The organism is Novosphingobium aeonii, from assembly GCF_052279045.1.
Taxonomy (GTDB): domain Bacteria; phylum Pseudomonadota; class Alphaproteobacteria; order Sphingomonadales; family Sphingomonadaceae; genus Novosphingobium.
Window position 1 is genome coordinate 712,501 of record NZ_CP176832.1, and the last position, 54,512, is coordinate 767,012.

The window sequence follows — 54,512 nt, forward strand, 5'->3', positions numbered from 1 at the left end:
CCTCGAAGTTCTGCCAGGAGCTGAAAAGGTTGCGGAACTGCTCGTCCTCACCGCCGCCGGCCGACTGGTTCGCGGCCTGCGAGGCACGAAGCGGGGCGGAGATATCGGCAGCGGCAGCGCTGCTGTTGGCCATCGCCGGGTGAGCGGCGACAAGGGAACCTGCGACGGCGACGGCACCGGTCACTGCGCGGAACTTGGCGAAGAATTTCGTTACGACCACTCGCAATACCTTGTTATCCGCCGCGTGCTGCGAAGCCACGACGCTTGTTCTAAGCAGGCGAACCGAAGGTACGCCGCGCAAACCCTAAGTTTTGGAGATGGTCGGAACCCCCCGCCGTCTCGCGAATTGGAGTTATGCCGAACGGATTAGATCAGGCAAGTCCGGCATATAGATCCCGCGATAAACCGGCAGCGAGACGCGCCGAGTCGTTGAACGGTGGCTTAACGGCCCCTCCAAAGTGGCGGGAAACCAAGGATTTCCAGAGGCTGTCCCGGTCCTCGTCCAACCGTTTGGCGACATCGGCGAAATGAATTGCGCCGAACCGGACGTGCCTGATTTCGTCGTCAAGGATTCGCTCGAGGATGCGCGCGCCGCGTTCGTCGCCGTTAGCCCGGACGCGTTCGAGAGTGGCCGGGGTCACATCGAGACCGCGCGCTTCCAGCACCATCGGAACCACTGCGAGGCGGGCAGCCACGTCGTGACGGGTTCCATGCGCTGCTTCCCAGAGGCCATCGTGGGCGGGCAGCGCGCCGTAACGGCTGCCGAGTGTTCGCAGATGGCGATCGAGCAGGGCGAAATGCATCGCCTCGTCCGCCGCGACCGACAGGAAATCGCTTACGAACCCCTCGTCCATCTCCCCGCCGAAGCGCCCTGCCATGTCCAGTGCAAGGTCGATCGCGACGAATTCGATATGGGCCAGCGCATGCCACAGGGCGATCCGGCCGCGCTCGGACCCGCCCTTGCCGCGTTTGGGCATGCGGTTCGGGGGCAGCAGTTCGGGCGCGTCGGGCCGTCCGGGCAGGTCGGGCATTTCCACGTCGAACGCGAAGGAGAGTTTCCCGAGCCGCCAGTCGCGCGCGACCTTGCGCGTGGCCATGGCCTTGGCCCAGGGATTACATTCGAGCAGCGCTTCGCGGATGGCTGCCGCCACGGAACCGGTCATCAGAGTGCCTTCGCGGCCTCCAGTACCTGCTGTGCGTGATCCTTGACCTTCACCTTGTCCCACACGCGGGCGATCTTGCCGTCGGCGCCTATCAGGTAGGTGGTGCGGACCATGCCCATGTAAGTGCGGCCGTAGTTCTGCTTTTCGGTCCAGATGCCGAGCGCGTCCGAGAGTCCGTTTTCCTCGGCGTCAGTGGCGAGCGGCGCCTTGAGATCGTGCTTGGCAATGAAGTTCTGGTGCCTTTTGGCGGAGTCCTTGCTCACCCCGAGGAGTGCGGTTCCGGCCGCATCGAACTGGTCCTTCAGGGCCGAGAAATCGATGTTTTCCGTGGTGCAGCCGGGAGTGCTGTCCTTCGGATAAAAGAACACGACCAGTTTCCTGCCCGCGAAGTCCGAGACTTTCACGGTGCCGCCTTCCGGCGTTTCGAGCGCGATATCGGGGAATGCGTCGCCGATGCCGAAGTGTCCGGGGGCACGAGTGTTCATGGGGTGGTCTCCAGTGTTTCGTCGAAGGCCTGTTGCCAGGCCGCGGCAACTTGCGCGCGGGCCCGGGCCAGGCTGTTCTCGAGGTCTTGCCAGTCGCCATAGCCACATGCGCGCACCAGCGCCATGCAGGCGGCATCCACAGGTTTCAGCGAATCGGGCGCGAGCAGGCGGGCGGCGACAAGCAGGCGCGTCAGCACGTCATGCGCAGGCTCGAGGCTTGCCGGAAGCAGCCCTTGCGCAGCCAGCAGGCGGACCGCCTCGCCCAGGTCGGCATCGAGACCTTCCCCGCTGCGCAACTGGGTGAAGTGGACAAGGAATTCGAGGTCCACCAGCCCGCCGCGCATCAGCTTGACGTCGAGCGGGCCTTTCGGCGGCTTGTGGCCGGCCATGCGGGTGCGCATCTCCAGTACGTCGGTGCGCAGCCGGGCCGGATCGCGGGGAGCGGTGAGCACATCGCGGATGATCGTGCCCAGTTTGCCGCGAGCTTCGCGCGAGCCGCGGAGCGGACGGGCGCGGCAGAGTGCCATGTGCTCCCAGGTCCATGCCTGCTCCTGCTGGTAGCGGGCGAAACTGTCGAGGCTGGCGGCGGGCGGGCCCTGCTCGCCGGAGGGACGCAGCCTTGTGTCCACTTCGTAAAGCGCGCCTTCGGCGGTTTGCACGGAGAGCGCGGCCGTCACCCGCTGGGACAGGCGGTTGTAGTAGAGCGTGGCGCCGAGCGGCCGCCGCCCATCCGATTCCTGCGAGAAATCGCCGGTGAAAAGATAGATCAGATCGAGGTCGGAGGCGTGTGTGAGCACGCCGCCGCCCATTCGGCCAAGGCCCAGTACAACGACTTCGCTACCGGGCACGCTGCCATGAACGTCCCGGAATTCCGTTACCGCCGCGTCGGTCAGAACCACGAGCGCGGCCTCTGCGATCCGGCCGAGGGCATGGCCGATGTCCAGCGGGTCGTTCACGCCTTCGATCAGTTGCACGCCCAGGGCAAAGCGGCGATCCCCGACCTTGCGACGGACCGTATTGAGCTTGCGTTCGTAATCGTCGCCCGGTTCGAAGCGAGAGAATTCGGCGATCAGTTCGGGCAGGGTGCCGGGCAGGTCGAAGGCGCTTGCGTCGATCAGGGGGTCAAGCAGGTCAGCACGCCGGGCAAGCGAATCGGCGAGCGGGGGAGCGAGGCTGAGGATTCGCGCCAGCCGCTCGATCAGGGCCGGGCGTGCCTCGAGCAGGCGGAACAGGTTGATCGCCGTGGGCAGGTTGTTGAGGAGCTGTTCCCAGCGCGCCATGGCGCGCTCCGGCTCGGGTGCCGCGGCCAGGGCGGCAAGCAGGTTCGGGCGAATCGCTTCGAAGGCAAGCCGTGCCGCGTCGCTGCGCAGGGCCCGCATCCGGCCCGAAAGCCAGCCTTCGATCCGGACGACCATGGCGTCGGGATCGGCAAACCCCAGATGCATCAGTTCGTCGCGCAGGTCTTCCTGCGGAGGCGTGGCAATCGCGATTGCAGGCCCGCTGGGCATATTGGCCATGACCAGCGCATCGTAACGCTCGCCGACGGCTTCGGTGATTTCGGTCAGCTCGGCAATCAGGGCGGCGCCGTCCGGCAGGCCGTCCAGACGGGCGACTTCGTCCAGCAGTTCGGGCCTGGTCGGCAGGGAATGGGTCTGCTGGTCCTGCATCATCTGCAGGCGGTGCTCGACGGTGCGGAGCCGATCGTAGCTTTCGCCAAGCAGACGCGCATCCTCGGGCGGGACGAGCCCGGCTTCGGCCAGTGCGTCCAGCGTGGCGCGGGTGCCGCGCAGGCGCAGCGCGGGGTTGCGGCCGCCGTGGATGAGCTGGTGAGTCTGGGCGTAGAATTCGACCTCGCGAATGCCGCCGCGCCCTTTCTTGAGATCGAAGCCGGGACCGACAGTGACGCTTCCGCGGGTATTGGCGCGGATCTGCGCGGTAAGGCGGCCGATTTCGGCAATGGCGCCGAAGTCGAGGCTCTTGCGCCAGACAAACGAGCGGATCGCGGCAAGGAATGCCTCGCCCGCCGCAATGTCGCCCGAGCAGGCGCGGGCGCGAATGAAGGCTGCGCGCTCCCAGGCGAGGGCGGAGGATTCGTAGTGAGTGAGGGCGCCATTTATCGAGATCGCCAGCGGGCTGACTTCGGACGCCGGGCGCAATCGCAAGTCGGTTCGGAAGACGTAGCCTTCCTCGGTTACCCCGGCGAGCGTTTCGACCACGGCGCGGGCCACGCGCTGGGCGGCTTCACCGGGCTCGTCGCGGTCACGGCGGGGGAGGAGCTGCGGATCGAACAGCAGGATCGGATCGATGTCAGAGCTGTAGTTGAGTTCGCGGGCACCATGCTTGCCGAGCGCCAGGGCAAGGAAGCCCGCAGGCTCGGCATCGGGCACGCGGCGGCGGATGCCCTCGGCAATGGCGGCGTCGAGGGCGCGGTCGGCCAGGGCGGACAGTTCGCCCGTCACCGTGAGCAGGGGGAAGGCCCCGGCAAGGTCGCCGATCGCGAGGGCAAGAGCCATGGCCTGCTTTTCGCGCCTCAGCGCCGCACCGACGCTGGGAGCGCCTTCACCGGCGGCACGCGCCCAGTCGAGCGCGGCCTCGCCTCGTCCCGCAGCGAGCAGTTCGGTCAGGGCGGGCAGCCGGTCGAGCGCGCTGGAGAGATAGGGGGCGTGGGCGCGGGCGCGGGCGATCGCGCCGGCCCAGTCTGCTTGCATTTCGGCATCCATCCCGGCTTCCTGCCCGGCACTGTCGCCAAGGGCAAGCATCAGACGATCATTGCAGCATGCTCTTCGGCCCGATGATTGCGGGATTGCCCCAGGGCCGGCGCTCTTCTATCGGCTCGGCCGTTCCCGCGGCACAAGCCTTGCGCCGCGGCTGAAGGAGGTTGCCCCGTGACGTTCGCCCTTCCCCCTGAATGGCATCCGCAGGACTGGATCTGGATCGGATTTCCGCACGATCCCGTCGAATGGCCGGGTTTCCTCGAAGCCGCGCAAGTGCAGATGGCCGAATTCGCCTCTACCGTCGCCGAATCGGGACAGGAAGTACGCCTTGTCGTGCGTGACGAGGCCAACCGTGCGCGGGCGGCTTCGCTGGTCTCGTCGAAAGTCTCGCTGGAAGTGCGCCGTTATGGCGACGTCTGGCTGCGCGATACCGGGCCGCTGGTCGTGGCCGACGGAAACCGGGCGCTCAAGGCGATGCGCTTCGGCTTCAATGGCTGGGGCGGCAAGTACCTGATGGACGGCGACCAGGAGATCGGCGCCGAACTGGCTCGCGATGCCGGGCTGGAGGTGGAGACGTCGGACTGGATACTGGAGGGCGGCGCGCTCGACGGTGATGGCACCGGGCTTGTCGCCACGACAGAGCAGTGCCTGCTCAACCCCAATCGCAATCCGCACCTCACCCGTGCCGATCTGGAAATGCGCCTGAAGCGCGATCTGGGCTATGACCGGGTGCTGTGGCTGGGCGATGGTCTGATCAACGACCACACTGACGGCCATGTCGACAATCTCGCCCGCTTCGTGGCGCCGAATGTCCTGGCCCTGCCGCGTGCGACGGGACCGAACGACCCGAATGCCGGGATCTACGCCGATGCCAAGGCCCGCGCCGAGGCAATGGGCGTGACGGTGCGCGAGGTTCCTTCGCCGGGACGCGTCGAAAGTGACGGGCGGATCGAACCGGCCAGCTACATGAACTTCGCGATCACCTCGAAGCTGGTGGTCGTGCCGGTCTATGGTACCGAGCACGACGACGAGGGCGTCGCCGCGATTGCTGCGTTGTTCCCGGACCGCGATACCGTGGGAGTCATGGCGGACGCCGTGCTGGCGGGCGGCGGGTCGTTCCACTGCTCCAGCCAGCAGATGCCTTCCCGCTGACCGGGTGTTCCGTCCGGCTCAGGGCCGGACGGAGTCCCACGTGCCGGTAGAAAGAAGTTACCGGCACGAAAACCACCCGATTTAACCGATTTGCAACGCCTCACGGGCCATGACGGCGTTCATGGCACGTATCGTCGCACTTGCGCTCAGCGCTCATGGTCTTCGGCCCCAGGGCCTGAAGGCTTCGAACCTCACGCAGGCGGGCGCTCTGCGCGGTATTCTTGTGTGCGGATGCGCACTCGCGCTCATTCTCGCCAAGGCTTCGCTCCCCTTCTGACGGGGCGATGCGCCGCCGGGGGTACCGCGCGGCAAAGGATTTCCCTTCCGTTTCAGAACATTTTTCGCGCAGATTTACGGCTCGCCGTTTCTGCTGCACCGCACATCGTGTCTGCTGCGTTGCAGCAAAACATTGTCACGAATGGTCGATGCAATCGAAATCATCCTTCCCCAGTTTACCTCTCGCGGTGACTGGAAAAGGAGATTCACCATGCGCCATATGACTGACGCCGAGCGGGCTCGCCTTCGCCAATCGCTCATCGGGAATTTTCTGCTATTGCTGTTCGGGCTGGGCGTGCTCGGATTTCTCGTGGCGATCGACAGGGCTGACTGGTTCACCCTGAGGCCGGTTTCGGGAACCTCGGTCGCGCTTTCACATGCCTCGGCCCAAGGAGGGGATTCCGCCAAGCGATGATCGTCACACCTTCGCTGCAACCCGTCCAGATATTCCGCGAGATCTGGAAACCGCTGACATTGCTGTTCGTCTGGGACGTCATCGTCACGGTGACCTACTTCGTGCTGCCGTTCCATGCGCCCGAGCTGCCGGTGACGCTGTTCGGTTCGGCGCTGGCGCTGTTCCTCGGCTTCCGGAGCAATTCGGCTTACCAGCGATGGTGGGAAGGTCGCGGGTTGTGGGGGCTGATGATCAATGCGAGCCGCAACATCGCGCGCGCCGCGCGCAACTTCATGCCCGATCCGGACGCGGCCGAACTGAAGCGCCGCATCGTCCTGCGCCAGATTGCCTACGTCAACGCGCTGCGCTGCCAGCTTCGCCGCATCAAGCCCGATGCGGAAGTGCTGCGCATGCTTTCGCGCGGGGATGCCGATGCCTCGCTGGAACGGGCCAATACCGCCAACGGCATTCTCGACGAGACTGGCCGCCGAATCGATGAAGCGCGCCAGAAGGGCTGGATCGACACGATCCAGCAGGCGCAGATGGAAGCCGTGCTGGTCGATATCGCCAATGCGCAAGGCGGGATGGAGCGGCTGAAGAACACGCCGCTGCCCTATCAGTACCGATTCTTCCCGATCGTCTTCACGCACATGTTCTGCATCCTGCTGCCGATCGGACTGGTCGAGACGCTGGGCGTGGCCACGCCGCTCGGCTCGACGATCGCGGGAATCATGTTCCTTGCGGTGTTGGCCATCGGCGACGACCTGGTCGATCCTTTCGCCAATACCGTGCACGATCTGCCGCTGAACGCCATGTGCCGCACCATCGAGATCGACCTTCTCCAGTCGATCGGCGAGGAAGCGCCGGCGCCGATCACGCCCGACAAGCAGGGTATCCTGTGGTGATGCGTTGACCTTCCGCCATGGAAGCCTAGGAGCATAGCCATGGCCAAAGCAGACCGCCTCGAACGCATGGACAACCGCCGTGCCGATCTCGAAATCGAATATCGCGCCGCGCTCGTCGATGCGCTGCGTGTCACCGCCGCGGGGCAATGGGGCCTGTTCGACCACAACAAGGACAAGCAGGCCCGGGCCAAGGCGGCGCCGATGGTCGATGCGCTCAATGAGCTGGCAGACGAGATCGACGATCTTCGCGAACAGCTCGACATGGAATGCTTCGCGCTCCATCAGGAATTCCTCGCCGCGCGCGGCCCGGTCCGGGCAGACGCGGTGGGAGAGCCGAAGCAGGCGCAGGCCTGGCTGGAGCGCCTGAAGCAAAACGGATAACCACGCCGCCCGGGCGGCGTGCGCGCATTCCGGAAGGTCGCGGCGAATATCCGGGAGATTACCCCCGGATATTCCGCAAGGTGATTACGCTCCGGCCGTCTCGAAAGCGTCCATCGTCAGTTCCAGGGACCGGATCTGCGCATCGGGGTCGAAGATCGCGCCGGACACGATCAGTTCGTCGGCGCCGGTGCGCTCGATGAAGGCGTGGATCTCATCCCGAACCCGCGCCGGCGTGCCGATGGCGCTGACCGAGCGGACCTGTTCGAGCATGGCCTTGGCCGGGCCGGGCAGGCCTTCGCGATAGTTGCGGATCGGCGGGGGCAGGCGTCCCGGCGTTCCCGTGCGCAGCGCGACGAAGCTCTGATCGGTGGAGGAGGCGAGGTAGCGGGCTTCCTCGTCGCTGTCCGCGGCAACCACGTTGATGGCGGCCATGAAGTGAGGCTTGTCCAGCACCTTGCCGGGCTGGAACCGCTCGCGGTAGATGCGCGCCGCCTCGTCGAGCATGGCGGGGGCAAAGTGCGAGGCGAAGGCGTAGGGCAGGCCGAGCATGGCAGCGAGCTGGGCACCGAACAGGCTGGAGCCGAGGAGCCACATCTCAACGTCCGCCCCGTCCGCCTGCGGCGAGGAGACCCCGCCCACCGCCTGTCCGGCGAAACGGGCCTGAAGCTCCACCACGTCCTGGGGAAAGCGTTCCGACGCGCCGTGGATGTCCTTGCGCAGGGCATTGGCAAGGCGGCCGTCCGCACCCGCTGCCCGGCCGAGGCCCAGGTCCACGCGGCCGGGGAACAGCGCCGCCAGCGTGCCGAACTGCTCGGCGATCACATAGGGAGTGTGGTTGGGCAGCATGATGCCGCCCGCACCGATGCGAATCGTCGATGTCGCCGCGCCGATGTGCGCGAGCACGACCGAAGTGGCGCCGCCCGCGATCCCGTCCATCCCGTGGTGTTCCGCCACCCAGTAGCGCCCATAGCCGGCCTTTTCGGCAGCCTGCGCGGTGCGGGCGGAAATGGCGAGCGCTTCGGCGACAGTGCCGCCTTCGCGCACGGAGACGAGATCGAGGACGGAAAGCGGGATCATGGCTTTGATGTTCCTTCTGGCCCCAGCTGGCTGAGGTATTCCTTGGCGGTGGCGGCGTAAGGGCTTTCGGGGCTCATGGTGAGCACCGAGTTCCAGCTACGGCGCGCGGCTTCGTCGCGACCCGCCATGACGGCGACGACACCGGCTTCGAGGCCGATCTCGGGGTCTTGCGGGGCAAGCTGCGCGGCTTTCTCGATCTGGGTCTGGGCTTCGATCAGCTTGTTCTGGCGGCGCGAAAGCGTGGCGGAAAGCAGCCAGGCCTGCGCATTGTCGGGATCGGCGGTGCGCGCGTCGGTGAGGGCGGCAGCGGCTTCGTCGTTCTGGCCGACCGAAACCAGCGCGCGGGCCCGGTCCAGCGCGATCGAACCGCCGAGCGAGCCGTCATTGGCGGTCTTCGCCTCGGCGGCTGCCGGGCCGAGCAGCATGAGCGCTTCTCCGGCCTTGCCGTCCGCCAGCGCGGCATTGCCTGCCATCGCGCCCAGCCGCGCACGGCTGAGATGGTCGCCGGGATCGGCGATGTCGCGGGCCTGGGTGAAGGCGGCGCGCGCTTCGTCCCAGCGGTTGAGGTCGGCAAGCGCAACGCCGAGGCAGAGTCCGGCGCGCACGCGTTCGCGGCCTTGCGCGCTGGAAAGGGCCTTGCGGGCGATATCCGCGGATCGTTCGGGATCGGCCTCCACCGCGAGCAGGCAGCCGTTCTCCGCCCGCAGCGGGAGCGGGCCGGAGAACTGGGCGGATTCGGAGCGTCGCTTGCGCTCCTGATCTTCCTTCTTCTCGACGATTTCGCGCGGGAGCGCCGAGGCGTAAGGGCTGGAAATGCCGCCCGCGTCGAGAGTGGACTGCATCAGCATGAGGGGAAGAAGGAAGGGCATGGGGGGACGGTCCTTAGATCAGGCCGCCGGATCGCGGGCGAGGATCAGTTCGGCAACCGTGCGCAGCAGCAGGTGGATGTCGGACTCGCGCGAGAGGCGGTGGTCACCGTCCTTGATGAGCGAGACCTGCACATCGGCTGAACGCAGGCGTTCGGACAGGCGCACGGAAATCTCCCAGGGCACTTCCTCGTCCCGCTGGCCGTGCAGCAGGCGGACCGGGCCGTCGAAGGCGATTTCCTTTTCCAGCATGAGGTTGGCCTGTCCGTCAGCCCAGAAGCCGGGGTGAGTCGGCGTGGGTTCGGGGCCGTAGGGATTGTCTTCCCAGATCGTTTCGCCATCCGCGAGAACGTTCTTGTCCATCTGGGCGATGCCCCATTCGGTGAAGTCGGGGGCGGCGGCGATGCCGATCAGGCCCCTGACCTTGTCCGGCCCGGATGCGGCCAGCGCCTCGGCGACCATCAGCATGAGCCAGCCGCCCATCGAGGAACCTACCAGCACGACCTGCCCCAGCCCGGCCGCCTCGATCACCGCAAGCACTTCGTCCCGCCAGCGGGTGAGCGTGCCATCGGCAAAATCGCCGGGACTGTCGCCGCAGCCGGAATAATCGAGCAGGAGGCAGGGCCGTCCGCCCGCCCGGGCCGCTTCGAATACTGCCGTGGCCTTGCTGCCGGCCATGTCCGACATGTAGCCGGGCAGGAACACGATCGTGGGTCCGGTGCCGGGAGTGAAGCGGTGGGCGATGCGGCGCCCGTCGGGCAGCTCCAGATAACGCGTGTCGGTCATGGCGGCTCATCTGGGGGGTGAGCGCTTTCAGGACAAGTGCCGATGATTGCAAGAGTTCCGGTTGCCCCGTTCGCGGTTCGCGGCATAAGGCAGTGTCAAAGCGCCTGAAACAGGAAGTCGCCCCCCGAATGTCCGCGCAGATTCTCGACTTCCCCACGCGTCCCAGCCGTCTTGCGATGCGTCTCGAATGGTTCGCCACCGAACGTTCGGTGCTGCTGGCGATCTGGGCGCTCTATTTCGCGCTGCGGGTGGCGGTGCTGCTGATCGACGTGGCGCCCACTTCCGATGCCGCCTGGTACTTTGGCCGCGCGGCCAGCCTCGCCACCGGGCAGGGATATGCGGAAAACGGCATTCCCACGGCGTTCTGGCCTTCGGGCTGGCCGCTCGCGCTTTCCGTGGCGTTCCACCAGTTCGGCATCTCGCAGGTTACGCTGGGTCTGTTCAATCTCGCTTCGGCGATGATGATCGGGGCGGTGACGCTGGCGCTCGGCCGCCACCTGTTCGCCAACGAAGCGGCGGCGCGCGGCGGGCTGCTGCTTCTCGCGGTCTATCCCAATGCGATCGGCTATGTGCCCCTGGCCCTGACCGAGGTGTTCTACACGATGCTGCTGCTTGTCGGTTGCTGGACGGTGATCGTGCGGACCACTCGCTGGCAGCTGGTCGGAGCCGGGCTGGTCTTCGGATTTGCCACTCTGGTGAAGGCGCAGACGCTGGTGGTGGTTCCGCTGCTGTTCGCGATCGACTGGCTGCGTGCCCGTCATGTCTGGCAGCGGCTTCCCGGCCTTCTGGCAGAGGGGGCGATCGTCGTCGCCGTGGCGGGGCTGGTGGTGTTGCCGTGGTCGCTCCGCAATCGCGCTGAGCTGGGCCACTGGGTCGCGGTGTCGACCAATGGCGGCTATACCCTGCTCACCGGGAACCACGATACCGCCACCGGCGACTATTCGCCCGATGCGCCGGTGGTGAAGCGGCTGATGGCGCGCGGCGATCTTGATGAAGTATCCCGCGATGCCGAGGCGGGAAGACTCGGCGCGGCGTGGATCAGGGAGAATCCCGGAAAGTTTCTGGCGCTGGCGCCCCGGAAGCTGATGCGGCTCTGGCTTCCCGATGGCGAGGCGGAATGGGCCTATCAGGGCGGCGCGCCCGGCTATTCCCGGTTCGAGATCGCCTACCGCGCGGTGCGCTACCTCAATCAGGGCTACTACGCCCTGCTCATGCTGGGGTTCGTGCTGGCCTTCGTGGTCATGACCGTGCGGCGCCTGCATGAGCGGATGCGCTGGGCGGGCTGGTGGTTGCTGCCTTACGGTGTCGGGCTCTATCCGACGCTGATCTGCCTGGTGTTCTCGGGCCAGTCACGCTTCCATTACCCGGTCATGCCGTTCGTCTGCATGACCGTGGGCTGGCTGGTGGCGGCGGCGGTGGAGCGGATCGCATGGTCGCGGCGGAAGCCGATGATCCACTAAGCGATCAGAGCAGGCCACTAAGCGATCAGAGCAGGCCACTAAGCGATCAGAGCAGGGCGGGCGCGATCACCCGCACGATCACCGTGCCTGTGGAGGCTTCCGCGCTTTCCGCCTTGCGATGGCCCGAAGCGCTGTCGTGAAGCAGCGTGAGGCCGACGGCGAGCGCGAGCGCCAATGCCACACCGGCCCCGATCCTGCCAAACCGCCCCGACATCCTTCACCCCTTCAGGAAAATTTCCTCGATCCTCATAGCAAAAACCTCGGCAATGCGAAATGCCAGAGGCAGCGAGGGGTCGTACTTGCCGGTTTCGATGGCGTTGACGCTCTGCCGGCTGACTTCCAGCCGTTCGGCAAGGTCCTGCTGGCTCCATCCGCGCTCGGCACGCAGCACTTTCAGGCGATTGTTCACGAACGGTCCGTTCCCGAGGTCGCGGTCTTGTCGGTGTCGCCGCCGATCCCGCCGAAAGTGAGGCGGTTGAACAGGGCGCCGACCGCCAGTCCCGCGCACCAGATCGGCATCACGAAGAACACCGGCAGGCGGGGCACTTCGGGGGAATAGAGTTCGAGAATGCCCCACATGCTGGTCGCCGCCAGCATCATTCCCGTGGCGACCAGGAACTTGCGCACTTCGAGCATGCGCAGATATTCGTCCTCCAGTTCCACCAGCAGGCGGCCCATCGCCCAGAGCCAGCCAATCACGGCCAGTCCGGGAAGGATGGAAATCGCGATGGTCCGCGCATCGGCCGGGGCGTGATCGGGAATCAGCGCGCTCGCCAGCGCGATCCCGCCCACATAGGCCGCGGTGATGGGAAGGAAGCGCAACATGTAGCGGCGGTGGGCCTGTTGTGACGAACCCATGTCCGGATTCTCCTCTTGGCAAGAATGGTCAAGGAAGCATTACAATGTGTAAAGTATCATTGTCATTTCGAGCGTCGGAGTCAAGCGTGCTTTACATCGAGGTCGGATCCGAACACGGGGTGACTTTTCCGGGCGGTGTCGCTACATGGGCGGCGATGACGCAACTGCGCACCGCCTCGATCACTGGCACGACCACTACTACCACCCGGCGCTCCCGGGGGCGGTTGGTCGCGGCCTGATCGCGCTGCCACCGTCGCCCGGGGTTCGGGCGAGCGGCGTCACTCTCCCGAATTCGGCCAAAATAGCGGCGCCAGAGCTTCACCCGCGCGCGCCTCTGTGCCATTGGGCCAGGGAAATTCAGCGCGCCGGAAACGGGAAAGACGAGTTCGATGTCCGAGATGTTCAAGATCAGCCTGCCCGACGGTTCGGTCCGCGAGATGCCGCAGGGCTCCACCCCGGCCGATGTCGCCGCCGCCATCGGTCCCGGCCTCGCCAAGGCCGCGCTTGCCGCGAAGATCGACGGCGAGCTGGTGGACCTGAGCCTGCCCTTCACCGGCGATGCCCAGCTTGCGCTGGTGACCAGCCGCGACGAGGAGGAGGCGCTGGACCTCGCCCGTCACGACTTCGCACACGTCCTGGCCGAAGCGGTGCAGGCGCTGTTCCCCGGCACGCAGATCACCTTCGGCCCTTCGACGGACGATGGCTTCTACTACGACTTCGCCCCGAACCCGGAGCGCGGGCCGTTCACCGATGACGACCTTCCGGCCATCGAGGCCGAGATGCGCAAGATCATCGCCGCCAACAAGCCGCTGCGCCGCGAGGTCTGGGACCGCGAAACGCTGATCAGCCGCTGGAAGCAGCAGGGTGAGAATTTCAAGGCCGAATGGGCCGCCGAACTTCCGGGCGACGAACCGCTGACCGTCTACTGGTCGGGCGAGGACTGGCTGGACATGTGCCGCGGCCCGCACCTGCCCTCGACCGGCAAGCTGGACCCGGCGGCCTTCAAGCTGACGCGCGTTTCCGGCGCCTATTGGCGCGGCGACCAGAAGAACGCGATGCTTTCGCGCATCTACGGCACCGGCTGGCTGAACAAGAAGCAGCTTGCCGCGCACCTTACGCGCCTTGAAGAAGCCGCCAAGCGCGACCACCGCAAGCTGGGCAACGAGATGGACCTGTTCCACCTCCAGGCCGAAGCGCACGGTTCGGTGTTCTGGCACCCCAAGGGCTACGTGATCTATCGCGCGCTTGAGGATTACATGCGCCGCGCGATCAGCCAGGCTGATTGCAAGGAAGTGAAGACGCCGCAGGTCATGGACGCGCGGCAGTGGGAAGCGTCGGGCCACTGGGGCAAGTACCGCGAGAACATGTTCGTCATCCCCGACGAAGTGCCCAATACCGAGGATGACGGCCCGATCATCTCGGACGACGCGCAGTGGATGGCCCTGAAGCCCATGAACTGCCCGGCGCACGTCCTGATCTTCAAGCAGGGCATCAAGTCCTACCGCGACCTGCCGCTGCGCATCGTCGAGAACGGCTGCTGCCACCGTAACGAGCCGCACGGCGCGCTGCACGGTCTGATGCGCGTGCGCCAGTTCACGCAGGACGATGGCCACATCTTCTGCCGCGAAGACCAGATCGTCGGCGAAGTGCAGGCCTTCTGCGAGATGGCGGACCGCGTCTACAAGGACTTCGGCTTCACCTACTCGATCAAGCTGGCCCTGCGCCCGGACAACCGCATCGGCACCGAGGAGCAGTGGGACAAGGCCGAGGCCGAACTGCGCGACGCCGTCGTACGCGCGGGCCTTGCCACCGAGGAATACGGCTGGGAAGAACTGCCCGGCGAAGGCGCGTTCTATGCGCCCAAGCTGGAATGGCACCTGACCGACGCGATCGGCCGCACCTGGCAGGTCGGCACGATCCAGTCCGACCGCATGCTGCCCGAACGCCTCGACGCGCACTACATCGGCGAAGACGGCGAGAAGCACCGCCCGGTCATGCTGCACCGCGCGATCTTCGGTTCGTACGAGCGCTTCATCGGTATCCTGATCGAGCACTTCGCCGGCAAGCTGCCGGTCTGGCTCGCCCCGGTTCAGGCCGTTGTGACCACGATCGTCTCCGACGCGGACAGCTATGCGCAGGAAGTTTCGCAGAAGCTCAGGGCCGCAGGCGTGCGCGTGGAGACAGACGTGCGCAACGAGAAGATCAACTACAAGGTGCGCGACCACTCGCTGAAGAAGGTCCCGCATCTGGTCGTGGTCGGCAAGCGCGAGGCCGAGGAAGGCACCGTCGCCATCCGCACGCTGGGGGCCGAGCACCAGAAGGTCATGACCCTCGACGATGCCATCGCCATGCTCAAGGCCGAGGCCACCGCGCCCGACTTGCGCTGACGATGTGGCGCCGATGATCCGGCCGGGCACTTCCGACGACGCCCCGCGCGCCTTCGCCATCTGGCGCGCGGCGGTGGAGGCCACGCACGGCTTCCTGTCGGCGCAGCACAAGGCCGAAATCGCCGTGCAGGTCGAACAGATGCTCCCGGCGGTCCCCTTGTGGATTGCCGAGGATGCAGGCGGCACGGCGCAAGGCTTCATGGTCTTCGCAGGCGGATCGATCGAAGCCCTCTTCGTCGATCCGGCGGTCCACGGGCGGGGTTTCGGCTCCGCGTTGGTCGCCCATGCCCTGATGCTGGAGCCGCAGGCCTGCGTCGATGCCAACGAACAGGCCGACAACGCCTTGCCCTTCTACGAATCGCGCGGTTTCAAGCGCACCGGCCGATCCGAGCGCGACGCGGACGGCCGTCCCTATCCCATCCTTCACTTGCGCCATCCCGGAAAGACATCAGCATGATCAAGCGCGAACTCATCGACACCGCGTGGATTCCTGACGGGGAGAAGCTCGAACTCTACAAGCACGATCAGGACTTCATGATCGTGCTTGGGCACAACGAGCTTATGTCCTCGCGCAAGTGGGGTAGCGAGGAAGCGCTCGCCACCATGTCCTGGGATCGCATCAAGGGCATCACCAAGCGCCCGCACATGCTGATCGGCGGCTACGGCATGGGCTTCACCTTGCGCGCGGCGCTCCGCACCCTGCCCGAGGATTCGAAGCTGACCGTGGTCGAACTGGTGCCCGAGATCATCGAATGGGCGCGTGGCCCGATGGCCGAACTGGCGCAGGGCTGTCTGGACAATCCCCGCGTCAACCTGGTCATGGGCGATGTCGCCCATGTCATCGACGCGGCACGGGCGGACTACGATGCGATCCTGCTCGATGTCGACAACGGCCCCGATGGGCTGGTGCGCGAGGACAACAACCAGATCTATTCGAAGACCGGGCTGCGGGCGGCGCGCAATGCGCTGACGCCCGACGGCGTGCTGGCGATCTGGTCCGCCGGGCCGGATCCCGCCTTCACGCGCCGGCTGGAACGCGCCGGCTTCAAGGTGGAAGAACTGAAGGTGCCCGCGCGCAGCAACGGCAAGGGGCCGAAGCACGTGATCTGGTTCGCCACGCCGGAATGAGGCCAGCGGGCGGGAGAATGCTCCGCTCGCCCACATATCCGGCCCGATGCCGCGGCGGGGAGGGCGCTTCCCCCGAGACGCTGCCCGTCGATAACTCCCCGGACGATATCTTGCCGGTTCGAATTGCCGGCGCGGCGCCCAATTCCCGCGCGAGGCATTCGAGAGCGCCTCGGAGCAGGGATCGGACGGCGCGGATCGGCGGAAGACCTGCCGCCGTCCGATACGTTCGCGGCGTATCATCCGCAAATGCGAGATGCCGGGACGGGAAATTCAATTTCGCCAAGGGGCATTGACCGCACGGCAAAATTGCCCGAACCCCACCGCCCATGAGCAAGGCAGACGTTGTTATCGTGGGAGCCGGGCACGGCGGTGCGCAATGCGCTATCGCCCTTCGCCAGAACGGTTTCGAGGGGACCATCACCGTCATCGGCCGCGAGCCGGAGCATCCTTACGAGCGTCCGCCGCTCTCCAAGGAGTACTTCGCGCGCGAGAAGACGTTCGACCGGCTGTACATCCGCCCGCCGACCTTCTGGGCCGAAAAGGAAATCACCTTCAAGCTCGGCACCGAAGTGACCAAGGTCGATGCCGCGGCGCGGGAACTCACGCTGTCGAACGGCGAGACTTACGGATATGGCAAGCTGGTCTGGGCCACGGGCGGCGATCCGCGCCGGCTTTCGTGCTCGGGCGCGGACCTCGCCGGCGTCCATGCGGTGCGCACCCGCGAGGACTGCGATACGCTGATGGCCGAAGTCGATGCGGGCACGAAGAACGTGGTCGTGATCGGCGGGGGCTATATCGGGCTTGAAGCGGCGGCCGTGCTCTCGAAGATGGGCCTTTCGGTCACGCTGCTGGAAGCGCTGCCGCGCGTCCTCGCCCGCGTTGCCGGAGAGCCGCTCTCGGAATTCTACCAGAAGGAACACCGCGACCACGGCGTGGACCTGCGCACCGGTGTCGCCGTCGAATGCCTCGTGGGGGATGGCCACAAGGTGACCGGCGTGCAGCTTGCCGATGGCGCGGTGCTTCCCGCCGAGGCGGTGATCGTGGGCATCGGCATCGTTCCGGCGGTCGGTCCGCTGATCCTGGCGGGCGCAGCGGGCGCCAACGGCGTCGATGTGGACGAATACTGCCGCACGTCGCTGCCCGATATCTATGCCATCGGCGATTGTGCCGCTTTCGCCTGCGACTTTGCGGGCGGCGCGGTGATGCGGGTGGAATCGGTGCAGAATGCCAATGACATGGCGACCTGCGTGGCCAAGGCGATCTGCGGCGACGAGAAGCCGTACAAGGCCTTCCCGTGGTTCTGGTCCAACCAGTACGACCTGCGCCTGCAGACGGCCGGCATCAACCTCGGCTTCGACCAGACGGTGATTCGCGGCAATCCCGAGGATCGCAGCTTCTCGGTAGTCTACCTCAAGGAAGGCAAGGTTCTCGCGCTAGACTGCGTGAACATGGTCAAGGACTACGTGCAGGGGCGCAAATTGGTGGAAGCGGGTGCGAAGCCCGATCTCGCGGCGCTGGCCGACAAGGAAAAGCCGCTCAAGGAACTGCTCTGATTTCGGGAACCTCCCCGCCGCTGGCCGGTGGGGAGGTTTCCAATCGCCGTGCCGCCCAGTGCGCTGCTTCGGACACGGCCGGATCGGGGTCGCCCAGCAGAGGCTCCACTTGCGCCATCAGGGCCGGGTTGCCGTTGTTCCCCGCCGCGTAGAGGCAGTTGCGCACGAAGCGGTCGCGGCCGATGCGCTTGATCGGAGAGCCCGAGAACAGCTTGCGGAAGCCCGCATCGTCCAGCGTCAGCAGGTCCGCCAGCTCCGGTGCGGTGAGCTCGGCGCGGGGCAGGAACGCCTTGAGACGGCTGGCCGTCTCGGCGAACTTGTTCCACGGACAGACGGCCAGGCAATCGTCGCAGCCGTAGATGCGGTTGCCCAGCGCCTCGCGGAACTCCTCCGGGATCGGCCCCTTGTGCTCGATGGTGAGGTAGCTGACACAGCGGCGGGCATCGAGGCGATAGGGTGAAGGGAACGCAGCGGTCGGGCAGGCATCCTGGCAGGCGCTGCACGATCCGCAGCGATCGGGGCCGGGTGCGGAAAGCGGCAGGTCCAGCGTCGTGTAGATTTCGCCCAGGAACAGCCAGGATCCGTGATCGCGGCTCACCATGTTGGTGTGCTTGCCCTGCCAGCCCAGCCCGGCGGCGGCCGCCAGCGGCTTTTCCATGACCGGGGCGGTATCGGTGAAGACTTTCACGCCGGCCGGCCCCAGCCCGCGCTTGTCGGCCTCGAAGACCAGCCACCGGGCAAGGTTCTTGAGCGCCTTCTTCACCCAGTCGTGATAATCGGCGCCCTGGGCATAGACCGAGATACGGCCCACCTCCGGCGTTTCGGCAAGCAGCAGCGGATCGCCGGCGGGGGCATAGCTCATGCCCAGCGCGATCACGCGCCGGGCCTCGGGCCAGAGCCCTTGCGGCGAGTGGCGATGATGCGCGCGATCCGCCATCCACTCCATCGAACCATGCATGCCTTCGGCCAGCCACGAATCGAGCCGCGCAGCCCGATCCGTATCCTCCTCCGCCGGCGCGATGCCGAAAGCGCAGAACCCCAGCTCCCGGGCTTGCGCCTCGAGATCGCGGGTCAGGACATTCAGAGCATCGTTAACCAAGCTTGCGGACTCTCCGGTTCATAGACACGGTCAGGAAGGGGCTTCGCATGAATGTCGCAGTAGGAGATTGGTCCTTGGCCAGCAACTTGGAAGGGCACTCCCTCGCGATCGAGGCGAAAGGGCTCGTAAAGCGCTTCGATGGCTTCGCCGCGGTCGACGGTGTGGACCTTCAGGTGCCTGTAGGTGCCGTTTACGGCATTCTAGGTCCCAATGGGGCGGGCAAGACCACGACCCTGCGAATGCTGCTGGGAATCATCGATCCGGATGCCGGAATGCGCAGAATACTGGGCTCCGAGCGTCCCCATGACATGGCCCATGCGATCGGCTACCTGCCCGAGGAGCGCGGGCTCTACCCGGCGATGAAGGCCACCGAAGCGATTGCCTTTCTCGGCGCCCTGCGAGGCCTGCCGCTCGGTGAAGGGCGCAGGCGCGCGCACGAACTGCTTGAACAACATGGCCTCGGTTATGCAGCGGACCGGCAAATTCGCCAGCTTTCCAAGGGGATGGCGCAGCAGGTGCAAATCCTCGGAACACTCGTGCACCAGCCCCGCCTCGTCATCTTCGACGAACCATTCTCCGGTCTCGACGCGCTCAACCAGGGCAAGCTGGAGCGGATGATCCGCCAACTCGCGGAAGGCGGGACGACAGTGATCTTCTCCACCCACGTCATCGCCCATGCCGAGCGTCTTTGCGACGAAGTGGCCATCATTGCCGGCGGAAAAGTGCCGTTTGCAGGCCCGGTTGACGTCGCCCGCGACCGGATTCCCCAGCAGGTCCGCCTTGAAACGCGGGAACAGGACGGCCCATGGCGCGCGGCCCTGCCGGAGGATGCGCGGCGCGAAGGACACCTCTGGAGTTTCTCGCTGCCGGAAGGCGGCGCCGAACCGCTCCTGCGTGCCCTGGTCGAAGGCAACGCCGGCATCCTTTCGCTCTCGATCGAACGCGCCGGATTGCATGACGCTTTCGTCGCCATCGCCGGGGAGGCTGCCGCCAAGACTCTCGATGCGGGTTTGGAGCAGGAGGGGGCGCAGCGATGAGCAAGGATTTTCGCATGGGCCGTCTTTCGGTCCTTGCCGCAGCCTGGGTCGTTGCCCGGCGAGACTTCACGGCAATCCTTTTCAGCCGCAGTTTCTTCTTCTTTCTGCTGGGGCCTCTGTTCCCGGTCATCATTGCGGTATTGGCCGGGAGCCTTGGTTCGCAGGTGGACCAGAGCCAGGAACGCCCGGTCCTTGGCGTGGCGATGCAGGCGGACGATGCCAGGGCCATGGAGCGCGCGCGCAGGGAACTGGGGCCTTCGCTCGATGACGCGCTTCCCCGGATCAAGCTTGTCCGCAGTCTGGCGCAAGGCGAGACTTACGATGCCGCGCAGGCGCTCGTCTCCCGGCGGGAGAATGTCGTCGCCATCGTCTCGGGGTCTCTGGACAAGCCGGTTCTGACCGGTCCGGCCGGACTGATCGAGGCCTGGCGCGGTCCGGTCTCGATGCTGTCGGAACAGGCGCGTTCGGGGCGTAGGCTTGCTTATCCGGTCGTCGCGCTCAAGCCTGTCGCCAGCAGCAGCGCGACAGAGCGGCAGGGACGTTTCGCCACCGCGCAAGGCGCGCAGACGCTGCTGTTCCTCCTGACGATGATGCTGGCGGGCATGGTCCTGTCCAACCTTGTCGAGGAAAAGGGCAACAAGATCATCGAGGTTCTGGCGGCCGCGATCCCGATGGATGCGGTGTTCCTCGGCAAGCTCTTCGCCATGCTCGCGGTTTCGCTGGTGGGGATCGCAACCTGGGCGGCGGCGGGTGGCTTGCTCTACGCTGCGGGTGGTGTTTCGCTGGACCGGATGCCTGAACCGGCGGTCGGCTGGCCGTTACTCGTTTGCCTTGGCGTGATCTACTTCGCCATGGCCTACATGCTGCTGGGGTCGGTGTTCCTGTCGATCGGTTCGATGGCGACGACAGTGCGCGAGGTGCAGACGCTCTCGATGCCGGTGACGATGGCGCAGCTCATGGTGTTCTTCTTCGCGAGCTTCGCCATGACGCAGCCGGGCAGCGCGATCGAGATCGCGGCAGTGCTCTTCCCGTTCAGTTCGCCCTTTGCGATGCTTGCCCGCGGAGCAAGGGATCCCGCGATCCTGCCACATGTCCTGGCGATCGGATGGCAGGTGGCATGGGTGGTTCTTCTGGTACGTGGAGGCGCGCGCCTGTTTCGATCGCGGGTCATGAAGTCCGGCCCTGCCAGAAGCGCGCCGAAAATCGGCAAGCGCCGCCTGTTCCTGCGAAAGTCGGGCGGCTGACCGAACCTGCCTGTAGTACAAAGAGTGCGTGTGATGAAAATGGTACGGACGGCGGGACTCGAACCCGCACTGGGATACCCAAAGGGATTTTAAGTCCCCTGCGTCTACCATTCCGCCACGTCCGCACGCGTAGAATTGGACGCGATCTGGCAGATCGCGCGCGGTGGGGCAACCGGGGAACCGGATTTATGCCGGTTCCTGCCCCGTTCCGGCGATCACGTCACTCCACGTTGAGGCGTGCGCGCATTTCCTTGCCGGGTTTGAAATAGGGAACCCGCTTTTCCGGAACGTCCACGCTTTCGCCCGTGCGGGGGTTGCGGCCGGTGCGGCCCTGCCGATTCCGCGTGGAGAAGGCGCCGAAGCCGCGCAGTTCGATGCGGCCCCCATCGGCGAGCCGCTGGGCGATCTCGTCGAAAAAGGTATCCACGGCGCGTTCGACATCCTCGGCGCGCAACTCGGGATTCTCCTTGGCCAAAGCGAGCAGCAATTCGGATCTGATCATCGCGTGCTTCCCTAAAAATATGCCGTTCGGAAAAATCCCGAGGTCATTGGCGAATCATAATATTTCGCGCGACACGGGTCCGCCAGCCATAGAAAATGCCATTGCGGTTCATTTCGCGCAATGGCTCACCAGAGGTAGTGAAATCCTGCTCAGCCGGACGCCGGTAAGCGGCAATCCACCGGGCAGGGGCCCATTTACACCGCCGATTTGGCCGCTAACTTCCCCGCTTTCAAGCTCTCCGGCTAGCTTTCCGGGCGACAGGACAAAAGAAGGGCGCATGAAGGATATAGCAACCTGGAACGAGGGAGACTGGATTGCCGCGATCGGCGCCATTCTGCTCTTCGCCGTACTCGCCATCGGCGGCGTCATCGCCACCCGCAAGAGCGAGGAATTCGTTGGCCACCCGCGCGGCCTCTTCGTGCTGTTCTACGCCGAGATGTGGGAGCGGTTCTCCTACTACGGCATGCGCGCGCTGCTGATCCTCTACCTGACCAAGTTCTGGCTGTTCAACGATGGCAGCGCGAACCTGATCTACGGCGCCTATACCAGCCTCGTCTACATCACCCCGGTGCTCGGCGGCTATCTGGCAGACCGTTATCTTGGCCAGCGCAAGGCCGTGCTGTTCGGCGGTATCGTGCTGGCTGTCGGTCACCTGTTCATGGCCTATGAGGGCATGCACGGCGTGGCCGATCCGGCGATCAAGCAGGCGGACCCGGCGATCAACGTGTTCTGGCTGGCGCTGGCGCTGATCATCGTCGGTTCGGGCTTCCTCAAGGCGAACATCTCGGTGATCGTCGGGCAGCTCTACAAGATGACCGATTCCCGTCGCGATTCGGCTTACACGATCTTCTACATGGGCGTGAACACCGGCGCCGCGCTGGGTACGATCCTGGTCGGCTACCTCGGCGAGACGATCGGCTGGTCGTGGGGCTTCGGCTTGGCAGGCATCGGCATGCTGCTGGGCCTTCTGATCTTCGTGGCGGGCCGTCCGGCGCTGAAGGGACGAGGCGAGCCGCCCAAGCCGCTGGCGAAGAAGGGTGAACTCACACTCTACGGCATCGGTATCGGCTCGGTTGCGGTGATCTGGTTCCTGATCCAGTATGTCAGCGTGATCCAGTCGCTGCTGGTCGTCTCGGGTATCGCGATGCTCGGCTATACGCTTTACGAAGCGTTCAAGCTGCCCAAGGAGCCGCGTGAGCGCATGTTCGCGATCCTGTTCCTGATCGCGCTGAACCCGATCTTCTGGGGCCTGTTCGAGCAGGCCGGCGGTTCGCTGAGCCTTTATACGGACAAGTTCGTGGACCGCGGCGGGGTGCCGACCAGCCTCTTCCAGTCGATCAACCCGATCTACATCGTGCTGTTCGGCCCGATCTTCGCGGCGCTGTGGCAGTACCTCGGCAAGAAGGGCATTGAGCCCTCGGCACCCGCCAAGTTCGGCCTTGCGCTGATCCAGGTCGGTCTTGGCTTCCTCGTCTTCGTATGGGGCGCAGGCAGCGGCGATCCGGCGGCGATGACCTCGGTGCTGTTCGTATTCCTGATCTACGCGCTGCACACTACCGGCGAACTCTGTCTTTCGCCCGTGGGTCTTTCGGCCATGACCCGCCTTTCGCCGCTGCACCTCGGCAGCTTCATCATGGGGGCATGGTTCTACATGACCGCCGTGGGCAACTTCGTGGCGGGCAAGATCGGTGAAGCCACCGGCGGCGAAAGCGGCGTGATGAACAAGGAAGTCACGCTGGGCATCTATTCCACGATCGGCTGGTCGACGATCGGCGTCGCCGTCGTCGTGCTGGCGCTTTCGCCGCTGGTGAAGCGCTGGATGCACCTCGATACGCTGGAGGATCGCAACATCGACCGCGATCTCGCCGGCCAGAGCGAACTGGGGCTCGAGGCGCAGGAAGCCGGGTACCACCCGGAAACCAAACCTCACTGACATAAAACCGGCCCGGAGAACCCAGAGTTCTTCGGGCCGGATCGCATTTGAACAGGGGAAACTGACATGAGGGTATCGCCGGGATTGCGGCGCTGGTCTTCCACGCTTGTCCTGAGCGCGGGGCTGGCCCTGAGCGCTCAGAGCGTGGATGCCAAGAAGCAGGAAAAGAAAGCGGCCGAGGTCGTCGCGGATCCTTATCCGTCAACTTACAGGTCCTATCCGGGAACGGCTACGGCGCTCGTCGGGGCAACCGTCTATGACGGGCGCGGCGGGCGGATCGACAATGGTGTCGTGCTGTTCCGGGATGGCAAGTTGCAGGCCGTGGGAGGCGCCGACATGGCGATCCCGGACGGCTACACCCGCATCGATGGCACCGGCAAGTTCGTGACTCCCGGCGTGATCGACATCCATTCGCATCTCGGCGTCTATCCTTCGCCCGGCGTCGACGCGCTGGCGGACGGTAACGAGATGACCAGCCCGACGACGCCCGACGTCTGGGCGGAGCACTCGGTCTGGCCGCAGGACCCCGGCTTCACCCGCGCCCTGGCCAACGGCGGCGTTACCAGCCTCCAGATATTGCCAGGCTCCGGCAATCTCATCGGCGGCCGTGCGGTTACCCTGAAGAACGTGCCGAGCATTACCGTGCAGGGCATGAAGTTCCCCGGTGCGCCCTATTCGCTGAAGATGGCCTGCGGCGAAAACCCCAAGCGCGTCTATGGCGAGAAGGGGCAGAAGCCCTCGACCCGCATGGGCAACTTCTCGGTCGACCGTCAGGCGTGGATCGACGCACGCCAGTACATGGACGGCGATCATTCCGAGCGCGATCTCGGCAAGGATACGCTGGAAGGCGTGCTCAAGGGCGAAATCCTCGTCCAGAATCACTGCTACCGCGCGGACGAGATGGCGCAGGTGATCGATATGTCCAAGGAAATGGGCTACAAGGTCACGGCGTTCCACCACGCGGTGGAAGCCTACAAGATCGCCGATCTCCTTCGCGAGAATGGCATTTGCGTCGCCGTCTGGGCCGATTGGTACGGCTTCAAGATGGAAGCCTACGACGGCATTCCCGAAAACGCCGCGCTGCTCGCCAATGCGGGAACTTGCGTGGTGATTCACTCGGACGACGAGAACGGCATCCAGCGCCTCAACCAGGAAGCCGCCAAGGCCCAGGCCGACGGCCGCCGCATCGGCATCGACATTCCCGATGCCAAGGTCATTGGCTGGTTCACCTACAATGCCGCCAAGACCATGGGCATCGGCGAGAAGACCGGCAGCCTCGAAGCGGGCAAGATGGCCGACGTGGTCTTGTGGAACGGCAATCCGCTCTCGGTCTACTCGCGACCCGAGAAGGTCTGGATCGACGGGGCCCTGATGTTCGATGCCCTGGATGCAAAACGTCGTCCGGTAAGCGATTTCGAATTGGGGCAGCCCGGTGCAGGAGACGTGAAATGAGCCGCCGTGCCATCATCATCGCCGCCCTTGCGGCGGTAGCGCTGCCCGGTGCGGCCTCCGCACAGGATTTCGCGATCACCAATGCCACCGTCGCCACCGGTGACGGCAGCGCGCCGATCGAGCATGGCACCGTGATCGTGCGGGGCGGCAAGGTCGTTGCCGCGGGAGCCGGAGTTGCCGTGCCGGCGGGTATCCGGAGCGTGGACGGAACCGGAAAGTGGGTGACGCCGGGCTTGTTCTCCGCCGTGACCGACCTCGGTCTCTGGGATGTCGAAGCGGTGTCGAACAGCAATGACACGGAAGCGGACAAGTCCCCCTTCAATGCCGCGCTCGATGTCGCGCCGGCGATAAACCCTTCCAGCGAGCATATCGCGATCAGCCGCGAAGGCGGCGTTACGCGCGCCAGCGTGGCCCCCTTCAACGGGGGCTCGATCTTTGCGGGACAGGGCGCGCTGATCGGCCTTGGAACGGGTCCCGATACGGTCAACGCATCCCGGGCTTTCCAGTTCGTGGAACTTGGGGAAGCCGGAGCCCGGCTCGCCGGTGGTAGCCGCGTGGCAGCGCATGTCGCGCTGCGCAACGCCTTGCGTGAGGCGCGCGAAGTGGTTGCCGCACCCAATGCCGGGCGTAGCAGCGATGCCCTGCTCACCCGTGCCGATGCGGTAGCGCTTGCACCGGTACTGGACGGCCGCCAGCCGCTCTATGTCGGGGTCGAACGTGCGGCAGACATCCGCAGCGTGCTGGCGCTCAAGACCGAGTTTCCCAAGCTGAACCTCGTGCTCGTGGGCGCCACGGAAGGCTGGCTCGTGGCCGGTGCCATCGCGGCCGCAAAGGTGCCGGTGATCACCATGCCGCTGCGGGATCTTCCGGCCAGCTTTGAAAGTCTCGCGGCGACCCAGTCGAACGTCGGCCGGATGAAAAAGGCGGGCGTCAAGGTTGCCATCGGCATGTTCGCGGGCAGCAATCAGCCACGCTATGCGCCGCAGCAGGCCGGAAACCTCGTGGCTCTGAACAAGCTGCCGGGCGCGGTGGGATTGACTTGGGGTGAGGCGCTGGCCGCCATTACCTCCATTCCTGCCGAAATCAGCGGTATGGGCGGCAAGGAAGGCGTTCTGGCACCGGGCGCGGTCGGGGATGTCGTCATCTGGGACGGCGACCCGCTGGAACTCTCCTCGGCACCGGTCGAAGTCTATATCGATGGCGTAAAGCAGCCGCTCGATAATCATCAGAGCCGGCTGAAGCAGCGGTACAAGAGCCTGGATCGGACGTACCTGCCGAAGGCCTACGATTGGTGAAGTAAATCCGAAGGTCTGGGGGAGAGCCCCAGACCTTCGGAATATCGTCTTTGCACAGGCCGCTTCGTCGCGAGCGCCTTGCAGGACAGGGGGCATGGCCCTTGGTCCTAGGTTTACGACCTAGATATCCTGGCCCTTCAGCCATCCGACGATGGCCGTTTGCGTGGGCCGGGCGAACTGGATTTGGTGGCCGCCCTGCTCGAAGCGGATGAATCTGGCATGGGGCGCGCCCTGTGCGAGCGCTTCGCCTTGAGCCAGAGGGATCACCCGGTCGTCGGCGGCGTGGAGGACAAGGATCGGGGCCTTGACCCGGGCAATCGCCGTGCGACTGTCGAAGCGGTCCAGCATCAGTCGGCGCACCGGAGCCCAGGGAACTGCTGCGGCCGCGACATCCGGCAGGCTGGTGAAGGGCGATATCAGCACCAGCGCCGCAGGAGAGTGCTTCGTGGCCAGTTCCGCCGCGACCCCCGTTCCCAGTGAAGCACCCATCAGCACGATCCGGTTGGCGGCAATGCCTCTGCGGTTTGCAAAGTCCAGCGCCGCTTCTGCGTCCAGCGCGAGCCCCTCTTCGGTCGGTTTGCCCGGATTGTCCGCATAGCCGCGATAGTCGGCAAGAAGCACACCGTAGCCGGCTTTCACAAGGCCTTCGGTGGCGGCGGCAGCGCCGGGGAGACTGTCGCCGTTGCCATGGAAGAACAGCACGGTGTGGCGGCCCGACTTTGCAGGGCGCCATGCTGCGGTGAGGGCGAGGCCGTCAGCCGTGTGGAGCGTTACTTTCTCGAAACCCGAGGGAATTGATGCCGGTCCGCGCGGTGCGGGATAGATGATCGCGCGCTGCCCCAGGTAAAGCGCGAGAACGACCGCGAGATAGAGGCCGGACACGGCAACCGCACCGACCAGCAGGGGAACCTTCACCGGCCTGTTCCAGCGGGCGTGAATGACCTTCGGGCGAGCGCCGCGTCAGGCCCGTGCTTCGTTCACGCCGGCGCTGTTGTGGCGCAGGGCCTTGAGTACGGTATCGACGATCTGCGGTGCATTGAGGCCAGCTTCGTCGTACTGGGTCTCGGGCTTGTCCTGATCCTGGAAGATATCCGGCAGGCGCATGGTGCGGATCTTGAGCCCGGCGTCGGTCAGACCTTCGTCGCTCGCCATGGTGAGAACATGTGCGCCAAGGCCACCGATGGCGCCCTCCTCGACGGTGATGACGACCTCATGGCTCAGCATGAGCTTGCGGATCAGATCGGTGTCGAGCGGCTTGGCGAAACGCAAGTCGGCAACGGTGGTCGACAGTCCCTTGGTTTCCAGCACGTCTGCAGCCTTGAGCGCTTCGCCGAGGCGGGTGCCAAGCGAGAGCAGGGCTACCTTGGTGCCTTCGCGGACGATACGGCCCTTGCCGATTTCGAGAAGCTGCGGCGTTTCCGGCAAGTCCACGCCCACGCCGTTGCCGCGTGGATAGCGGAAGGCGATTGGGCCGGCGTCATACTGTGCGGCGGTGTGGACCATGTGGACCAGTTCCGCTTCGTCGGCAGCGGCCATGACCACCATGTTCGGCAGTGTGGCAAGGTAGGTCACGTCGAACGAGCCGGCATGAGTCGCGCCGTCGGCGCCGACGAGGCCGGCGCGGTCGATCGCGAAGCGCACGGGCAGGTTCTGGATCGCGACGTCATGGACGACCTGATCGAAGGCGCGCTGGAGGAAGGTCGAGTAGATCGCGCAGAACGGGCGCATGCCCTGAGCCGCGAGGCCCGCCGCGAAAGTGACCGCATGCTGTTCGGCAATGCCGACGTCGAAGCTGCGATTCGGGAATTTCTGCTCGAACTTGTCGAGCCCCGTGCCCGAGGGCATGGCAGCGGTAATCGCGCAGATGCGGTTGTCCTTTTCCGCCTCGGCGACCAGTGCCTTGGCGAAGACGCCCGTATAGCTCGGCGGGCCGGCAGGAGCCTTGGCCTGTTCGCCGGTGACGACGTTGAACTTCTGCACGCCGTGGTACTTGTCGGCCGCTTCCTCGGCGGGGGCGTAGCCCTTGCCCTTCTGGGTCACGACATGGACGAGGATCGGGCCTTCGGCGGCATCCCGCACGTTTTCCAGCACGGGGACCAATGCGTCGAGGTCGTGGCCGTCGATCGGGCCGACGTAATAGAAGCCCAGTTCTTCGAACAGGGTGCCGCCCATGGCCATGCCGCGCGCGAACTCGTCCGTCTTGCGGGCCGCGGCGTGGAGGGGGCGGGGGAGGCGGCGTGCGAACTTGCGGGCGAGATCGCGCAGGCCGAGGAATCGGCCCGAAGAGACGAGGCGCGCAAGATAGGCGGAAAGCCCGCCGACCGGCGGCGCGATCGACATGTCGTTGTCGTTGAGGACGACGATCAGTCGGTTTCCGGCTTCTGCGGCGTTGTTCATCGCCTCATAGGCCATGCCCGCGCTCATCGCGCCGTCACCGATAACGGCGATGCCCCGGCCGGGCGTCCCCTTAATCTTGTTGGCGACCGCAAAACCGAGCGCGGCTGAGATCGAGGTGGAACTGTGAGCCGTGCCGAACGGGTCGTATTCGCTTTCCGAACGCTTGGTGAAACCGGAAAGCCCGCCGCCCTGGCGCAGTGTACGAATGCGGTCGCGGCGGCCGGTCAGGATCTTGTGCGGGTAGGCCTGGTGGCCCACGTCCCAGATCAGCCGGTCGGTCGGCGTGTCGAACACGTAATGGATCGCCACGGTCAGCTCTACCACGCCAAGGCCCGAGCCGAGGTGTCCGCCGGTCTGTCCGACGGCTGAGATCATCTCGGTGCGAAGTTCGTCGGCCAGCTGTCGCAGGTCCGCAGGCTTGAGCTTGCGAAGATCGTCAGGCGTATCGACGGTATCGAGGAGCGGCGTTGCCGGGTTGGCTGTCATGGTCTGCTTGTACACTTTACGTGTTCTGGTGTCGAATTAAGCGACGGGCAATATGCCGGTAGCACCCGAAATGACAGGAAAAACGTGGGAGCAGTCCATATGTTGCGACTTTCCGAAGCATCGCCAGTGGCCTTCGTGATGACCCGCGACCGGGCAAGCGCCCGAGTCTTCTATGAAAACGTGCTGGAACTGCGCGTTATCGCGGAAGAGGAATTCGCGCTTGCTTTCGCCTTGGCTGGCGGCGGGGCGATGCGGCTGACCAGTCATGCCGGCCATGTACCGACGCAGCATACGGTGCTGGGATGGACGGTGTCCGACATTCGCACGGCGGTCGGCTCCTTGCGGGGAAGGGGTGTGGAATTCAACGTCTATGAAGGCTTCGGGCAGGACGCCGACGGCATCTGGACAGCGCCGGACGGAACAGCACTGGTGGCGTGGTTCCCCGATCCTGACGGGAATATCCTCAGCTTAACCGAATTTCGGTAAGACTCTCAGCTGCAGGCCGCACAGGTGCCGCGCAGTTCGACAACCGGGCGCACGCCCGCAAAGCCGGCCTGCTTCGCCGCCGCGATAAGCGCGCCGGTCAGCTTGTCATCGTCGATGTGGACGGCCTGACCGCAGACATCGCAGATCAGGAAGATGCAGTCATGCTGGCAGCCGGGGTGGCTGTTGGCCAGATAGGCGTTGGCACTTTCCACGCGGCGGGCAAGGTTGGTGCGCACGAAAAGATCGAGAATGCGGTAGACGCTGTTAGGCGCCACGCGCTTGCCGCGCAGGGCGGATACGCTCTCCGCCAGATCGTAGGCGGAGGCGGGGCGTTCACGTTCCGCCAGTGCGCCGAAGACGTCCGCACGCATCTCGGTCCACTGCTCGCCCGATTCGATAAGAGCCGCGCGGGCAGCCTCGATCAGGTTGTCGCCCGAGTGTTCGTGATGATGATGCGCATTAGCCATGCGCCCCATATGGGCACTGGCCTTGCCGCGTGCAATTGAAAGGTGCCGGGAGGGCGCCCGGCCCGTGCGATCAGCGTGCGGGCGTTGCGGCTTCGGCCGGAGGCACGATGCCGCTGGTCAGCGAATGTCCGCCAATCCCCATCACGCCGAGCACCAGCAGCGCACCACCGGCAAAGCCGAGAGCGAAGAAGCGGTAAAAGTCGGCCTTGAAGAGTCCCATGACGAAAATCAGCTCATATGGTTGTGGTACGATTGCGTGGCGCTCACTTGGCGCGAATCGCCTTGACGTCCAGTGAATGGCGACGAACTGCAGCCCATTCTGCGATGAGTTGTGATTCTGCCGCGACGAAGGGCGGGAACCGTCACAATTTGGTCAATGTTCTCGCGTGGCGCCTGAGCGCGCTGCGCCGCGCAGTTTCCTACACGCGGGCAAGGAAGGCGAGGGTAACATCCTCGCCTTCCTGCCGTTTCGGTCCCTCAGTGCTTGAAGTGGCGCATGCCGGTGAAGACCATCGCCAGGCCCGCTTCGTCGGCCGCGGCAATGACTTCGTCATCGCGGATCGAGCCGCCCGGCTGGATCACGGCGGTGGCGCCCGCCTCGGCAGCGGCCAGCAATCCGTCCGCGAAGGGGAAGAAGGCGTCCGACGCCACAGCCGAACCCGCCGTGCGTGCCTGGGCCCAGCCGAACTTCTCGGCGGCTTCCGCGGCCTTCATCGCGGCGATGCGCGAGGAATCGCGGCGGTTCATCTGGCCCGCACCGATGCCGGCGGTGATGCCGTCCTTGGCATAGACGATCGCGTTGGACTTGACGTGACGGGCCACGGTCCAGGCGAACAGGCAGTCCTTCAGTTCCTGCTCGGTCGGCGCGCGCTTGGTCACGACCTTGAGATCGTCGAGGCCAATGGCTCCGTTGTCGCGGTTCTGCACCAGCAGGCCGCCGGTGATCTGACGCACGAGCAGGCCGGCGCGGCGCGGATCGGGCAGTTCGCCGGTGAGCAGCAGGCGCAGGTTCTTCTTCTTGGCGAAGAAGGCGCGGGCTTCCTCGTCGGCGTCAGGTGCGACGACGACTTCGGTGAAGATTTGGCAGATCGCTTCCGCCGTGGCGCCGTCGAGCGTGGTGTTCACCGCGACGATGCCACCGAAGGCCGAAACGTCGTCGCAGGCCAGCGCACCCTGCCAGGCATCGAGCAGGGTTTCGCCCTGAGCGACGCCGCAGGGGTTGGCATGCTTGACGATGACCACGGCGGGCTGCTGGCCCTTGAACTCGGCAGCCAGCTCGAAGGCGGCGTCGGCATCGTTGTAGTTGTTGTAGGACAGTTCCTTGCCCTGCACCTGCTCGCTCTGGGCCAGACCCTTGGTGAAAGGGCCGACCGGGGTGTAGAGCGCGGCCTTCTGGTGCGGATTCTCCCCGTAGCGCAGTTCGGTCGAAAGACGGCCGTTGACGCTGATCATCTCGGGGAACTCAAGGCCCTGGTCGGCGAAGGCGAACCACTGAGAGATCATCGAATCGTAAGCGGCGGTCTGCGCGAAGGCGCGCGCCGCCAGCAGTTTGCGGAAGGCCAGCGTGGTGCCGCCATCGGTGGTCTCCAACTCGGAGAGCAGGCCGGCATAGTCCTTGGGATCGGTGACGATGGCGACGAAGGCATGGTTCTTCGCAGCGGAGCGGACCATCGATGGGCCGCCGATGTCGATGTTCTCGATCACTTCGTCACGGTCGGCACCCTTGGCCACGGTCGCTTCGAAGGGGTAGAGATTGACGATGACGAGGTCGATCGCGCCGATCTCGTGATCGGCCATGGCCTTGGCGTGCTCCGGGTTGTCGCGCACGGCCAGCAGGCCGCCGTGGACCTTGGGGTGCAGCGTCTTGACGCGGCCGTCCATCATTTCGGGGAAATTGGTGAGGTCTGAAATGTCCTTCACCTCGAGCCCGGCATCGCGCAGCGCCTTGGCGGTGCCGCCGGTCGAAACCAGTTCCACGCCGCGCGCGGCAAGCGCCTTGCCGAGGTCGGCGAGGCCGGCCTTGTCGGAAACCGAAAGCAGTGCGCGGCGAATCGGGACGATATCGGTCATTGAAGGGCCTCTCGCGAATGGGGCGGGCAAAGGATTTGCGCGCCCTCTAGGTCGGCAGAGCCGAGCCTGCAAGGTGGCTAAGGCACAACCCGTGGCGTGCCTTGGACAAAATCACCCCATTTTCTTGAGAAGCCACCCGAAATTCCCGCCGCCGCGGGAAACCATGCCCTGAATCACGAGCTGCTGCGTTGCCTGCGGGCGGCCCTGGCCGTCGACCCATAGCGAATCCTCGACGGTGACTTCGCCGGCGGCGCTGCGGAATTGCCAGTAGCTGCCGTCAGGCAAGGCGAGGCCAGCCCCCTGTCCGTCCGCCGTCAGCCCCACTTCTACTCGTGGGCCCAGATGGAAGCGGATCGCGAAGCCGACCTTGCCGCGCTTGCCCTTGCGATTGGCGGGCAGGAGCAGATCTTCGCCGCGCAGTTCGGTGCCGTCGTCACGCAGGATCAGGATGCGGCGGTGAGTGAGGCCGTAGCGAGCCTCGTAGCCATTGTGGCTGGCCTCGAGGCGGGTGGCGTTGCCGCCGTTTTCCTGCACGAGCGTCTTGCGGTCGACATCAACCTCGCTGACACCCGATCCGATCGCGCCGTTGATGAGCACGGCCGTGGAATTGGCGTCGTCCAAAGTGAGCGTGGAATGCGCCGCAGTCGCACGGAGGCCTTGTTCGAGCCGGACCGGCACCAGTCCGCCGCCACTGGCGGAACCCCCGCAATTCACGATCAGGCGGTGCCCGCCGTGAGACATTTCGAAAGCCAGGGTCGAGGCGCAGCCGTGACGGGCGTGTGCGGGCAAAGGAGGCGGCGCGGTGTCGAACTGGAGGATGGACTTGTGGGCGAGCACGCGTTGATAGCCCCACTGCCTCACGTCGCGCAGCGGACGGGTCCGGACGCCGGTGGCGCGAACGAGGGCGTTCACGTCATCCCCGTCGACAGCCCAGCCGCCCTGCCAGGAGCCCAGCGATCCATCGCCATGAGTCAGGGCCAGCAGCGGCGGGATCAGCATTTCGATGACGCGCTCGACCGCCTTGGGCGCGTCCCGGCGGGTTGCGTGATAGCAGTTGCGCAGGCGGACGAGCAGCGCGATGGCTTCCATTTGCGCAACCGGGCTGCGGGAAAGCACGCCGCCGTCGTCGCCCATCAGTTCGCCGAGCGACTTGACCAGCCCGGCTTCGCCATAGAGCCGGCGCGGCCGTCCATCGGGCAGGAGCAGCCCCGCCGCGACGATGGCGGACCAGCCTGCCACTTCGGCAAGGCCGTCCTCTGCATTGTGGACGTGGCGATCGAGCCAGCGCGCGGTATCCGAGATATGCGCCAGCGTGCGGTTGCGCAGGGCCTTTTCGCCCGAAAGAATCAGTGGCGCGTGCGCCAGCCAGTTCATCAGGCGGGCGCCGGTATTGCCGACGGCCCAGGCGGGGCCCTTGCCGGGTTTGCCGGGGGGCTTGGGGTTGGCCTGGAGCCAGGCGGTAAGGATGCGCTCGGCTACGGCCGTGCCTTGCTCACGGGGGGCGCAGGCTTCAAGGTCGGTGAGCCAGGAAAAGCTGTGAACCACGCGTTCGAGCGGCGGGGTGACGCGGGCGGCACCGGCATAGTCGACTTGCGCGATCGGTGTCTTGGCGCCGTGAATCAGGAAGTGACCGGCGCGCAGTGCGGTGCCCGCGGCGACATGGCCGGGAAGCGTATTGTTGACGGTGGCGAGGAGGCGGGTGCGTGCCTTCTTGCCCATGGGCGCCGAGAGCATCGAGCCGGGAATGCCGAGTCGGTAGGCAAAACGGATAAGGCGTTCGCCGGGGCCGACGGAGGGGGGCGAGAAGTCGGCAAGCGCGAGAGCGCGGCCACTTTCAATGTGCGCAACTTCGACTTTCGCCTCGCCGCCCACCGTGCGGGGCGAGAGGAGATCGGATTCATCGGCTGCGAATGCGGAGATATCGGTGATGTCCGGCTCCTGCCGGTCCAGGGCGGTTGATCCGCTCACATTCTGGTTCAAGACACCCTCCTCGCTCCGGTCCATCCGGGCCTAGCTCCCGCCCATCGGGGAAATGGCCCGAAGTCCCCCCAGGTTCCCGCGCGGGAACCCGGCTGGGTGTCTGGGGTCACTGTTTCAGTCCGTCCCCGTCAGGCGAGTCCCTTCAGGGCGCGAATGTTCGCGGCATATTGCGTAGGTCCGCCGCGGAAAGTGGCGGAACCGGCGACGAGCACGTCGGCGCCTGCCGAAACGCAAAGCGGTGCGGTCCTGGCATCGACGCCGCCGTCCACCTCGAGGCGAATGTCGCGGCCGGACTTGTCGATCATCTTGCGCACGGCCTCGATCTTGCGAAGCTGGCTGGAGATGAAGCTCTGGCCGCCGAAGCCCGGGTTTACGCTCATGATCAGGACCAGGTCGATGTCGTCGATCAGATAGTCGAGCATCTTGGCGGGCGTCGCGGGATTGAGCGAAATGCCGGCCTTCTTGCCGAGATTGTGGATCGTCTGCACCGTGCGGTGAACGTGCGGTCCGGCCTCGGGATGGACGGTGATGTAGTCGGCACCCGCTTCCGCGAAGGCTTCGAGGTAGCTGTCGACCGGAGAGATCATCAGGTGCACGTCGAACACCTTGGCCGAATGGGGGCGCAGGGCCTTCACCACGGCAGGACCGATGGTGATGTTCGGCACGAAGTGACCATCCATGACATCGACGTGGATCCAGTCCGCGCCGGCTTCGTCGATCGCGCGAACTTCCTCACCCAGGCGGGCGAAGTCGGCGGACAGGATGGAGGGCGAGATCAGCGGCGTGGTCATGGTGGAAAACGGTACTCCTCGATGTGAAGGATAGGCCACCACATCTGGGGGGTACAAGCGCCCCACTGGCCGTTTTCCACACGCCATATGGAGGTCGCCCGTAAATCCACCAGGTGGCGGCGGGTGAGCAGCCGGCAGCACCGGGGAACCGGCACGTGATTGAGCCATTGTGAACTGCCAATTCAGAGTGCATTCACGGCCTCGATGGCAGTGCGGCGCCAGAAAAATCACGCAGTTGCGCGCGCTTCAGCCAGGCCGTGCGTGCTGCGCAGAGCGTTATGGAACCGGAGATGAGTGTGACGTTCCCCAAGGCCCCCTTCCCAATGAACAGGCGTTCGGGCGTGCTGCTGGCCGCGGCCGGTTTGGCCGCCCTGGCGGTATCCGCTCCTGCTGCCGCGCAGTACCGCGACGAAATCCGCAACGACATGAGCCAGTGCCGAGCCGGTGGCGGACCGTCGATCATGGTGACGGTGGATGGCATCAAGTCCTCTCAGGGGAAGCTGAGGGTGCAATCCTACCGCGCGACTTCGGCCGAATGGCTTTCCAAGGGCAAGTGGCTGAAGCGTATCGAGGTTCCGGCAAAGGCGGGATCGATGACGTTCTGCGTGCCGGTTTCCGCTGCGGGATCTTATGGAATCGCGGTCCGCCATGACGTCAATGGCAATGGTTCGACCGATATCAGCACTGATGGCGGCGCCATGTCCAACAATCCGTCGATCAACATCTTCAACCTCGGCAAGCCCAGCTATACCAAGGTCGGCGTGCCGGTGGACGGCAAGGAAGTGAAATCGATCCGCATCCAGATGCGCTACATGTAACGGATCAGGACTGGCCCCCGGCCTCCCGTCGCTGCGCCAGTATTCCGCGCGCGTCGACCAGGTCGGAGGGCTTGTCCACATCGACTGCGGCCAGCCCGTCACGCGCTGCCACCAGGCTGGCCCTTATGCCGATCTTCGTGCCCAGGCTGCCGAGGGCGGCTGCGAGGGTCAGTCTGCCCAGCGCGTAGCTCAGCAACATGCCGAGGCCGAGGCGGGCGGCTATGCGCCAGGGGCGTTTGCGGTCCGCCTCCACCAGTTTCCAGGTCTTTATCGCGCTTTCGGCGCGCTTTGAGTTGAGCAGAAACAAGTTGCAACCCGACCAGTGCCCGTCCGCAAAGCGCAGATATGTGCGCCGGGAACCGGGCATGGCGGCCTCGATCGCCTGACGCCGGGCGAGCAGGATGGCGACATCGGCATCTTCGGGCGTGTCGAGAAGGAAGTCGCTGACCCATTCCCCGCGCAGCAGGGCGTGATCCGCCGTGGTGATGAGCATCGGCGCACCCAGCCGTACAAAACCGGCGGCGACGCTTGCGCTTGGCCCGGCTTCGGCAGGGATTACCTCGCAATTCAACATTTGCGCCAGCGCCACGACGGCAGGATCGTTGGCGATGACGGCCACACGCTCGATCCCGGCATCACGGAGCGCATGGGCGACATGGGCGAGCATCGGCTGGCCTTCCAGTTTGACCAGCGCCTTGTGGCTGACTCCCTCGGACGCGGCGACAGGATCGGGCGCGCCGGGGCGAGAACCTGCGAGGATGAGCGCGGCGGGCTTCATGCCGGCTTGCGCTCCATTGCCTTCTTTGTGCGCCACACGTGCCAGAGCACGCCGGGAGCCGCGAGAACCGGATGGCGTTCGCGCCAGGGGGTTATGGTGACAGGTACGCCTGTGTGACGTTCGATCTTCCACGCGGCATAGCGGGCCGCACCGTCGAACGTCGTGGATGCCTTGAGCAGGCGGAGCACGTTGTAAGGCTTGCCGAGGCGCTGGCGGCGCTTCCACCAGTTCAAGGCACGGTTACGCTCCCGAGCCGCAAGGGCAGGGCGGATCGTTCCCTTGGGTTCCCGAGTGAAATCGATGCCGTCGGCGGTCAGCGCCAGGGGGAGCAGGCCGTCGAAATGCCCGCGATTGACGGCGAGGATCGAATCCTCCCGCCCGGCCTTCTCGACGCGGAATTCGGCCGCGTATGTCGCCCTGAACAGCGCCCGCCAATAGTCTTCCGCCGTTCCCGCTTCCGGTCCCAGAGAAACCGCAAGCCGGGTTGCAATGCGGGCGGCGCCGGAGACCGCTTCGGCAACGGGGCCGATCGCGGCTTCGTCGCGCAGCCAGGCCAGGCCGCAGGGCTGGACGAAGCGGGCCCATATGGTGGTGTCGAGCAGTTCGCCGGCGGCGGCGGCGCGGAAGGTTTCCAGAGCCATGGTCGCGACCTTGGCGCGCAGGGGAATGCCTTCGAACGTCCACTCATGATAGCTGACGCGAGGCCAGATCTTCTCGATCTGGGGGCCTTCGGTGAGGACGTAGAAATCCAGAACGCCTTCAAGCGAGCCCGTGCGCAGGTTGGAGCCGTAGAACAGCACCGCCACGGCGTTGCCTGCTGCAAGGGCGAGGCGCTGCGCGAAGGCGCGGATTTCGGGTTCGATCGGGCGCTGGATGGCCTTGCGGACGCGTCCTTCGAGATCTTCGGTCATGACGTCATGCTCGGGCAGCGGCGCCCGGAAATCAAGCGCCGGAAAACTGTTTTCAGGGGACCACGAACGTCAGTTGCGGGCCTTCCTCAAGCACGTAATCGCCGCCCGGGAACGCTTCGCCATCGAGGATGAAGGAGCCGTCCAGTTCAAGATCGACGGCGCTGGCGCAGAAACGATGAACGCCGCGCCGTTCAAGAAACTTGCCCCAGAACCCGAACAGAACCGCCGGAAGCAGGGCAATGACCCAGCGCACCGGCCAGTCGATAACACCCAGCTTCATGCCCGGGGCCACGTCGCTGCCGAAGGGGCGGGCGCCGAGCGGGAAACGCTCGAACGTCGTTGCGACGGCCATGAAGCGCTCGTCCGAACGGCCTGGCCCTTGATAAGGCAAGTCGCGGCCGGTGTGGCGGTTCACCAGACGGGTGGGCGTGCAGGAACGCCATGGGTTGCCGGCACGGCCGAACAGGGTCTGGATGATGCCCCAAAGGACCGTCAGGCCCACGGCAAAGCTGTTGAACGCGCCCCGGCGGTGCGCTTCCTGGCCAGCCTCGGTGGCGAGCGCGAATGCCCCGGTGCCGAGGATGAAGCCCTGAATGCAACCGTTGCTGTCATCCCTCGAGGAAATCCGCAGGGGACGGCGGGTCAGCTTGTTGCCCTTGTGCGCCGCGGCGAGAGCTTCGGCGAGCGACCATTGGTTAGGTAGGCCAAGATCGATGGCGAGCGCATTTGTCTTTCCCTTGGGAAGGACGATGAAGGTCGGCCATTCCTCACCGAAGATATCTGCGCCGCAGGTCAGAACGTCGCGCACCGTTCCGTCTCCGCCGTCCACCACGAGATAGTCGATCCCGCGGCGGGCGAAGCTTTCGAGCACGCCGTAGAGATCCGTGCGGGTGCGCGGCGTTTCCGTAAGGATGTTGGAACAGTCCGCCATCTCGGGCGCGTGGCCCTTGTTGCGGTGGCTGCGAGGATTGCGGATGATACCTACGAGAGGCACGGCGCGGCCCCGCTGGGCTGAACGCGCCAGGCTGGCCGATTTGCGCCGGCCGTCATGCTCACCGGATGTCGGCAGCGTTTCGAATTCGTAAATGGTTCCGTACACGGGGGCCTATGTAGGCATCCCGAGCCGAAAAATCATCAGGAAACATCAACTGACACATTAAGGTTACAGTTCTATGGCGGATTAGCGCCACTTGCAAGACCCTCAATTTCCTGCGCGTTCTGTGCAACTCGCAAGATTGCCAGTGGAGGCGTGACATATTACGGCCGGTCCATGGTCGAAAATGACACTCCCCCTCTCGTCGTCAATATCGGCGAAAACCCCGTTCAGCTCTGGGGTCTTACGATGGCCGAGCGCGTCGCGCGCATCGCGCGCGCGAACGGACTGGTTCCCGGCTCTACCGTTCCTGCAGGCCCTGCGGTTCTTTCGAACGCCGCTTTTGCGTGGGATCCGGCGTGGTTCAAATACATCACCACGCGCCCCGGCATGGTGCTCACGCTCGGCGGTGTCCCCGCGCTCGCTTATGCGGCCGATGCAGATCAGGCCTCCCGAGTCGCGGAGGCGATGAGATCGGGCACTCCGCTTGGCGATCCACCGGGACTCGATGTGGTTGCCTTCGAGAGTGGCCCCACCGTGGAAAACAAGCAGCTTCGCAAGCGCGAGACGCCGTTTCTCATGGCGCTTGACGCTGAGACCGTGCGTCCGATCGAAAGGGCCAGCTACTTCGGGGCCTACAAGGGCGTCACCGATGTACTGACCAAATACCTCTGGCCGGAATGGGCCCTGGTACTGACGCGCGTCTGCGCGAAGCTGCACATCACGCCGAACATGGTCACCGCCGTCGGCGCGGTGTTCTGCGTGGCCGCGACCTTCCTCTTCGCCTACGGGCACTATTGGCTCGGAATGGCGCTGGGCCTCGTGTTCATGGTTCTGGACACCGTTGACGGCAAACTGGCCCGCTGCACGATCACGTCTTCGGAATGGGGTAATGTTGCGGACCACGGCATGGATCTCGTCCATCCACCGTTCTGGTGGTGGTTCTGGGCAACCGGCCTCGCTACCTGGGGCCTGGCCTACGATACGACTACCTTCTGGTGGGTGCAGGGAGCGATCCAGGGCGGATACGTTGTTCAGCGCCTGATCGAAGGCGTGTTCATGAGGCAGAACAGCCTGATGCACATTCACGTCTGGCGCAAATTCGATAGCCGGTTCCGGCTCATCACGGCCCGTCGCAACCCCAACATGGTGATCCTGTTCGTCGCCATGCTGTTCGCGCGACCGGATCTTGGCCTGATCGCCGTGGCGTGGTGGACCGCGATTTCCTGCCTCGTTCATGCCGTGCGCCTGGTGCAGGCCTGGATCGTTCGGGCGCGGGGCGGCCAGATCACCTCGTGGTTGGCGGAAACCTGAAGGAGCGTCGGTAATGAACGGGACGATGGAAAAGTTCGGCTATCCGGCCACGCTCGTCGCCGAATTCGATCACTGGGTGGTGCTGGCAAGGCCTGCCCAGCCGACGCTGGGTTCGCTGGTACTGGCGGCGAAGTCGGAGGCCACCGCGTTCGGTGATCTCGCCGCCGAAGCACATGCCGACCTGAAGATCGTGACCGCCGCGATCGAAAGCGCGTTGGGCAAGGCGGTTTCCTATGCCCGAATAAACTACCTCATGTTGATGATGGTGGACCCTCACGTCCATTTCCATGTGATCCCGCGTTACGAAGGTACCCGCGAATGGAAGGGGCGGGAGTTCGTCGACTGTGGCTGGCCCAAGGTTCCCGACCTGGGACATGCGGTTTCGCTGGAAGGCCCGGACCTTGCCGAACTGGTCAAGTGGCTCAGGCAGGCGTTCGGCTGAAGGCACGCAGGCCGTGCTGTCAGTCCTGATCTACGTCGGTGCGGCGCTTGCCGAGATCGGCGGGTGCTTTGCCTTCTGGGCCTGGTTGCGCATGGGAAAGTCGCCGCTCTGGCTCATTCCCGGCTGCATGTCGCTGGCGATCTTCGCCTGGCTGCTGACGCTGGTCGAAAGCGATCATGCCGGGCGTGCCTATGCGGCTTACGGCGGAATCTACATAGCCTCCGCGCTGCTGTGGCTCTGGCTGGCGGAAGGTGTGAAGCCGGATCGCTGGGATATGGGAGGCGCCGCGCTTTGTCTTGTCGGGGCGGCAGTGATCCTGTTCGGACCGCATCGGGGATAGTTGCGTATCAGGCGACGGCCGGGCCCCCGCCTGATACGCGTAACGCCTCAATACATGTGTTGGCCGCCGTTGATGCTCAACGTCGATCCCGTCACGAACGCTGCATTTTCCGAGCAGAGGAACGCGCAGCCGCGAGCGATTTCGTAAGCGCTGCCGAGGCGGCCGACGGGAATCTTCGCCACGATCTTCTCAAGGACCGGTGCGGGAACGGCTGCCACCATGTCCGTGTCGATGTAGCCGGGCGCGATGGCGTTGACGGTGACGCCGTACTTGGCGCCTTCCTGCGCCAGGGCCTTCGTGAAGCCATGGATGCCGGATTTGGCTGCGGCGTAGTTCACCTGGCCATATTGTCCGGCCTGGCCGTTGATCGAGCCGATATTGACGATGCGACCCCAGCCGCGATCCCGCATTCCGGAAAACGTGGCCTTGGCCATGTTGAAGCAACCGCCAAGATTGATTCGCATGACTTCGTTCCAGTCGTCGAAGGTCATCTTGTGAAGCACGCCGTCACGGGTGATGCCCGCGTTGTTGATGACGATGTCCACGGGACCGACTTCTTCGGTCACCCTTGCCACGCCCTCAAGCGTGGCTTCGTGGTCGCCGACGTCCCACCGGTAGGCAGGGATTCCGGTCCGTTCCGTAAAGGCCTTTGCCTTCTCTTCATTGCCTGCGTAATTTGCAACTACGGTGTGACCCCGTTCCTGGAGGGCCAGTGAAACAGCCTCCCCGATACCCCTGGTCCCACCGGTAACGATAGCAACGCGCGCCATAGAAAGCCTTTCGCCTTTTAGTGAAGCATCCACCACCTGCAGTGCTATGGAAACCAGCCGCGCAGGGCAAGCCGAAGCCCATCGCTCCCGGAGCTTATTTGCGGCGAATTGATTGAGAGAAGTGCAATTATGGCTGCACGGATCAGAACCTGAATTGGGTTCCTACGTACACTGCCTGACTGTCCTGGCGGCCATCGGTGAGGGGAACAAGGCGTTCCCGCTCTTGCGAATAACGCAGGCCGGCAGTGACATCGAGATTCTCGGTGACGCGGTAGGCGCCCCCCAGATCGACTTCGCCCGCTTCACCCGAGAACGTGCGAGGGGCGCGACCTGCCACATGCTTTTCATCGATCGAGATTCGGGGGCTGAAGCGCGATTCCTTCTGGTCGACCGTTCCGGCCTGAAGGCTGAATTTCTTCAACTCTGGCGCATCGGAAAGCCCCTTGCCCAAGGCTTGCGGCGCCGTTTCGGGGGCAAAGTTCTGATAGCCGCGCGCCACGCCGAGATTGAAGGCGTTGGGAGCTATGCGAAGGGGCCCGACATCCTTGTCGGTGCGGGCGATCTGAAGGCGGTTACGCACGATAATCGCCTTCGCCGCTTCCGGATCGAAGCGAACGGCAACCGTAACCGCGCGTTCGAGGCGGCCCGGAGGTGCTGCCGGAGTGAAGGGAAACGGTTGACCTTTGGCAAGAGAGCGCATGGCGATGGCGCGCGACAGGTTTTCTGGAGAGGTCTCCGGATCGAGCGAATCGACCGATTTCTCCGTCTGCGCGGTCTTGAAATTGGTGGTGAACGCAAGAACGGCGCTGGGAAGGGCAAGCACGGTCACGCAGCAGGCCAGCAAGAGGCCGGTCTTCATTCCGCCTTTCGACGCGCGTGTTGCTTCGGCTTCCATTGCGAAATTCCCGCCTTGCCTTTCCATCTCGCCGGTTCACGATCCTGTTGCGGGATCGGCGTCCCACCGTTCCGCGATCTTTCAGGCTTGCAACTTAACACAGCCTGATCGCGGATGGGAGAGGGGCGTTCAGCATGCGTTTAGCCTTGCACCCGTTATGGCGGCAAGCTGATGCAGCCGCACTTGCCGCCCGGGCAACGGCGGCTATAGAGGCGTTTCACGGCAGGTTTACCGGAAGTCCGGCGAACGCGCCAAGACAGGAACTGGGAATTACGATGACAGGCAGCACCCATACCGGCCTTCTCTCCGCTCGATCGCTGGCGACTGCGGGCTTTTGCGCCGTCGCGGCGCTTGCGCTGGCCGGTTGCGGCGGTGGCAGGAAGCAGGTCCAGTCCTCGATCGCCCCTTCGGCGGTGACGACGATCGGCGTGAACAGCTACCTGTGGCGGGCCAGCCTCGATTCGCTCTCGTTCATGCCGCTGCTCCAGTCGGACAGCGCCGGCGGCGTCATCGTCACCGATTGGTACACCAATCCCAAGGAACCCAACGAGCGCGTCAAGATCACGGTGATGATCCTCGACAAGGACCTGCGTGCCGACGCCCTGCGCGTGACCGGCCAGCGCGAAGTCTCGACCAACGGCGTCTGGGCGCCGGCGCCGGTTCAGGCTGCAACGGTGCAGAAGCTTGAGGACATCATCCTCACCCGCGCCCGTGACCTTCGCCGCAATTCGATCGGCGGCTGATAGTTTTTTCATACGCGGCACCGGCCGGTGCCGCGAAATTGCGGGAATATGCCCGCAGGAGACTCGATTAAGATGACCGAGCGGTTCGATCCGGCTCAGGCGGACACGCGCTGGCAGGCTGCGTGGGACGACGCGCAGTGTTTCAAGGCGGACGATACCTCGTCGAAGCCGCGCAGCTTCGTGCTTGAGATGTTCCCCTATCCTTCGGGGCGCATCCATATCGGCCACGTGCGCAATTACACGATGGGCGACGTGCTGGCGCGCTACAAGCGCATGACAGGCCATGAAGTGCTCCACCCGATGGGCTGGGACGCGTTCGGCATGCCCGCCGAAAACGCGGCCATGGAAAAGGGCGTCCACCCCGGCGGCTGGACGCGCGAGAACATCGCCAACATGAAGGCGCAGTTGAAGCGCCTGGGCTTTGCGCTCGACTGGAGCCGCGAGATCGCCACCTGCGAGCCGGAATACTACGGCCACGAGCAGGCGCTGTTCCTCGATCTCTACGCAAACGATCTGGTTTACCGCAAGGAATCGGCGGTGAACTGGGATCCGGTTGACATGACCGTGCTCGCCAATGAACAGGTGATCGACGGGCGCGGCTGGCGCTCGGGCGCGCTGGTGGAGAAGCGCAAGCTCTCCCAGTGGTTCCTCAAGATCACCGACTTCGCCGACGAACTGCTGGACGGTCTCTCCACGCTCGACAAGTGGCCCGAGAAGGTCCGCACGATGCAGGAGAACTGGATCGGCAAGAGCCAGGGCCTGCAGTTCAAGTTCGACCTGACTGCCGAAGTCGGCGGTATCGGTTCGGTAGAAGTCTACTCGACCCGTCCGGACACGATCTTCGGTGCCAGCTTCGTCGCCGTCGCCGCCGATCACCCGATCGCGCAGGCGGTTGCGCAGGGTCGTCCCGAGGTCGAGGAATTCATCGCGCTGTGCAAGCAGGGCGGCACTACTGCGGCCGAACTCGAAACCGCTGAAAAGCTGGGCTTCGATACCGGCGTGAAGGCCAGGCACCCGTTCACGGGCGCCGAACTGCCGGTGTTCATCGCCAACTTCGTGCTGATGGACTACGGCACCGGCGCGGTCATGGCCGTTCCCGGTCACGACCAGCGTGACTTCGAATTCGCCACCAAGTACCAGTTGCCGATCCTGCGCGTCGTCGCGGCGAGCGAAGCCGATGCCGACAAGCCGTTCGACGGCGAGTCCGAGGCCGGTGATGGCGTCTGCGTCCATTCCGACTTCCTCAACGGCATGGCCGTGAAGGACGCCAAGGCCGCCGTCATCGCGCGCGCCGAGGCCGAAGGTTGGGGTGAGGGCAAGACCGTGTGGCGCCTGCGCGACTGGGGCGTCTCGCGCCAGCGCTATTGGGGCACGCCGATCCCGTTCATCCACTGCGAGGTTTGCGGCGTGGTGCCGGTGCCCAAGAAGCACCTGCCGGTCACGCTGCCCGAGGACGTCGATTTCTCGACCCCCGGCAACCCGCTCGTTCGCCACCCGACCTGGAAGCATGTCGATTGCCCGCAGTGCGGCCACGCCGCGCGTCGCGAAACCGACACGCTCGACACTTTCGTCGACTCTTCGTGGTACTTCCTGCGCTTCGCCAGCCAGCCGGAGGATCGTCCGTTCGATCCGGCCAAGATCGCCGAATGGCTGCCGGTGGAACAGTACATCGGCGGTATCGAGCATGCGATCCTGCACTTGCTCTACGCGCGTTTCTGGACGCGCGCGCTGGCCCGCATCGGCAAGGTCGAGGTGAAGGAGCCCTTCGCCAGCCTGTTCACGCAGGGCATGGTCACGCACGAGACCTACTTCCGGATCAACGATGCCAACGGTCAGCCGATCTACTTCTCGCCCGGCGAGATCGACCGGACCTCGGACGGTGCGACGCTGAAGGCTGACGGTGCCGCCGTCGAAGTCGGCCGCGTCATCAAGATGTCGAAGTCGAAGAAGAACGTCGTCGACCCCGACGAGATCGTCGCGACTTACGGCGCCGACGCGATCCGCTGGTTCATGCTGTCAGACAGCCCGCCGGAGCGCGACCTGCCATGGTCGGAAGCCGGCATCGAGGGCTGCGGCCGCTTCGTGCAGCGCCTCTGGCGTCTGTTCGCCCAGTACGACGCTTCGGCGACGGGCGAGGACAAGGCCATCGACCGCAAGGCCCACCAGACGGTGGCTGCGGTGGCTTCGGACATCGAATCGCTGGGCTTCAACAAGGCCGTGGCGCGCATCTACGAACTGACCGGCGCGGTCGAGAAGGCGGCCCCTTCGGCCAGCCGCTCGAACGCGATCCGCACGCTTCTGCTGCTCGTCTCGCCGATGATGCCGCACCTCGCCGAAGAAGCTTTCGAAACCTTCGGGGAAGGCCTCGTCTCGCAGGCTTCATGGCCGGAAGTCGATCCGGCGCTGCTGGTCGAGGACGAAGTGACCGTGGCCGTCCAGGTGAAGGGCAAGCTGCGCGACACCCTGACCGTGGCCAAGGGCACTTCGAAGGAAGAGCTTGAAGCGCTTGCCCTTGCCAGCGAGAAAGTGCAGCGTGCGCTGGATGGAGCCGAGGTGAGGAAAGTGATCGTCGTTCCCGACCGCCTGGTCAATCTCGTCGCGTGAAGCGTTTCCTGCGCCTTGTCGGACCCGTCCTCCTCGGAGCGGTGACGCTGACCGGCTGTGGCCTCCAGCCGATGTATTCGGGCGGGGGCAGCGGTGCGGTGGCGCGGGGTCTCACAGGCGTACAGGTCGCCGCGATCGAGGGGCGTGCAGGTTGGCTGGTGCGCAATGCGCTGGTCGATCAGCTTGGCTCCGACAAGTCGGACGCCTCACCGCGCTATCGCCTCGACGTGCGTCTTGACGATAAGCTTGAAGGCTTCGCCCTTCTCTCGGACGACACTATCGGCCGTGAACGGCGCACCCTGCGCGCGCGCTACCAGCTTGTTGACCTGTCCAGCAACGAGATCGTGCTGGACGCCACGGCAGGTTCGGATGCGGGGATCGACGTGGTTTCTTCGGACTATGCAACGATCGCGGCCGAGCAGACCGCGCTCGAAAACATGTCGAAGGATGTTGCAAGCCGTATCGTCACGACCGTCGCGCTGCGCTTGCGCGGCGATACGAAGCAGTAATCCGGCAATGCGGGCTGCGGAAAGATGAAGGCGACCCAGAAGGATTTCGGTGGTCTTGCGACCCGCGCTGCTCAGCAGGCGCGGGTCTTCTTCTTTTGCGGACCGGATGAGGCCGGGGCAAGCGACGCTGCCGCCCGGATCGTCTCGCTCCTCCCCGATCCTGGCGAGCGTGTCGAGATGGCGGGCTCCGATCTTCGCAAGGACCCGGTAAGGCTCGGCGACGAGGCGCGTTCAAATTCGCTGTTCGGAGGTACTTCGCGCCACATCTGGGTGCGTGCGCAAGGCGACGAGGCGCATGATGCCGTACAGATCTTGATCGAGAACGAGGTCGATGCCTGTCCGGTGCTGATCGTTGCGACCGGGGCGACCGACAAGTCGCGAACGGCCAAGCTGCTTGCGGCAAGGCCGGATGGGCTGGTGGCCATGTTCTATCCGCCCGATCTCGGCGCTGCGACAAGCGCGGTACGGACCATGGCCAACGGGGCCGGGCTCAAGATGGGCAGCGACCTTGCGGAAAGGATTGCGCGCGCATCGGGTCTGGATACTCGCCTTGCCCGCTCCGAAGTGACGAAGCTGGCGCTCTATCTCGACGCAGGCCCGGAAACGCCGCGACCGGTGACGGCAGCCGACCTCGATGCGGTTGGAGCCTCTACGGAGGACGATGACTTCGGACCCCTGGTCGATGCCGTGCTGGGTGGGCGACGTGAGGCGATTGGTCCGGAACTCAAGAGAATGCGGGACCAGGGGATCAATCCCGTGGGCCTGCTCCTGGCCTTTGAGCGCAGGACAGCGCAGTTGGCCGCGCTCAACGCGCGACTCGGGCGCAGTGGCGATGTAGCGGGGCTGATCGATTCGGAGACCGCTGCCCGCCGGATTTTCTGGAAAGACAAGGCGGCCCTTGGCGCTCAACTCAGGATTTGGCGGGGGAATCGGCTGGAAAGGCTCGTTGCCCGACTTATTGCGTTGCACCAATCGCTGCTTGGGAACAGCCAGGACGCAGAGCTGTTCTTGTCGGAAGGATTGGTCGAAATCGCACGAATTGCGTGTTTGGATGTTAAACACCGGATAAATAGAACAGCTTAACTGAATTTACTTTCCACACACGTGGTGGTGTTCATAAGGGCAAATACCTATTGCGCTGCAACATCGGGCATTATGCCCCTGGCATCGCGACAGGTACTGGACAGGGAGCCTATGGGCGTGAGTTCGGCAATCAGGAGCGTTGAACGAATGAATGCACCATTCGCCATTTCGCCTGAAGCGATACAGCGTTCCGAGGCTGACGAACTCCTTGTTGCGCCTTCGCTGGAGCGTCGACGTCTGCAATGCTACGTCGCCCTGCTTCTGGGCGATATCGTTGCGCTTATCACAGGCTTTGCCGTCGCCGGTCTGCTGTATGACACTGACCAGGGCGCGCAGATGTCGCTCGTCTATGGCCAGGTACTGCTCCCCATCTTCCTGACCCTGGCGTTATACAATGCCGCTTATTCCACCGACGCACTGCGCGATGGCTGGCGCGGCATTTTCCGTGCGGAAATGTCGATGGTCGTGGCGGTTGTCGTGGTCGTGTTCGTGCAGTTCCTGATGAAATCCTCGGCAGAACTCTCTCGCGGAGCCTTCAGCAGCGGCGTCATCTGCGCGATGGCGCTGATCGCCTGGACGCGTCTGCAACTGCGCAGTTTCGTGACATGGCGCTGCGGTACCAACGTCATCAACGAACTGGTGATCGACGATGGCGGTCCGCAATTGCGGATTCCCGGCACCATTCGGGTATCCGCTGCCGCCATGGGGATTCGTCCCAATCTCAAGGACCCGCATTCGCTCGACCGTGTCGGCCTGGTGCTTCGCAACATCGACAGGGTTATCGTCAGCTGCCCTGCGGACCGGCGCATGGAATGGGCGATGATCCTCAAGGGGGCGAATGTCGACGGCGAAGTGCTGGACGATGAAGTGGTACGCCTCGGTGCCCAGGGCGCCCGCGTCGCTGGAAAACATGGTCTGCTGCTGGTTTCGGCAGGACCGCTGGGACTGCGGGAGCGCGCGATCAAGCGGATCTTCGACGTAGCCTTCTCGGGCGCGGCGATCCTCGCCTTGTCGCCCTTGCTGCTGGTCGTGGCGATCGCGGTTAAGCTTCAGGATGGAGGACCGGTGTTCTTCGTCCAGCGCCGGATGGGCCGCGGCAACCGGTTCTTCAATATGTACAAGTTCCGCAGCATGACGCAGACCTTGTGCGACAGCGACGGCAGTGTCTCGGCATCGAAGCAGGACCAGCGGATTACCGCAGTTGGTCGCTTCATCCGCAAGACCAGCATCGACGAACTGCCCCAGTTGTTCAACGTTCTGTTGGGCGACATGAGTCTTGTCGGGCCCCGACCGCATGCCACGGGTTCGCTGGCGGGTGAGAAGCTGTTCTGGGAAATCGACCTGCGGTACTGGCAGCGTCACAGCCTGAAGCCCGGCCTGAGCGGGCTGGCGCAAATTCGCGGCTACCGCGGGGCCACCGATCACGAATCCGATCTGGTGAATCGCCTTCAGTCCGATCTCGAATATCTCGAAGGCTGGACCATCATGCGCGACTTGCAGATCATGTTCCTTACCCTTCGTGTTCTGGTGCACGATCGCGCATTCTGATTGCTGCCAGCCTTCGGTTCCGGCTTTCGGAGGTGCCCGAAGCGTTTCGAGCACCTCCTTTTCCGCTCAGGCTTCGGTCTGCACCGCGGTGACATCCCATTTTAGGTCGGCGCCATTATAGATGGCCGTCGCGTAAGTCGTCTTTCCGGCAGTCGTCGCGATGGGAAGAGCCGCACCGATGGCACGATAGATGGCGTTCCAGGCGACAGCGCGGGTAGTCCCGTTATCCTTGAGACGGAACCGGATCACTTGCCCGTCGAATGGCGAGCCGGTCGGGGCATTGATGGTCAGGGCTGCGGTCAGGGCTGTGCGAATGAAGCTCGATGCAGCCGAAAGATCGGGCGTGATGGTTCCCGATGCCGCGCTGCTGGCCACGTCGGGAGAACATGTGGCGATCGGGGCCCAAGTTACCAGCGGAGCGATGTAGGTCCAGGTCGCGGTTCCGTCTGTTATGGCCGTGCCCGTGCCGCTGGGACCGCTGCCGGTTGCAGAAGTGCCGGCGATCGTGCAGCGATAGACGCTGGTTCCGACATAGCGGATATCCCCGATCACATAAGCCGTGGTGCCCGCCCAAGCGAGGTTGGTATCCCAGCCATGGTCAAGCGCGACCCGGGCGATCACGCCGCCCAAAGCCATTGTGGCGCCCGATTCAAGCCGGGTCCCCCGGCATATGCCCCCCAGGGAGCCGATGGATGATGTTGCCGGAATCGGGAGCGACTGGGTGATCCCCGTGCTGCGATTGCCACTATAGAAGACGCGGACGCGCCCCTTGCTGGGCGTGAGATCCGTGATCGTGTCGAAGACGTTGTCCGCCACCATGACGTTACTGTAGTTGGAACCGTTCTGGTATTCGTAGCCGAGGTGATAGGTGATCGCGGAGGCCAGATCTTCCACACGGTTGCCCCGAAGCTCCGACCATGCTCCCGAATTGGCGTAGCAATAGGAAGCGATGCCGACCGATCCGGCCGGGAGCGAGCAACCCGGCAAAGTCTTCAGGGTATTGTCGATGATCCGCCCGGTCGACTGGATCAGGCGCTTGGCTGCGGAAGTTGCGAGCGGTGCGGAGTCGAACTCCAGCAGGTTGCCCTGAACGATGGACTTGTTGCCGATGCTGGCATCGAGGATGCCCACGTTGCGCAGGACATTGTTCGACACGACCATCGATCGCATCGCGGTGTCGCCCTTGATCCAGCCGAGGTCATGATCGCCTTCGTAGATGCAGGTATTTCCCGTCCATAGAACGCGGTCCGCATCGTCCAAGGTGTCGAAGCCGGCAAGCTTGGTGTCGAAGAAGGTGTTGCCGCGTTGATAGCGAATGGAACTGACGGTTCCTTCGAGGCTACCGATACCCTCGGTCCCGACCAGTTCGACAGTGACTTCATCGATGACGACGATGCCGTAATAGGCTTGTGTCAGCGCCGTTCCCACAGCGCCGCTCTTGGTTCGGATGTTGACAAGCTGATCGCTACCGAAGCCATGGCTGGCTGCCGTCACCAATCGAACCCGGCCATCGGTGCCGGCGCTGGAAGCGACGGTCACGCTGCTCATGTATCCGGTCTGGTTGAAGATTGCGGCGATGTTCTTCGCCCGTTTGGTTTGGATCAGGACGTTGTTTGCGAAGACGTTGTTGAGCGAGGCGTAGAAGATGGAAGTGCAGAAATTGCCCGCATTGCGGACGAAGTTGCCCGTTACGGTGCAGTTGAAGCAGCCCTCCAGGTCCAGAGCTGTATCGAGCACATCTTCCACGACATTGCCGGTGATGGTCATGCCGTCGCCGTTGTTGCCGTAGATGGCGCCGTTCGTTCGGCACAGGTAGTTGCCTGTAATCTGGACGTTGCGCACCCGACGCGCCATCCAGACTTCACCACCTTCCGCACTCGGTGCACCGCCGCCCCACCATGAGACCTTGCCGCCTCGAAATACGTTGCCGGTAATCGCCACGTCCTTGACGAATTCAAGCCGTACGAGCGACGCGTTGTACCGGCCGCTATCGCCGTAATTGTTGGCGATGACGATGTTCGAGGAAAGGTCGCCGAAATCCGGCCCGGACGAGAAGCCTGCCGTCACGGCGGGATCGACGCCGACACCTTCGTCGCCGGCCACGCCGTTTGCCGACTTGTATAGGCCGCGAATGTCGGCACCGTGGGTAATGGATACCCCGCCCGTGTTCACCAGCCGGTTTCCGACGAACCAGAGGAAACGGATATTGGCCGCGAACAACGCAATGCCGACATTGGAAACGTCGCCCTCGAATGCGCAGTTTTCGATGCGGATGTGTTCGTAGAAAGAACTGAACGCTTCTGCCGCGCTGACATTCTGGTTGACGTTGAAGAAGTTGGCATCGCCTGCGTTAACCAGATGGATGCCCGAGATCGTGCACTTCGGAGTGAGCGCGATCGCCTTCACGAGCCTGAACTTGCGGCCCTTCTCGGCCGTGAGCGTGAAGCCCTCGGGATAAAGTGCGTGCATGGTATCTACGGCTTGCTGCAGCAGTGCCGAATTGTCGGTCACGCCGTCCCCCCGGCAGCCGAACCATTCGATCATGGCCACGGGGCCGGGCGTGCGTTCCCAAGCCCCCAGCGCTCCACTCGGCGTTTCGCCGGGAGGCACGTAGATACCGCGATTAGGGTCTGCCTGCACCTTTGCGGACATGTCCCCATTACGCCAGGTGAAGCTGCCCTCCCGTCCTCCTTCGGCCAGATAGGCGCGCTGACGCTCGGACAGGCTGGCCAGTTCGTTGCGGTCGAGCGATATGCGCTGGGTCGTTTTTCCGATCCTTGCGGCCAGTCCGCGAGCGACGACGTCCATGCTCATGATGAGATCTCCTGATCGTGCCGTGGTTACTGTGCGAGGCGATAGACGAGGGTGCCCGAGGCGAGGGTTATGTCGAGATAAAGCGCGGCTCCATTCTCTTCCTCGGTCCACACCTGTTCGCAGGCATTGGCGGAGAACGTCGCCCACGGCGTGCCGGCAACGGTCACGGCGTTGCGCGTCGCGCCGGCGTCCGTTGATCGGCGCAGACTGACCGTGCCGCTCCACGTGCCGGAGAGCGCTAGGACTACGGGGCGCGACAGGGCGGGAACGAAGGGCCCGGCAACGATGGACTGGGATGTCGAGCCGGACAGCGCATTGGCAGCCGCTGCCGCCACATTCCGTACGAGGAGAGGGTCGCCGGCAGCGACGCTTACAGGCAGGGGGGAGGTGTTACGGACCGTCGCAAAAGCTCCGGCTTCGTCGGAAAATCCGATCGCGAAAGCCGGGGCATAACCTGCGGGAACTGCTATGGGATTGCTCATCGGGGCTCCTTTCAATGAGGAAGGCCCGAATCCAGATACGCATCACGAGGGGTGTAGGAAAATTCTTTCGGCAGTGCGCCTTCAGGAAACTACCAGAATCGGTCAGTTTTTCTTCTTGGGCACATTGAAGGTGCCCTGCACACGGCCGCCGGAGGCTGAAGAGACCCCGCTCTTGAGATCCATCACGAACCGGCCGCCGCGAAGCGTATCGCCGCTGCCGCGCTTGAGCGTGGCATTGCCGACCATCGTGATGATGCGCTGGTTGAAGTCGTAGATCGCGGTATCGCCCGTGGCGATCTGGTCCTGGCGGGTGACGACGACGTTACCGCTGGCGGTGATGCGCTGGACCTGATTTCCCGCAGTGTAATCCATCACGGTTCGCGCCGCACGCAGGCGCAGATCGGCCTGGGTGATATCGACATTTCCGGTCAGCACGACGCGGCCCTGCTTGTCCTGAAGCTCGATCCGATCGGCCCCGAAATCGACGGGCGCATCGGAGTTGTGGCCGGAAATCCCCTGCGCACCAAGCTGCTGGCCAGCGGCGAACAGGGCAAGCCCGATCACGGGCGCGGCAATGGCGATACGAAGAAGGCGGGGGCGGGGCGTCATTGGGGTATCCTCAGCTTGCCGGGCGTTATGCGCATCCGGGCATTGCCTTCAAGCGTTACGGTGCGGTTTTCGAGGTCGGCGTGCATGGCATCGGCCTTGAAAGGACCGGAGGGCATGGTGCCCTGAACGCCGCCGGAAGCGACCGCGGTCTTGTTCTTGATGTCGACGTCGACCTTGCTGGTGGTCATGGTGTAGCCATCGGCGGCCTTGAAGTTCACCGGGCCATCCACCGCCATCGTATCGTTGTCGAAATTGTAGGCGCCGCGCGGCGCGACGATATCTGCCGGGCCATCGCGCATGCTCATCTTGGCGACGAGCTGCTGCATTTCGACGATCGGAATTTCAGGCGATCGCTGGACGGCGGTGCCGGCGGTCACCACGAAATCGCGGCCCAGATTGTCCTGGCCTCGATAAGCGGCGTTGGACACGGCGATCCGCTCCCCGGTCGTATCGACCTTGTTGCGGTCCAGCAGGAAGCTGATCTCACCGCGAGGGGAGAGCGGAACCAGGATCATGACGGCGGCAACCAGGCCGATACCCGCAGGCAGGGCCTTGGACAGAAATGCCACCATGCGATCGTGCGAACCGCCGGGCGCGGCGAAGTGCCGGCGGCGGTTACGGACCTGGTTGGCTTCGACCGACATCGCTGGTTGCGCTCCCGATCAGGCGGCTTCGTGGCTGAAGATATCGTGGTTGGGCCAGCCGGCAAGGTCGAGCCGGGCGCGTGCGGGCAGGAAGTCGAAGCAGGCCTGCGCGATTTCGGTACGGTTCTCTCGTGCAAGCCGCACGACCAGAATCTCATGCATGGCGTGCAGATAGCGCACGTCCGAGGCGGCATAGTCCTTCTGCGCATCGGTGAGCTCAGCCGCACCCCAGTCGCTCGACTGCTGCTGCTTCGATACTTCCTTGCCCAGAAGCTCGCGCACGAGGTCTTTCAGACCGTGGCGATCGGTGTACGTGCGCACCAGCTTGCTAGCGATCTTGGTGCAGAACACCGGCGCGGCCGTGACGCCGAGGTAATGTTCGATCGCAGCGAGGTCGAAGCGGGCGAAGTGATAGAGTTTCAACCGCGAGGGATCGGCCAGCACCGCCTTCAGGTTCGGCGCGGCAAAGTCGCTGCCGGGCGCAAAGCGGACGAGATGCTCGTCGCCTTTTCCGTCGGAAATCTGGACCACGCAGAGGCGGTCGCGCGGGGTGATCAAACCCATCGTTTCAGTGTCGACAGCGACGGGTCCCGGCGCAAGCACGCCCTCGGGGAGATCTTCTTCGTGGAGATAGACAGCCATGGTCCGGAAATGCTTAGGGACTGGGCCTGCGTTAGGCAATGGGCGGATGGTCCGGGATGCCGGTTACCGCCGACAAATCGGGAGTATGGCGCGAATGGAAACTTCAGTAGCCATGCAGAGCGTGCCGCCATCGTGGCAATCTGCGCTCGGCCCCGTGCTGGATTCCCCCGAATCGCGCCAGCTCGGTGAATGGCTGAATGCCGAGGAAGCAGCAGGGAAACGGATTTTCCCACCGCGCGGAAGTCGTTTCAGCGCCCTGGAACTGACACCGCTCGGCGAAGTCCGTGTCGTCATCCTGGGGCAGGATCCCTACCACGGCGCCGGGCAGGCACATGGGCTGGCCTTTTCCGTCGCCCATGGCGTGCGGGTCCCGCCGTCGCTGGTCAACATGTACAAGGAACTGGCCACCGATTGCGGCATTGCCGCGCCGGGACACGGCAACCTCGAACACTGGGCCCGGCAAGGCGTACTTCTGCTCAACAATGCGCTGACGGTCGAAGAGGGGCGGGGAGGATCGCACCAGAACAAGGGCTGGGAAGCGATCACCGATGCCGCCGTCGCGGCGGTTGCGGCCAAGGAGGAGCCTTGCGTGTTCCTGCTCTGGGGCAATCACGCCAGGAAGAAGGCGATGCGGGTGCCGGGGCTCGCT

Annotated in this window: 55 protein-coding genes and 1 tRNA gene (2 of these 56 only partly in view); 26 read left to right on the forward strand and 30 right to left on the reverse strand. The window is 64.6% G+C overall.

Translation table 11 applies throughout. The features are described 5' to 3' along the window. The 4 genes from ACLIMP_RS03610 to ACLIMP_RS03625 all read right to left on the reverse strand — a co-directional run. Window positions 1-259, reverse strand: the 5' end (the start) of a protein-coding gene (locus tag ACLIMP_RS03610) for a M23 family metallopeptidase (protein WP_243692674.1). It extends 497 nt beyond the left edge of the window; the window shows 259 of its 756 coding nt (coding positions 1-259); its start codon is at window positions 257-259; the stop codon falls past the left edge of the window. Window positions 260-371: 112 nt separating this feature from the next. Then, complete coding sequence (locus ACLIMP_RS03615) at window positions 372-1,163, reverse strand: ferritin-like domain-containing protein (protein ID WP_443478044.1); 792 nt, start codon at window positions 1,161-1,163, stop codon at window positions 372-374. Next, window positions 1,163-1,648 carry a peroxiredoxin gene (locus tag ACLIMP_RS03620; protein ID WP_324697595.1) on the reverse strand — a complete coding sequence of 162 codons (486 nt, stop codon included), beginning with the start codon at window positions 1,646-1,648 and terminating at the stop codon, window positions 1,163-1,165. Before ACLIMP_RS03620 ends, ACLIMP_RS03615 begins: the two co-directional genes overlap by 1 nt. After that, window positions 1,645-4,356, reverse strand: a complete 2,712-nt coding sequence (locus ACLIMP_RS03625) for a bifunctional [glutamine synthetase] adenylyltransferase/[glutamine synthetase]-adenylyl-L-tyrosine phosphorylase (protein WP_324698993.1) — start codon at window positions 4,354-4,356, stop codon at window positions 1,645-1,647. Before ACLIMP_RS03625 ends, ACLIMP_RS03620 begins: the two co-directional genes overlap by 4 nt. A 177-nt stretch (window positions 4,357-4,533) precedes the next feature. On the opposite strand from ACLIMP_RS03625, the gene ACLIMP_RS03630 reads away from it, so the two are divergent. From ACLIMP_RS03630 to ACLIMP_RS03650, 5 genes are all read left to right on the forward strand, one after another. Continuing rightward, the gene (locus ACLIMP_RS03630) at window positions 4,534-5,514 is read left to right on the forward strand and encodes an agmatine deiminase family protein (protein ID WP_185998285.1); all 981 of its coding nucleotides are present in this window, start codon (window positions 4,534-4,536) and stop codon (window positions 5,512-5,514) included. A 121-nt stretch (window positions 5,515-5,635) separates the two neighbouring features. Then, window positions 5,636-5,791, forward strand: coding sequence for a hypothetical protein (locus ACLIMP_RS03635; protein WP_156336816.1), 156 nt, complete (start codon window positions 5,636-5,638; stop codon window positions 5,789-5,791). 210 nt (window positions 5,792-6,001) lie between these two features. Continuing rightward, a complete protein-coding gene (locus ACLIMP_RS03640; RefSeq protein WP_243692675.1) occupies window positions 6,002-6,205 on the forward strand; it encodes a hypothetical protein in 204 nt (67 codons plus the stop codon). Next, window positions 6,202-7,089 (forward strand): bestrophin family protein, encoded by an 888-nt coding sequence (locus tag ACLIMP_RS03645; protein WP_054441151.1) that lies wholly within the window; start codon window positions 6,202-6,204, stop codon window positions 7,087-7,089. The genes ACLIMP_RS03640 and ACLIMP_RS03645 overlap by 4 nt, the downstream gene beginning before the upstream one ends. A gap of 39 nt (window positions 7,090-7,128) precedes the next feature. Then, window positions 7,129-7,470 carry a hypothetical protein gene (locus ACLIMP_RS03650; RefSeq protein WP_324697600.1) on the forward strand — a complete coding sequence of 114 codons (342 nt, stop codon included), beginning with the start codon at window positions 7,129-7,131 and terminating at the stop codon, window positions 7,468-7,470. An 84-nt stretch (window positions 7,471-7,554) separates the two neighbouring features. On the opposite strand, the gene ACLIMP_RS03655 is transcribed toward ACLIMP_RS03650, so the two are convergent. Genes ACLIMP_RS03655 through ACLIMP_RS03665 form a run of 3 tightly spaced genes read right to left on the reverse strand, consistent with a single transcriptional unit; the run spans window position 7,555 to window position 10,199 of the window. Further along, entirely contained in the window at window positions 7,555-8,547 is a 993-nt protein-coding gene (locus ACLIMP_RS03655; protein ID WP_185998283.1) for an LLM class flavin-dependent oxidoreductase, read from the reverse strand. Further along, window positions 8,544-9,416 (reverse strand): tetratricopeptide repeat protein, encoded by an 873-nt coding sequence (locus ACLIMP_RS03660; protein WP_185998282.1) that lies wholly within the window; start codon window positions 9,414-9,416, stop codon window positions 8,544-8,546. Before ACLIMP_RS03660 ends, ACLIMP_RS03655 begins: the two co-directional genes overlap by 4 nt. A gap of 18 nt (window positions 9,417-9,434) precedes the next feature. Beyond that, window positions 9,435-10,199: an alpha/beta fold hydrolase gene (locus ACLIMP_RS03665; RefSeq protein ID WP_054441147.1), complete on the reverse strand. Its 765-nt coding sequence runs from the start codon at window positions 10,197-10,199 to the stop codon at window positions 9,435-9,437. A gap of 128 nt (window positions 10,200-10,327) precedes the next feature. Here ACLIMP_RS03665 and ACLIMP_RS03670 point away from each other — a divergent pair, with 128 nt between their 5' ends. Further along, entirely contained in the window at window positions 10,328-11,659 is a 1,332-nt protein-coding gene (locus tag ACLIMP_RS03670) for a glycosyltransferase family protein (RefSeq protein WP_324697603.1), read from the forward strand. Between the two features lie 46 nt (window positions 11,660-11,705). Here the strand turns inward: ACLIMP_RS03670 and ACLIMP_RS03675 are convergent, their stop codons facing one another. From ACLIMP_RS03675 to ACLIMP_RS03685, 3 genes are read right to left on the reverse strand one after another with little or no spacing between them, the layout of a single operon-like run. Beyond that, window positions 11,706-11,873 (reverse strand): hypothetical protein, encoded by a 168-nt coding sequence (locus tag ACLIMP_RS03675; RefSeq protein ID WP_156336813.1) that lies wholly within the window; start codon window positions 11,871-11,873, stop codon window positions 11,706-11,708. A gap of 3 nt (window positions 11,874-11,876) precedes the next feature. Next, window positions 11,877-12,068: a helix-turn-helix transcriptional regulator gene (locus ACLIMP_RS03680; RefSeq protein ID WP_324697606.1), complete on the reverse strand. Its 192-nt coding sequence runs from the start codon at window positions 12,066-12,068 to the stop codon at window positions 11,877-11,879. Then, complete coding sequence (locus ACLIMP_RS03685; RefSeq protein ID WP_324697608.1) at window positions 12,065-12,517, reverse strand: hypothetical protein; 453 nt, start codon at window positions 12,515-12,517, stop codon at window positions 12,065-12,067. Before ACLIMP_RS03685 ends, ACLIMP_RS03680 begins: the two co-directional genes overlap by 4 nt. A gap of 389 nt (window positions 12,518-12,906) precedes the next feature. Here ACLIMP_RS03685 and thrS point away from each other — a divergent pair, with 389 nt between their 5' ends. The 4 genes from thrS (at window position 12,907) to ACLIMP_RS03705 (ending at window position 17,585) form a co-directional block, all read left to right on the forward strand. Beyond that, window positions 12,907-14,904 carry a threonine--tRNA ligase gene (thrS, locus tag ACLIMP_RS03690; protein ID WP_054441143.1) on the forward strand — a complete coding sequence of 666 codons (1,998 nt, stop codon included), beginning with the start codon at window positions 12,907-12,909 and terminating at the stop codon, window positions 14,902-14,904. 13 nt (window positions 14,905-14,917) lie between these two features. Continuing rightward, entirely contained in the window at window positions 14,918-15,361 is a 444-nt protein-coding gene (locus tag ACLIMP_RS03695) for an acetyltransferase (RefSeq protein ID WP_324697610.1), read from the forward strand. After that, entirely contained in the window at window positions 15,358-16,032 is a 675-nt protein-coding gene (locus ACLIMP_RS03700) for a spermidine synthase (RefSeq protein WP_054441142.1), read from the forward strand. The genes ACLIMP_RS03695 and ACLIMP_RS03700 overlap by 4 nt, the downstream gene beginning before the upstream one ends. Window positions 16,033-16,358: 326 nt before the next feature. Further along, entirely contained in the window at window positions 16,359-17,585 is a 1,227-nt protein-coding gene (locus ACLIMP_RS03705; RefSeq protein WP_054441140.1) for an NAD(P)/FAD-dependent oxidoreductase, read from the forward strand. Here the strand turns inward: ACLIMP_RS03705 and queG are convergent. Next, a complete protein-coding gene (gene queG / locus ACLIMP_RS03710) occupies window positions 17,569-18,684 on the reverse strand; it encodes a tRNA epoxyqueuosine(34) reductase QueG (protein ID WP_324697613.1) in 1,116 nt (371 codons plus the stop codon). The two genes, ACLIMP_RS03705 and queG, sit on opposite strands and share 17 nt — an antisense overlap. 47 nt (window positions 18,685-18,731) lie before the next feature. On the opposite strand from queG, the gene ACLIMP_RS03715 reads away from it, so the two are divergent. After that, window positions 18,732-19,721, forward strand: a complete 990-nt coding sequence (locus tag ACLIMP_RS03715) for an ABC transporter ATP-binding protein (protein ID WP_443478045.1) — start codon at window positions 18,732-18,734, stop codon at window positions 19,719-19,721. Next, window positions 19,718-20,965: an ABC transporter permease gene (locus ACLIMP_RS03720; RefSeq protein ID WP_324697617.1), complete on the forward strand. Its 1,248-nt coding sequence runs from the start codon at window positions 19,718-19,720 to the stop codon at window positions 20,963-20,965. The genes ACLIMP_RS03715 and ACLIMP_RS03720 overlap by 4 nt, the downstream gene beginning before the upstream one ends. Window positions 20,966-21,005: 40 nt before the next feature. Here the strand turns inward: ACLIMP_RS03720 and ACLIMP_RS03725 are convergent. Continuing rightward, window positions 21,006-21,090: transfer RNA gene (locus tag ACLIMP_RS03725), tRNA-Leu, on the reverse strand. Window positions 21,091-21,185: 95 nt separating this feature from the next. Then, on the reverse strand, window positions 21,186-21,467 hold the full coding sequence (locus ACLIMP_RS03730) for an integration host factor subunit beta (protein ID WP_054441134.1): 282 nt from the start codon (window positions 21,465-21,467) through the stop codon (window positions 21,186-21,188). A 277-nt stretch (window positions 21,468-21,744) separates the two neighbouring features. Here ACLIMP_RS03730 and ACLIMP_RS03735 point away from each other — a divergent pair, with 277 nt between their 5' ends. The 3 genes from ACLIMP_RS03735 to ACLIMP_RS03745 all read left to right on the forward strand — a co-directional run bounded on the left by ACLIMP_RS03735 (window position 21,745) and on the right by ACLIMP_RS03745 (window position 26,147). Continuing rightward, window positions 21,745-23,400 carry a peptide MFS transporter gene (locus tag ACLIMP_RS03735; RefSeq protein ID WP_054441132.1) on the forward strand — a complete coding sequence of 552 codons (1,656 nt, stop codon included), beginning with the start codon at window positions 21,745-21,747 and terminating at the stop codon, window positions 23,398-23,400. A 66-nt stretch (window positions 23,401-23,466) separates the two neighbouring features. Beyond that, a complete protein-coding gene (locus tag ACLIMP_RS03740; RefSeq protein WP_443478046.1) occupies window positions 23,467-24,852 on the forward strand; it encodes an amidohydrolase in 1,386 nt (461 codons plus the stop codon). Then, window positions 24,849-26,147 (forward strand): amidohydrolase family protein, encoded by a 1,299-nt coding sequence (locus ACLIMP_RS03745; protein WP_443478047.1) that lies wholly within the window; start codon window positions 24,849-24,851, stop codon window positions 26,145-26,147. The genes ACLIMP_RS03740 and ACLIMP_RS03745 overlap by 4 nt, the downstream gene beginning before the upstream one ends. A 120-nt stretch (window positions 26,148-26,267) precedes the next feature. Here ACLIMP_RS03745 and ACLIMP_RS03750 read toward each other — a convergent pair whose 3' ends face one another. Further along, window positions 26,268-27,062: an alpha/beta hydrolase gene (locus ACLIMP_RS03750; RefSeq protein ID WP_324697623.1), complete on the reverse strand. Its 795-nt coding sequence runs from the start codon at window positions 27,060-27,062 to the stop codon at window positions 26,268-26,270. Window positions 27,063-27,107: 45 nt separating this feature from the next. After that, window positions 27,108-29,030 carry a 1-deoxy-D-xylulose-5-phosphate synthase gene (gene dxs / locus ACLIMP_RS03755; protein WP_185998895.1) on the reverse strand — a complete coding sequence of 641 codons (1,923 nt, stop codon included), beginning with the start codon at window positions 29,028-29,030 and terminating at the stop codon, window positions 27,108-27,110. A gap of 126 nt (window positions 29,031-29,156) precedes the next feature. Between dxs and ACLIMP_RS03760 the strand changes: the two genes are divergently transcribed. Then, window positions 29,157-29,516 carry a VOC family protein gene (locus ACLIMP_RS03760; protein ID WP_443478048.1) on the forward strand — a complete coding sequence of 120 codons (360 nt, stop codon included), beginning with the start codon at window positions 29,157-29,159 and terminating at the stop codon, window positions 29,514-29,516. Window positions 29,517-29,521: 5 nt separating this feature from the next. On the opposite strand, the gene ACLIMP_RS03765 is transcribed toward ACLIMP_RS03760, so the two are convergent. The 5 genes from ACLIMP_RS03765 to rpe form a co-directional block, all read right to left on the reverse strand. Then, on the reverse strand, window positions 29,522-29,983 hold the full coding sequence (locus ACLIMP_RS03765; protein ID WP_054441163.1) for a Fur family transcriptional regulator: 462 nt from the start codon (window positions 29,981-29,983) through the stop codon (window positions 29,522-29,524). 70 nt (window positions 29,984-30,053) lie between these two features. Further along, window positions 30,054-30,203 (reverse strand): hypothetical protein, encoded by a 150-nt coding sequence (locus ACLIMP_RS03770; RefSeq protein WP_324697628.1) that lies wholly within the window; start codon window positions 30,201-30,203, stop codon window positions 30,054-30,056. A gap of 257 nt (window positions 30,204-30,460) precedes the next feature. Continuing rightward, on the reverse strand, window positions 30,461-32,053 hold the full coding sequence (gene purH / locus ACLIMP_RS03775) for a bifunctional phosphoribosylaminoimidazolecarboxamide formyltransferase/IMP cyclohydrolase (protein WP_324697630.1): 1,593 nt from the start codon (window positions 32,051-32,053) through the stop codon (window positions 30,461-30,463). Between the two features lie 111 nt (window positions 32,054-32,164). Then, on the reverse strand, window positions 32,165-34,033 hold the full coding sequence (locus ACLIMP_RS03780; RefSeq protein WP_292636979.1) for a heparinase II/III family protein: 1,869 nt from the start codon (window positions 34,031-34,033) through the stop codon (window positions 32,165-32,167). Window positions 34,034-34,161: 128 nt separating this feature from the next. Next, on the reverse strand, window positions 34,162-34,824 hold the full coding sequence (gene rpe / locus ACLIMP_RS03785; RefSeq protein WP_132469364.1) for a ribulose-phosphate 3-epimerase: 663 nt from the start codon (window positions 34,822-34,824) through the stop codon (window positions 34,162-34,164). A gap of 323 nt (window positions 34,825-35,147) precedes the next feature. On the opposite strand from rpe, the gene ACLIMP_RS03790 reads away from it, so the two are divergent. Continuing rightward, window positions 35,148-35,642 (forward strand): DUF2141 domain-containing protein, encoded by a 495-nt coding sequence (locus tag ACLIMP_RS03790; RefSeq protein WP_054441125.1) that lies wholly within the window; start codon window positions 35,148-35,150, stop codon window positions 35,640-35,642. 4 nt (window positions 35,643-35,646) lie between these two features. Here the strand turns inward: ACLIMP_RS03790 and ACLIMP_RS03795 are convergent, their stop codons facing one another. The 3 genes from ACLIMP_RS03795 to ACLIMP_RS03805 are packed head-to-tail and all read right to left on the reverse strand — an operon-like array spanning window position 35,647 to window position 38,430. After that, complete coding sequence (locus tag ACLIMP_RS03795; RefSeq protein WP_324697634.1) at window positions 35,647-36,420, reverse strand: nucleotidyltransferase family protein; 774 nt, start codon at window positions 36,418-36,420, stop codon at window positions 35,647-35,649. Beyond that, window positions 36,417-37,331, reverse strand: coding sequence for a hypothetical protein (locus ACLIMP_RS03800; RefSeq protein WP_324697636.1), 915 nt, complete (start codon window positions 37,329-37,331; stop codon window positions 36,417-36,419). Before ACLIMP_RS03800 ends, ACLIMP_RS03795 begins: the two co-directional genes overlap by 4 nt. 52 nt (window positions 37,332-37,383) lie before the next feature. Beyond that, window positions 37,384-38,430, reverse strand: coding sequence for a diacylglycerol/lipid kinase family protein (locus tag ACLIMP_RS03805; protein ID WP_054441119.1), 1,047 nt, complete (start codon window positions 38,428-38,430; stop codon window positions 37,384-37,386). A gap of 171 nt (window positions 38,431-38,601) precedes the next feature. On the opposite strand from ACLIMP_RS03805, the gene ACLIMP_RS03810 reads away from it, so the two are divergent. From ACLIMP_RS03810 to ACLIMP_RS03820, 3 genes are read left to right on the forward strand one after another with little or no spacing between them, the layout of a single operon-like run. Beyond that, window positions 38,602-39,738 (forward strand): CDP-alcohol phosphatidyltransferase family protein, encoded by a 1,137-nt coding sequence (locus ACLIMP_RS03810; RefSeq protein WP_324697640.1) that lies wholly within the window; start codon window positions 38,602-38,604, stop codon window positions 39,736-39,738. A 13-nt stretch (window positions 39,739-39,751) separates the two neighbouring features. Beyond that, window positions 39,752-40,180, forward strand: a complete 429-nt coding sequence (locus ACLIMP_RS03815; protein ID WP_185998266.1) for an HIT family protein — start codon at window positions 39,752-39,754, stop codon at window positions 40,178-40,180. 13 nt (window positions 40,181-40,193) lie between these two features. Further along, on the forward strand, window positions 40,194-40,520 hold the full coding sequence (locus ACLIMP_RS03820; RefSeq protein ID WP_054441112.1) for a YnfA family protein: 327 nt from the start codon (window positions 40,194-40,196) through the stop codon (window positions 40,518-40,520). A gap of 47 nt (window positions 40,521-40,567) precedes the next feature. Here the strand turns inward: ACLIMP_RS03820 and phbB are convergent, their stop codons facing one another. Beyond that, window positions 40,568-41,290 carry an acetoacetyl-CoA reductase gene (phbB, locus tag ACLIMP_RS03825; protein ID WP_054441110.1) on the reverse strand — a complete coding sequence of 241 codons (723 nt, stop codon included), beginning with the start codon at window positions 41,288-41,290 and terminating at the stop codon, window positions 40,568-40,570. A gap of 142 nt (window positions 41,291-41,432) precedes the next feature. Beyond that, window positions 41,433-42,185: a hypothetical protein gene (locus tag ACLIMP_RS03830; protein WP_324697645.1), complete on the reverse strand. Its 753-nt coding sequence runs from the start codon at window positions 42,183-42,185 to the stop codon at window positions 41,433-41,435. Between the two features lie 275 nt (window positions 42,186-42,460). Here ACLIMP_RS03830 and ACLIMP_RS03835 point away from each other — a divergent pair, with 275 nt between their 5' ends. The 5 genes from ACLIMP_RS03835 (at window position 42,461) to ACLIMP_RS03855 (ending at window position 48,672) form a co-directional block, all read left to right on the forward strand. After that, entirely contained in the window at window positions 42,461-42,928 is a 468-nt protein-coding gene (locus ACLIMP_RS03835) for a DUF3576 domain-containing protein (RefSeq protein WP_054441108.1), read from the forward strand. 72 nt (window positions 42,929-43,000) lie between these two features. Next, on the forward strand, window positions 43,001-45,532 hold the full coding sequence (leuS, locus tag ACLIMP_RS03840; protein WP_324697647.1) for a leucine--tRNA ligase: 2,532 nt from the start codon (window positions 43,001-43,003) through the stop codon (window positions 45,530-45,532). A 71-nt stretch (window positions 45,533-45,603) separates the two neighbouring features. Then, window positions 45,604-46,041 carry an LPS assembly lipoprotein LptE gene (gene lptE, locus ACLIMP_RS03845; RefSeq protein WP_165913267.1) on the forward strand — a complete coding sequence of 146 codons (438 nt, stop codon included), beginning with the start codon at window positions 45,604-45,606 and terminating at the stop codon, window positions 46,039-46,041. Between the two features lie 24 nt (window positions 46,042-46,065). Continuing rightward, on the forward strand, window positions 46,066-47,124 hold the full coding sequence (gene holA / locus ACLIMP_RS03850) for a DNA polymerase III subunit delta (RefSeq protein WP_324697649.1): 1,059 nt from the start codon (window positions 46,066-46,068) through the stop codon (window positions 47,122-47,124). Between the two features lie 147 nt (window positions 47,125-47,271). Beyond that, window positions 47,272-48,672: a sugar transferase gene (locus ACLIMP_RS03855; protein WP_054441101.1), complete on the forward strand. Its 1,401-nt coding sequence runs from the start codon at window positions 47,272-47,274 to the stop codon at window positions 48,670-48,672. A 66-nt stretch (window positions 48,673-48,738) separates the two neighbouring features. On the opposite strand, the gene ACLIMP_RS03860 is transcribed toward ACLIMP_RS03855, so the two are convergent. From ACLIMP_RS03860 to ACLIMP_RS03880, 5 genes are all read right to left on the reverse strand, one after another. Then, window positions 48,739-51,486: a right-handed parallel beta-helix repeat-containing protein gene (locus ACLIMP_RS03860; protein WP_324697653.1), complete on the reverse strand. Its 2,748-nt coding sequence runs from the start codon at window positions 51,484-51,486 to the stop codon at window positions 48,739-48,741. Window positions 51,487-51,512: 26 nt separating this feature from the next. After that, a complete protein-coding gene (locus tag ACLIMP_RS03865) occupies window positions 51,513-51,968 on the reverse strand; it encodes a hypothetical protein (RefSeq protein ID WP_443478049.1) in 456 nt (151 codons plus the stop codon). Between the two features lie 102 nt (window positions 51,969-52,070). After that, window positions 52,071-52,577 carry an LptA/OstA family protein gene (locus tag ACLIMP_RS03870; protein ID WP_054441093.1) on the reverse strand — a complete coding sequence of 169 codons (507 nt, stop codon included), beginning with the start codon at window positions 52,575-52,577 and terminating at the stop codon, window positions 52,071-52,073. Next, entirely contained in the window at window positions 52,574-53,221 is a 648-nt protein-coding gene (gene lptC, locus ACLIMP_RS03875; RefSeq protein WP_054441090.1) for an LPS export ABC transporter periplasmic protein LptC, read from the reverse strand. The genes ACLIMP_RS03870 and lptC overlap by 4 nt, the downstream gene beginning before the upstream one ends. Before the next feature lie 18 nt (window positions 53,222-53,239). Continuing rightward, a complete protein-coding gene (locus ACLIMP_RS03880; protein WP_054441088.1) occupies window positions 53,240-53,863 on the reverse strand; it encodes a ribonuclease D in 624 nt (207 codons plus the stop codon). 94 nt (window positions 53,864-53,957) lie between these two features. Here ACLIMP_RS03880 and ung point away from each other — a divergent pair, with 94 nt between their 5' ends. Continuing rightward, on the forward strand, window positions 53,958-54,512 hold the 5' portion of the coding sequence (gene ung / locus ACLIMP_RS03885) for a uracil-DNA glycosylase (RefSeq protein ID WP_324697662.1). Its footprint extends 135 nt past the window's final position; only the first 555 of its 690 coding nucleotides appear in the window; it begins with the start codon at window positions 53,958-53,960; its stop codon lies beyond the right edge, outside the window.

Excerpts from the sequence above, each read along its gene's own strand:
- ACLIMP_RS03735 (WP_054441132.1), top strand. The coding sequence starts at position 21,745 with ATGAAGGATATAGCAACCTGGAACGAGGGAGACTGGATTGCCGCGATC.
- ACLIMP_RS03795 (WP_324697634.1), bottom strand. The coding sequence starts at position 36,420 with ATGAAGCCCGCCGCGCTCATCCTCGCAGGTTCTCGCCCCGGCGCGCCC.
- dxs (WP_185998895.1), bottom strand. The coding sequence starts at position 29,030 with ATGACAGCCAACCCGGCAACGCCGCTCCTCGATACCGTCGATACGCCT.
- ACLIMP_RS03640 (WP_243692675.1), top strand. The coding sequence starts at position 6,002 with ATGCGCCATATGACTGACGCCGAGCGGGCTCGCCTTCGCCAATCGCTC.
- purH (WP_324697630.1), bottom strand. The coding sequence starts at position 32,053 with ATGACCGATATCGTCCCGATTCGCCGCGCACTGCTTTCGGTTTCCGAC.
- ACLIMP_RS03670 (WP_324697603.1), top strand. The coding sequence starts at position 10,328 with ATGTCCGCGCAGATTCTCGACTTCCCCACGCGTCCCAGCCGTCTTGCG.
- ACLIMP_RS03625 (WP_324698993.1), bottom strand. The coding sequence starts at position 4,356 with ATGCAAGCAGACTGGGCCGGCGCGATCGCCCGCGCCCGCGCCCACGCC.
- ACLIMP_RS03675 (WP_156336813.1), bottom strand. The coding sequence starts at position 11,873 with ATGTCGGGGCGGTTTGGCAGGATCGGGGCCGGTGTGGCATTGGCGCTC.
- ACLIMP_RS03665 (WP_054441147.1), bottom strand. The coding sequence starts at position 10,199 with ATGACCGACACGCGTTATCTGGAGCTGCCCGACGGGCGCCGCATCGCC.
- ACLIMP_RS03835 (WP_054441108.1), top strand. The coding sequence starts at position 42,461 with ATGACAGGCAGCACCCATACCGGCCTTCTCTCCGCTCGATCGCTGGCG.
- ACLIMP_RS03870 (WP_054441093.1), bottom strand. The coding sequence starts at position 52,577 with ATGACGCCCCGCCCCCGCCTTCTTCGTATCGCCATTGCCGCGCCCGTG.
- ACLIMP_RS03650 (WP_324697600.1), top strand. The coding sequence starts at position 7,129 with ATGGCCAAAGCAGACCGCCTCGAACGCATGGACAACCGCCGTGCCGAT.
- ACLIMP_RS03830 (WP_324697645.1), bottom strand. The coding sequence starts at position 42,185 with ATGGAAGCCGAAGCAACACGCGCGTCGAAAGGCGGAATGAAGACCGGC.
- ACLIMP_RS03745 (WP_443478047.1), top strand. The coding sequence starts at position 24,849 with ATGAGCCGCCGTGCCATCATCATCGCCGCCCTTGCGGCGGTAGCGCTG.
- ACLIMP_RS03800 (WP_324697636.1), bottom strand. The coding sequence starts at position 37,331 with ATGACCGAAGATCTCGAAGGACGCGTCCGCAAGGCCATCCAGCGCCCG.
- ACLIMP_RS03685 (WP_324697608.1), bottom strand. The coding sequence starts at position 12,517 with ATGGGTTCGTCACAACAGGCCCACCGCCGCTACATGTTGCGCTTCCTT.
- ACLIMP_RS03715 (WP_443478045.1), top strand. The coding sequence starts at position 18,732 with ATGAATGTCGCAGTAGGAGATTGGTCCTTGGCCAGCAACTTGGAAGGG.
- phbB (WP_054441110.1), bottom strand. The coding sequence starts at position 41,290 with ATGGCGCGCGTTGCTATCGTTACCGGTGGGACCAGGGGTATCGGGGAG.
- ACLIMP_RS03615 (WP_443478044.1), bottom strand. The coding sequence starts at position 1,163 with ATGACCGGTTCCGTGGCGGCAGCCATCCGCGAAGCGCTGCTCGAATGT.
- ACLIMP_RS03855 (WP_054441101.1), top strand. The coding sequence starts at position 47,272 with ATGAATGCACCATTCGCCATTTCGCCTGAAGCGATACAGCGTTCCGAG.
- ACLIMP_RS03860 (WP_324697653.1), bottom strand. The coding sequence starts at position 51,486 with ATGAGCATGGACGTCGTCGCTCGCGGACTGGCCGCAAGGATCGGAAAA.
- ACLIMP_RS03635 (WP_156336816.1), top strand. The coding sequence starts at position 5,636 with ATGGCACGTATCGTCGCACTTGCGCTCAGCGCTCATGGTCTTCGGCCC.
- ACLIMP_RS03655 (WP_185998283.1), bottom strand. The coding sequence starts at position 8,547 with ATGATCCCGCTTTCCGTCCTCGATCTCGTCTCCGTGCGCGAAGGCGGC.
- ACLIMP_RS03730 (WP_054441134.1), bottom strand. The coding sequence starts at position 21,467 with ATGATCAGATCCGAATTGCTGCTCGCTTTGGCCAAGGAGAATCCCGAG.
- ACLIMP_RS03815 (WP_185998266.1), top strand. The coding sequence starts at position 39,752 with ATGAACGGGACGATGGAAAAGTTCGGCTATCCGGCCACGCTCGTCGCC.
- ACLIMP_RS03765 (WP_054441163.1), bottom strand. The coding sequence starts at position 29,983 with ATGGCTAATGCGCATCATCATCACGAACACTCGGGCGACAACCTGATC.
- thrS (WP_054441143.1), top strand. The coding sequence starts at position 12,907 with ATGTCCGAGATGTTCAAGATCAGCCTGCCCGACGGTTCGGTCCGCGAG.
- ACLIMP_RS03720 (WP_324697617.1), top strand. The coding sequence starts at position 19,718 with ATGAGCAAGGATTTTCGCATGGGCCGTCTTTCGGTCCTTGCCGCAGCC.
- rpe (WP_132469364.1), bottom strand. The coding sequence starts at position 34,824 with ATGACCACGCCGCTGATCTCGCCCTCCATCCTGTCCGCCGACTTCGCC.
- ACLIMP_RS03660 (WP_185998282.1), bottom strand. The coding sequence starts at position 9,416 with ATGCCCTTCCTTCTTCCCCTCATGCTGATGCAGTCCACTCTCGACGCG.
- ACLIMP_RS03645 (WP_054441151.1), top strand. The coding sequence starts at position 6,202 with ATGATCGTCACACCTTCGCTGCAACCCGTCCAGATATTCCGCGAGATC.
- ACLIMP_RS03880 (WP_054441088.1), bottom strand. The coding sequence starts at position 53,863 with ATGGCTGTCTATCTCCACGAAGAAGATCTCCCCGAGGGCGTGCTTGCG.
- leuS (WP_324697647.1), top strand. The coding sequence starts at position 43,001 with ATGACCGAGCGGTTCGATCCGGCTCAGGCGGACACGCGCTGGCAGGCT.
- ACLIMP_RS03620 (WP_324697595.1), bottom strand. The coding sequence starts at position 1,648 with ATGAACACTCGTGCCCCCGGACACTTCGGCATCGGCGACGCATTCCCC.
- ACLIMP_RS03695 (WP_324697610.1), top strand. The coding sequence starts at position 14,918 with ATGATCCGGCCGGGCACTTCCGACGACGCCCCGCGCGCCTTCGCCATC.
- ACLIMP_RS03770 (WP_324697628.1), bottom strand. The coding sequence starts at position 30,203 with ATGGGACTCTTCAAGGCCGACTTTTACCGCTTCTTCGCTCTCGGCTTT.
- holA (WP_324697649.1), top strand. The coding sequence starts at position 46,066 with ATGAAGGCGACCCAGAAGGATTTCGGTGGTCTTGCGACCCGCGCTGCT.
- ACLIMP_RS03865 (WP_443478049.1), bottom strand. The coding sequence starts at position 51,968 with ATGAGCAATCCCATAGCAGTTCCCGCAGGTTATGCCCCGGCTTTCGCG.
- ACLIMP_RS03700 (WP_054441142.1), top strand. The coding sequence starts at position 15,358 with ATGATCAAGCGCGAACTCATCGACACCGCGTGGATTCCTGACGGGGAG.
- ACLIMP_RS03790 (WP_054441125.1), top strand. The coding sequence starts at position 35,148 with ATGAACAGGCGTTCGGGCGTGCTGCTGGCCGCGGCCGGTTTGGCCGCC.
- ACLIMP_RS03810 (WP_324697640.1), top strand. The coding sequence starts at position 38,602 with ATGGTCGAAAATGACACTCCCCCTCTCGTCGTCAATATCGGCGAAAAC.
- ACLIMP_RS03705 (WP_054441140.1), top strand. The coding sequence starts at position 16,359 with ATGAGCAAGGCAGACGTTGTTATCGTGGGAGCCGGGCACGGCGGTGCG.
- lptC (WP_054441090.1), bottom strand. The coding sequence starts at position 53,221 with ATGTCGGTCGAAGCCAACCAGGTCCGTAACCGCCGCCGGCACTTCGCC.
- ACLIMP_RS03740 (WP_443478046.1), top strand. The coding sequence starts at position 23,467 with ATGAGGGTATCGCCGGGATTGCGGCGCTGGTCTTCCACGCTTGTCCTG.
- lptE (WP_165913267.1), top strand. The coding sequence starts at position 45,604 with ATGTATTCGGGCGGGGGCAGCGGTGCGGTGGCGCGGGGTCTCACAGGC.